The 57671-nt window shown below is 42.2% G+C and carries 53 protein-coding genes and 2 pseudogenes (2 of these 55 only partly in view); 36 read left to right on the forward strand and 19 right to left on the reverse strand.

Annotated features, from left to right (window positions below; all coding sequences use genetic code 11):
- The 3 genes from AU255_RS01065 to AU255_RS01075 all read right to left on the reverse strand — a co-directional run.
- Positions 1-924, reverse strand: the 5' end (the start) of a protein-coding gene (locus AU255_RS01065) for a DNA phosphorothioation-associated putative methyltransferase (protein ID WP_080521151.1). Its footprint begins 1104 nt before the window's first position; the window shows 924 of its 2028 coding nt (coding positions 1-924); it begins with the start codon at positions 922-924; the stop codon falls past the left edge of the window.
- Positions 925-929: 5 nt separating this feature from the next.
- Complete coding sequence (locus AU255_RS01070) at positions 930-1484, reverse strand: hypothetical protein (RefSeq protein WP_080521152.1); 555 nt, start codon at positions 1482-1484, stop codon at positions 930-932.
- A 515-nt stretch (positions 1485-1999) separates the two neighbouring features.
- Positions 2000-2575 carry a hypothetical protein gene (locus tag AU255_RS01075; protein WP_080521153.1) on the reverse strand — a complete coding sequence of 192 codons (576 nt, stop codon included), beginning with the start codon at positions 2573-2575 and terminating at the stop codon, positions 2000-2002.
- A 216-nt stretch (positions 2576-2791) separates the two neighbouring features.
- Between AU255_RS01075 and AU255_RS01080 the strand changes: the two genes are divergently transcribed.
- Positions 2792-3022 (forward strand): hypothetical protein, encoded by a 231-nt coding sequence (locus AU255_RS01080; protein WP_080523243.1) that lies wholly within the window; start codon positions 2792-2794, stop codon positions 3020-3022.
- A 99-nt stretch (positions 3023-3121) separates the two neighbouring features.
- Complete coding sequence (locus AU255_RS19980; RefSeq protein ID WP_233144519.1) at positions 3122-3271, forward strand: hypothetical protein; 150 nt, start codon at positions 3122-3124, stop codon at positions 3269-3271.
- A gap of 199 nt (positions 3272-3470) precedes the next feature.
- Here the strand turns inward: AU255_RS19980 and AU255_RS01090 are convergent, their stop codons facing one another.
- Positions 3471-4187, reverse strand: a complete 717-nt coding sequence (locus AU255_RS01090) for a YebC/PmpR family DNA-binding transcriptional regulator (RefSeq protein ID WP_080521155.1) — start codon at positions 4185-4187, stop codon at positions 3471-3473.
- A gap of 281 nt (positions 4188-4468) precedes the next feature.
- Here AU255_RS01090 and AU255_RS21005 point away from each other — a divergent pair, with 281 nt between their 5' ends.
- From AU255_RS21005 to AU255_RS01140, 11 genes are all read left to right on the forward strand, one after another.
- Positions 4469-4597, forward strand: coding sequence for a hypothetical protein (locus tag AU255_RS21005; protein WP_269844752.1), 129 nt, complete (start codon positions 4469-4471; stop codon positions 4595-4597).
- 136 nt (positions 4598-4733) lie between these two features.
- Positions 4734-5351, forward strand: coding sequence for a YqiA/YcfP family alpha/beta fold hydrolase (locus AU255_RS01095; protein WP_080521156.1), 618 nt, complete (start codon positions 4734-4736; stop codon positions 5349-5351).
- A gap of 24 nt (positions 5352-5375) precedes the next feature.
- Entirely contained in the window at positions 5376-10544 is a 5169-nt protein-coding gene (locus tag AU255_RS01100) for a RecQ family ATP-dependent DNA helicase (protein ID WP_080521157.1), read from the forward strand.
- A gap of 680 nt (positions 10545-11224) precedes the next feature.
- On the forward strand, positions 11225-11818 hold the full coding sequence (locus tag AU255_RS01105; protein ID WP_080521158.1) for a hypothetical protein: 594 nt from the start codon (positions 11225-11227) through the stop codon (positions 11816-11818).
- A 405-nt stretch (positions 11819-12223) separates the two neighbouring features.
- Complete coding sequence (locus AU255_RS01110) at positions 12224-12955, forward strand: nucleotidyltransferase family protein (protein ID WP_080521159.1); 732 nt, start codon at positions 12224-12226, stop codon at positions 12953-12955.
- The gene (locus AU255_RS01115; RefSeq protein WP_080521160.1) at positions 12955-13746 is read left to right on the forward strand and encodes an XdhC family protein; all 792 of its coding nucleotides are present in this window, start codon (positions 12955-12957) and stop codon (positions 13744-13746) included. Before AU255_RS01110 ends, AU255_RS01115 begins: the two co-directional genes overlap by 1 nt.
- Positions 13747-13835: 89 nt before the next feature.
- Complete coding sequence (locus tag AU255_RS01120; RefSeq protein ID WP_080521161.1) at positions 13836-14303, forward strand: (2Fe-2S)-binding protein; 468 nt, start codon at positions 13836-13838, stop codon at positions 14301-14303.
- Entirely contained in the window at positions 14300-16657 is a 2358-nt protein-coding gene (locus AU255_RS01125) for a xanthine dehydrogenase family protein molybdopterin-binding subunit (RefSeq protein WP_080521162.1), read from the forward strand. The genes AU255_RS01120 and AU255_RS01125 overlap by 4 nt, the downstream gene beginning before the upstream one ends.
- 121 nt (positions 16658-16778) lie before the next feature.
- Entirely contained in the window at positions 16779-17471 is a 693-nt protein-coding gene (locus tag AU255_RS01130) for a transposase (RefSeq protein WP_080521163.1), read from the forward strand.
- Between the two features lie 132 nt (positions 17472-17603).
- Complete coding sequence (locus AU255_RS01135) at positions 17604-18290, forward strand: response regulator (RefSeq protein WP_080521164.1); 687 nt, start codon at positions 17604-17606, stop codon at positions 18288-18290.
- On the forward strand, positions 18283-19659 hold the full coding sequence (locus AU255_RS01140; RefSeq protein WP_080521165.1) for a sensor histidine kinase N-terminal domain-containing protein: 1377 nt from the start codon (positions 18283-18285) through the stop codon (positions 19657-19659). The genes AU255_RS01135 and AU255_RS01140 overlap by 8 nt, the downstream gene beginning before the upstream one ends.
- Before the next feature lie 290 nt (positions 19660-19949).
- Here the strand turns inward: AU255_RS01140 and AU255_RS01145 are convergent, their stop codons facing one another.
- From AU255_RS01145 to rluD, 3 genes are all read right to left on the reverse strand, one after another.
- Positions 19950-20771: a ZIP family metal transporter gene (locus tag AU255_RS01145; RefSeq protein ID WP_080521166.1), complete on the reverse strand. Its 822-nt coding sequence runs from the start codon at positions 20769-20771 to the stop codon at positions 19950-19952.
- Positions 20772-20897: 126 nt separating this feature from the next.
- Positions 20898-21626 (reverse strand): peptidoglycan editing factor PgeF, encoded by a 729-nt coding sequence (gene pgeF / locus AU255_RS01150; protein ID WP_080521167.1) that lies wholly within the window; start codon positions 21624-21626, stop codon positions 20898-20900.
- Complete coding sequence (gene rluD, locus AU255_RS01155) at positions 21604-22557, reverse strand: 23S rRNA pseudouridine(1911/1915/1917) synthase RluD (protein ID WP_080521168.1); 954 nt, start codon at positions 22555-22557, stop codon at positions 21604-21606. Before rluD ends, pgeF begins: the two co-directional genes overlap by 23 nt.
- A 144-nt stretch (positions 22558-22701) precedes the next feature.
- On the opposite strand from rluD, the gene AU255_RS01160 reads away from it, so the two are divergent.
- From AU255_RS01160 to AU255_RS01170, 3 genes are all read left to right on the forward strand, one after another.
- Complete coding sequence (locus tag AU255_RS01160; protein ID WP_080521169.1) at positions 22702-23532, forward strand: outer membrane protein assembly factor BamD; 831 nt, start codon at positions 22702-22704, stop codon at positions 23530-23532.
- Positions 23533-23559: 27 nt separating this feature from the next.
- Positions 23560-24270, forward strand: a complete 711-nt coding sequence (locus AU255_RS01165) for a CbtA family protein (RefSeq protein ID WP_080521170.1) — start codon at positions 23560-23562, stop codon at positions 24268-24270.
- A 173-nt stretch (positions 24271-24443) separates the two neighbouring features.
- A complete protein-coding gene (locus tag AU255_RS01170; RefSeq protein ID WP_080521171.1) occupies positions 24444-24629 on the forward strand; it encodes a CbtB domain-containing protein in 186 nt (61 codons plus the stop codon).
- A 59-nt stretch (positions 24630-24688) separates the two neighbouring features.
- Here the strand turns inward: AU255_RS01170 and nadE are convergent, their stop codons facing one another.
- On the reverse strand, positions 24689-25522 hold the full coding sequence (gene nadE, locus AU255_RS01175) for an ammonia-dependent NAD(+) synthetase (protein WP_080521172.1): 834 nt from the start codon (positions 25520-25522) through the stop codon (positions 24689-24691).
- A 156-nt stretch (positions 25523-25678) separates the two neighbouring features.
- Between nadE and apaG the strand changes: the two genes are divergently transcribed.
- The 13 genes from apaG (at position 25679) to trpC (ending at position 36903) form a co-directional block, all read left to right on the forward strand.
- On the forward strand, positions 25679-26056 hold the full coding sequence (gene apaG / locus AU255_RS01180) for a Co2+/Mg2+ efflux protein ApaG (protein WP_080521173.1): 378 nt from the start codon (positions 25679-25681) through the stop codon (positions 26054-26056).
- A gap of 2 nt (positions 26057-26058) precedes the next feature.
- Positions 26059-26883, forward strand: a complete 825-nt coding sequence (locus tag AU255_RS01185) for a symmetrical bis(5'-nucleosyl)-tetraphosphatase (RefSeq protein ID WP_080521174.1) — start codon at positions 26059-26061, stop codon at positions 26881-26883.
- 24 nt (positions 26884-26907) lie between these two features.
- Positions 26908-27165, forward strand: a complete 258-nt coding sequence (locus AU255_RS01190) for a Rho-binding antiterminator (RefSeq protein WP_080521175.1) — start codon at positions 26908-26910, stop codon at positions 27163-27165.
- A 158-nt stretch (positions 27166-27323) separates the two neighbouring features.
- Positions 27324-28991 (forward strand): hydroxylamine reductase, encoded by a 1668-nt coding sequence (hcp, locus tag AU255_RS01195; protein ID WP_080521176.1) that lies wholly within the window; start codon positions 27324-27326, stop codon positions 28989-28991.
- A 72-nt stretch (positions 28992-29063) separates the two neighbouring features.
- Positions 29064-29552 carry a TIGR00645 family protein gene (locus AU255_RS01200; protein WP_080521177.1) on the forward strand — a complete coding sequence of 163 codons (489 nt, stop codon included), beginning with the start codon at positions 29064-29066 and terminating at the stop codon, positions 29550-29552.
- Positions 29549-29770, forward strand: coding sequence for a glutaredoxin family protein (locus tag AU255_RS01205; protein WP_080521178.1), 222 nt, complete (start codon positions 29549-29551; stop codon positions 29768-29770). The genes AU255_RS01200 and AU255_RS01205 overlap by 4 nt, the downstream gene beginning before the upstream one ends.
- Positions 29771-29881: 111 nt before the next feature.
- Entirely contained in the window at positions 29882-31264 is a 1383-nt protein-coding gene (locus tag AU255_RS01210) for a class II fumarate hydratase (RefSeq protein ID WP_080521179.1), read from the forward strand.
- Between the two features lie 63 nt (positions 31265-31327).
- Positions 31328-32008, forward strand: coding sequence for a phosphoglycolate phosphatase (locus tag AU255_RS01215; RefSeq protein ID WP_158083022.1), 681 nt, complete (start codon positions 31328-31330; stop codon positions 32006-32008).
- A 2-nt stretch (positions 32009-32010) separates the two neighbouring features.
- The gene (locus AU255_RS01220; RefSeq protein ID WP_080521181.1) at positions 32011-32577 is read left to right on the forward strand and encodes a histidine phosphatase family protein; all 567 of its coding nucleotides are present in this window, start codon (positions 32011-32013) and stop codon (positions 32575-32577) included.
- Positions 32578-32919: 342 nt separating this feature from the next.
- On the forward strand, positions 32920-34407 hold the full coding sequence (gene trpE / locus AU255_RS01225; RefSeq protein WP_080521182.1) for an anthranilate synthase component I: 1488 nt from the start codon (positions 32920-32922) through the stop codon (positions 34405-34407).
- Entirely contained in the window at positions 34404-34994 is a 591-nt protein-coding gene (locus tag AU255_RS01230; protein ID WP_080521183.1) for an anthranilate synthase component II, read from the forward strand. The genes trpE and AU255_RS01230 overlap by 4 nt, the downstream gene beginning before the upstream one ends.
- Before the next feature lie 71 nt (positions 34995-35065).
- Positions 35066-36079: an anthranilate phosphoribosyltransferase gene (trpD, locus tag AU255_RS01235; RefSeq protein ID WP_080521184.1), complete on the forward strand. Its 1014-nt coding sequence runs from the start codon at positions 35066-35068 to the stop codon at positions 36077-36079.
- 23 nt (positions 36080-36102) lie between these two features.
- A complete protein-coding gene (gene trpC, locus AU255_RS01240) occupies positions 36103-36903 on the forward strand; it encodes an indole-3-glycerol phosphate synthase TrpC (RefSeq protein WP_080521185.1) in 801 nt (266 codons plus the stop codon).
- Between the two features lie 80 nt (positions 36904-36983).
- Here the strand turns inward: trpC and AU255_RS01245 are convergent, their stop codons facing one another.
- Together AU255_RS01245 and AU255_RS01250 are read right to left on the reverse strand one after the other, a co-directional pair.
- Complete coding sequence (locus AU255_RS01245; protein WP_080521186.1) at positions 36984-37448, reverse strand: hypothetical protein; 465 nt, start codon at positions 37446-37448, stop codon at positions 36984-36986.
- A 245-nt stretch (positions 37449-37693) separates the two neighbouring features.
- Complete coding sequence (locus tag AU255_RS01250; RefSeq protein ID WP_080521187.1) at positions 37694-37900, reverse strand: cold-shock protein; 207 nt, start codon at positions 37898-37900, stop codon at positions 37694-37696.
- Between the two features lie 752 nt (positions 37901-38652).
- Here AU255_RS01250 and modA point away from each other — a divergent pair.
- The 4 genes from modA (at position 38653) to AU255_RS21010 (ending at position 41835) form a co-directional block, all read left to right on the forward strand.
- On the forward strand, positions 38653-39483 hold the full coding sequence (gene modA / locus AU255_RS01255; RefSeq protein WP_233144521.1) for a molybdate ABC transporter substrate-binding protein: 831 nt from the start codon (positions 38653-38655) through the stop codon (positions 39481-39483).
- A gap of 3 nt (positions 39484-39486) precedes the next feature.
- Complete coding sequence (gene modB / locus AU255_RS01260; protein ID WP_080521189.1) at positions 39487-40155, forward strand: molybdate ABC transporter permease subunit; 669 nt, start codon at positions 39487-39489, stop codon at positions 40153-40155.
- On the forward strand, positions 40148-41272 hold the full coding sequence (locus AU255_RS01265; protein WP_080521190.1) for an ABC transporter ATP-binding protein: 1125 nt from the start codon (positions 40148-40150) through the stop codon (positions 41270-41272). Before modB ends, AU255_RS01265 begins: the two co-directional genes overlap by 8 nt.
- Before the next feature lie 140 nt (positions 41273-41412).
- The gene (locus AU255_RS21010) at positions 41413-41835 is read left to right on the forward strand and encodes a multicopper oxidase domain-containing protein (RefSeq protein ID WP_080521191.1); all 423 of its coding nucleotides are present in this window, start codon (positions 41413-41415) and stop codon (positions 41833-41835) included.
- Positions 41836-41968: 133 nt separating this feature from the next.
- On the opposite strand, the gene AU255_RS01275 is transcribed toward AU255_RS21010, so the two are convergent.
- From AU255_RS01275 to AU255_RS01285, 3 genes are all read right to left on the reverse strand, one after another.
- Entirely contained in the window at positions 41969-42328 is a 360-nt protein-coding gene (locus AU255_RS01275; protein WP_080521192.1) for a hypothetical protein, read from the reverse strand.
- Between the two features lie 281 nt (positions 42329-42609).
- Positions 42610-43059 carry a DUF934 domain-containing protein gene (locus AU255_RS01280; RefSeq protein ID WP_080521193.1) on the reverse strand — a complete coding sequence of 150 codons (450 nt, stop codon included), beginning with the start codon at positions 43057-43059 and terminating at the stop codon, positions 42610-42612.
- Positions 43046-44701 carry a nitrite/sulfite reductase gene (locus tag AU255_RS01285; RefSeq protein WP_080521194.1) on the reverse strand — a complete coding sequence of 552 codons (1656 nt, stop codon included), beginning with the start codon at positions 44699-44701 and terminating at the stop codon, positions 43046-43048. The genes AU255_RS01280 and AU255_RS01285 overlap by 14 nt, the downstream gene beginning before the upstream one ends.
- Before the next feature lie 199 nt (positions 44702-44900).
- Here AU255_RS01285 and nhaD point away from each other — a divergent pair, with 199 nt between their 5' ends.
- The 3 genes and pseudogenes from nhaD (at position 44901) to AU255_RS01300 (ending at position 49744) form a co-directional block, all read left to right on the forward strand.
- On the forward strand, positions 44901-46235 hold the full coding sequence (gene nhaD, locus AU255_RS01290) for a sodium:proton antiporter NhaD (RefSeq protein WP_143735935.1): 1335 nt from the start codon (positions 44901-44903) through the stop codon (positions 46233-46235).
- A gap of 104 nt (positions 46236-46339) precedes the next feature.
- Positions 46340-47680 (forward strand): AmpG family muropeptide MFS transporter, encoded by a 1341-nt coding sequence (locus tag AU255_RS01295; protein WP_198942510.1) that lies wholly within the window; start codon positions 46340-46342, stop codon positions 47678-47680.
- Positions 47681-48604: 924 nt separating this feature from the next.
- Positions 48605-49744 (forward strand): annotated as a pseudogene (locus AU255_RS01300) (IS3 family transposase).
- Between the two features lie 651 nt (positions 49745-50395).
- On the opposite strand, the gene AU255_RS01305 reads toward AU255_RS01300, so the two are convergent.
- The 6 genes and pseudogenes from AU255_RS01305 to AU255_RS01325 all read right to left on the reverse strand — a co-directional run.
- Positions 50396-51772 carry an IS110 family RNA-guided transposase gene (locus AU255_RS01305; protein ID WP_198942511.1) on the reverse strand — a complete coding sequence of 459 codons (1377 nt, stop codon included), beginning with the start codon at positions 51770-51772 and terminating at the stop codon, positions 50396-50398.
- Between the two features lie 713 nt (positions 51773-52485).
- Positions 52486-53940, reverse strand: coding sequence for a TrkH family potassium uptake protein (locus AU255_RS01310; protein WP_080521196.1), 1455 nt, complete (start codon positions 53938-53940; stop codon positions 52486-52488).
- A gap of 20 nt (positions 53941-53960) precedes the next feature.
- Complete coding sequence (trkA, locus tag AU255_RS01315) at positions 53961-55322, reverse strand: Trk system potassium transporter TrkA (RefSeq protein ID WP_080521197.1); 1362 nt, start codon at positions 55320-55322, stop codon at positions 53961-53963.
- 803 nt (positions 55323-56125) lie between these two features.
- A pseudogene (locus AU255_RS19625) lies at positions 56126-56287 on the reverse strand (transposase); the annotation flags it as partial.
- A gap of 276 nt (positions 56288-56563) precedes the next feature.
- Complete coding sequence (locus AU255_RS01320; RefSeq protein ID WP_080521198.1) at positions 56564-57256, reverse strand: response regulator; 693 nt, start codon at positions 57254-57256, stop codon at positions 56564-56566.
- Positions 57253-57671, reverse strand: partial view of a DUF4118 domain-containing protein gene (locus AU255_RS01325; protein WP_080521199.1) — the 3' end only. Its footprint extends 2287 nt past the window's final position; only the last 419 of its 2706 coding nucleotides appear in the window; the start codon falls outside the window, past its right edge; it ends in the stop codon at positions 57253-57255. The genes AU255_RS01320 and AU255_RS01325 overlap by 4 nt, the downstream gene beginning before the upstream one ends.

Genomic DNA, 57671 nt, shown 5'->3' on the forward strand with positions numbered 1-57671 from the left:
AATCACTCCATCTTTATACGGTGTAAATTTCTGGATATGCGCTTCGCCGGCAATCATCGCTGAAACCACTAATAGTTTTTGCGCGAGCTCAAAAGCAAGATGAATGGCTTCGATACGTTCTTCACGATCTTCAATAACATTAATAACAAAACCTATATTGACTAAATCACAAGGAAAGCGATCTACTTCAGGGCGGTGGGTGGGGTCCCAGCCAGCTGCATCAATACCGTGTGCTTCGAGTTCTTTTAAATCATCACCTAAACCGCAGCCATAATCAAAGACGGTATATTCTCCGTTTAAGTAGCTGTGTTTTGCTAAAACTTTCATCGGGGTGGACAATGATTGGCGCTGTATGGCTGTTTTATGACGGTCAATCTTGTTGTCTGGTGTTGCTGCACTTATCATGGCGCTTAATCGAAATAAGCGCCCATCCACTAATTCATAACCATGTTGATGAATAATGCGTTCCCAGGATTTTTTAAAGCCTATGATACGGTTGTTTTCATAGAGTCCAGCGGCTTCGCCTTCTTCAGTAATACTGACGAATTCTGCATAATGTTCATCATCAGGGCTGATAAACAATTCTTTACGATGTAATATGGGCGCATTTTCAGTTGCCGTGTAATTTGCGATTTTCTGGGTTTTATTGTCTAAATCAACGGTAACGCTATTGTGCAAGGCAGGATAAGAGTCTTCATAAAACTGAGGATAATTCAGATAAGAAAGACGAAATTGTTGAGTGTGAAGTTTGATAATATTCCAATCGCTTGCAGGGATTTTCAGTGCATCAGCAATCAGGATAATAAAGTCTTTTAATTCTGACGGCATTTCATGAAACGCACTGCTATGCAAGTAGCGGGCATTGCCGACTAATTTACCGAGCTTAACCGATTTAATCAGTTGATTGAATTGTACTGCGTCCATAAAGCTTACTCTTTAAGCAAAAATTGCTCTTTCTTAATGTTTTTCGGTATGCGCCGTTCGGTCGTTGCTTGCTCTAAGAGCGTAATGGCAAAGCTGTTTTCAGGGGCAATACTGATATGAATCGGTCTATTTTTACCGTAAAAATACAGTCGGTCAAATGGCAGGTGAGTCACGATCCATTTTGCAATCGTTAATGAGTCAGTATTGAGCGCATAAAAATCACAGGCGAATCCATCACGCTTACAAATGCGATTGTTTTTGGAGTTAACTTCATAACCCGCGTGCTGGTCAAGTTGAGGAGCGATACCTGGAGAAGGACGCTTTTTGATGAGTAGTAATAAATCATTGGAACAGAGGCCATAAGTTAGTTTTATCTCGCCGAACTGCTCGACTACAGGGTCTAAAATGCCTGTCGCCATGTTTCCGATGCTAGCTATCGTGCGTGGGTCTTTAGGAAGGTTATTAAGCTGGGCCAGTGATTGAGTCTCACCGCAGTTAATCAAATCCATATATTTGAAATATTTACTGCAATAATCAATTTTTTCTACTGACTTTTTCATATCCATTTGGTTGTGGTGACAAATGAGAATAACAACTCAACTTACTTTAAACTAAGGAACACGCATGAAATAAATTAAACAAGATTAAAAATCTGTAGGATGGGCAAAGCAATAGCGTGCCCGTCAAGCTACCCAAGATAGACTGATGGCTGTATTATATAAAGATGGGCACGAAAAAGACCTTTGCCCATCCTACAAGTTGCTCATATTATTTCTACATGTTCCTAAGTAACTTCATCTTCTCAAAGGATAATCCGGGCATCAAGGTACTATACCTGCGATTAAAGTTGTAATGATCAAGTAAAGCAGGACACTTTTTAAGATTGTTTTCTTATTGCCTTGGGCGCGTCATATTGGCTTTTAAGCTCTCTGCCAAAATATGCAACACAGAGACTTCATTCCGACTTAATCTTCTGTTTTTCACCGAAGTTTTGGTGTTCAATAGCGCGGTAAATATCAAGCCCCCTCTTCTGCTTTATTATCACCTGCTGGCCGACCTCAAATAGGCCAGTTAATCAATGCGCATGTGGTATAGCGCAACCATCCAGATAAATCTGCAAAGACTCTGCATCAGGTATTACATCAATGCTTAATGTTGTATTAGTCTCGAATTGGGCTATATCATTAGCTACTAATTTGATAAATAATGCGCTTAATTCGGCGGCCAATTGTTCCTGAGCGCGATTTTTGTTTTTTATAGTCGCTGCGGCCGAGTAATTTAAGTCTTTAACGGCCTGCTGCAAGGCAAGCATAGAAAAGTCCTGGATACGTATTTCAAAATCAGCAAAAATCTCAGGTCCCTGAGTTTGCTTGATACGTTCAATATCTTCAGCATTGGCATAAAGCTTAAATAAACCGACAGCCCCTTGCTGATCATTTTTGCAGGCACCGCCTTCCATCGCTCTAACGAGATGTAATAGTTCGCCGTCCTTTATTATAGATAAATCAGGCGCACCCAATAAGTCATTTTGCAGAATAGGGTCAAGCTTTATTGTAGAATTAACGGCAGTAGGTGGAGTATTTACGGGCTGGGTTGAACAGGCGGAAAGCAGTGGCAATAAAAGACTTATTATCAGTTTTTTGCTATTCATGGCGGTTACTTGGATATTGCGTATACTGGATTAAAAGAAGAGTTCAAAAAAATCTAAAAAGTTGGATTTATGATTAATTGTACAGAAATTTAATAAATCTAAAAAGGTAGAGGATGTGCTGACGAAGTATAGCTGAGAGTTGTGGGTAATCAGGTAATCATATACAAAGTACAGCTGGTAATTTGTTGGCAAATGCAAGCACAGCAAGGAGAAATCATGAAAAATAATGAGTTAAAAATAACTGAGAATACCTTAGATATCGCGTGTGATTATGTAACAAAGCAATTCGCTGCTCATTCCTGGTGGCCAAAAGAACAGCCCGATTTAGCAAAGCAGGAATTTGCTTTAATGAGGGGGAATGCTGTCGCGTTTAATGTCTGGTGTGAGCGCTGGTTAGATGCAGGACAGTGTAGACAGCTCAAAGCCGCCATTAAAAAATCCATTTAAATTAAACTCAAATGGCAATTTCTTTTAGTATTGAGTCTGGCAGGCAGCCTTTGGGCGTTGTTAGCTATTCTAATTTTGAGTCGCTTCTGGTTTGCTTTGGTGAGTTTAAAAGATATTGCAAACATTGCGCAAGCGCTCATTGATGATGCTGCTCGAAGCTGGCATGCGGCTAAATCAGGTAAAAAAGATGCATTAAATTTTTTTGCACAGGCCAAAAAATTATTTGAGATCCGTACCATTCTGAATTAGGCTGTTTAGGAACGTGCCTGAAATAACTTAAACAAGTTAAAAATCTGTAGGATGGGCAAAGCAATAGCGTGCCCATCAAGCTAACTATATAAAGATGGGCACGAAAAAGACCTTTGCCCATCCTACATGTTCACTAGTGTTCTACAAGCTGGTGTAGCTAACTGGCGATAAATTTAAAGCTTATTAAGCCTCAGATTTCTTAAAGCTCAACATCATGATAAATATTTTGTACATCATCAAGATCATTCAGCATAGCTAAAAATTTTTCAAACATCTCTAAATCTTCGCCACTAATAGGTTTCGTGTTTTGCGGTAAAAATTGAATTTCATCCACCTCAAAATCAATTTCTCCCAGCGTATCGATTAGCGCTTGTTTGGCTTTGAAATATTCAGCTTGCGGCGCAAAGATAGTCATCGTGCCATCATCGTTTTCAATATCAGCGACATCTACATCAGCCATCAGTAATGCCTCAAGAAGCGCCTCTTCATCATCATGCTTAAAGGCAAAAATAGCCGAGTGGTCAAACATATGGCTAGCGACGCCTTGTGTGCCAATTTTACATTTTGTTTTAGTAAAGCACTGACGCACATCGCCAAAAGTCCGGTTTGGATTGTCAGTCAGGCAGTCGATAATGACCATGCTGTTACCTGGGCCAAAGCCTTCATAACGAGCTTGTGCGAAGTCTTCACCGCCGCCGCCTTTGGCTTTATCGATGGCTTTTTCAATAACATGGCTTGGTACCTGGTTTTTTTTCGCGCGCTCAATCAAGCCGCGTAAGGCTAGATTACCATCGGTATCAACCCCACCCGCTTTAGCACAGACATAAATTTCACGGCCATATTTACTATAGACTTTAGCCTTGTTATCAGACGTTTTTGCCATAGATTCTTTGCGGTTTTGATAGGCTCTACCCATTAGGCTGGTGCTCCATTAATAATGATGAAAGTGTAAATCGGTAAATTTTACAGAGAAATATTTGTCGTGGAAATCTTTAAGTCCTTAGCGCCTGTCATGAAATGATAAGTATTGGTAAATATGCGAGATAGGGCGAAGCAATTTTAAGACGGGGTTTTCATTATCTTTGTAGGGCGTGGTATTCAATTTGTCACGCGTTAAAAGGATAGCCAGGAAATGGATGTTGATACTTTTTGTATTTGAGCACAGCCTGTGTCACAAATTTTAATAAAAATAAGAAGATGCTATTTGCAGTTCCATTTACTAGCTTTCATGATCAATGCCTGTTTGGCGTTTTTGATAATGCGGATGTGGTGCAAGCGATCAAGTTGATTGATCAGCTTATCCGGAACACTTTGGCGGCTGGTTAACTTGATCGATGTGGCTAAACTTTAATTTTCTTTTTCAGAGTGAATAGATTAACCTTATCAGATAGGTTTGAGCCAGGTAACGGTAGTCAAGTAACAGGCAATAACATACATTAAAAAGTAACGAATAATATTGATCATGATGAAAAAAGCAATTATTTACCTGCACGGATTCAATTCCGCCTCATTGGATCTGGATGGCAACTTGCTGACTGGCAAGGAAAAGCTTCTGCTTATGCAGGAATTTTGTGCGCAAAAAGATATTCTGTTTTATACACCTAATGTTGATTACCGGGATTTTGAAGGCATCGTTGAGGATATGCTGCTGCAGTGGAATCAATTTTTGGATCAATCTTATGATGTTGTGTTTATGGGCTCATCAATGGGCGGATTTGCCAGTGAATATCTGGCTATGAAGACAGGCTGTAAAGCCAGTATGATTAATCCCGCTATCACACCAAGTGAATTGTTAGCGCAATTTATGGGTGTGACAGAAAATTTTGAGACCGGGCAGCCATATAGCTGGAATCAGAGTCACTGTGAACAATATAGAGAGTATGAGACTGAACTGGAAAGCAGTAATCAAAATCTGGACAGAACAATTTTACTGGATATGGCCGATGAGTTGATAGATGCTAAAAATACGCTATTGAAATATCAGGAAAAAGCAAAGATTGTCAGCTATGACGGTGGTTCACATAGTTTTGAGCATATGAGAGAGGCATTGCCAGTCATTGAAGGAATTCTATTTAACTGATCATTTACGGATAAAAACTAAACAATGGATTGGGACAGCATTCAAAATAAAATCTGTAGTTTCGACTTAGAATCAGATGAAAACGGAGGTATTTTTGCCATCGGGGCGGTTTTTCAAGACCAGGTCTTTGAGCGTAAAGCCCCGTTTAATATCCACCGGGTTCTCAATGAATTTGATGACTTTGCCAGGAATGCCGGGTTTTTATTAGGGCATAATATTCTCCTGCATGACCTGCCCTTGTGTTCTGCGCTGAATCCGCAACTGGCTTTTCTTAATAAGCCGGTAATCGATAGCTTATTTTTATCCCCGTTAGCTTTTCCGGAAAATCCCTATCATCGATTAGTTAAAAATTATAAATTACTGCGCGATAGCCTGAATGATCCGTTGGCTGATGCCAGGCTTGCCTTGTCTTTGTTTCAAGATCAATGGCTGGCATTGCAGGAACAGCATGCCGAGTCGGGTTTATTGTCTTTTTATCATTACGCTTTTGCTGATAACAAGCGTTTCAAAGGTTTGCAGGAGTCTTTACTGGCAATGGGCGCTGAACCCATTAAGGCGAGTGCTGCTTTTGATCTAATTAAGGCTTTAACGCAAGGCCGTGTTTGTAAGACAGCGTTTAGCAAAGTCATAGTCTCTTATTTACCAAACCCCTTGGTACGCCCTGCATTAGCTTATTCTTTAGCCTGGCTGCGTGTGGCGGGTGGCAATTCAGTTTTACCTCCGTGGGTACGTGAACAATTTCATGATGTGGTACCTGCCCTGCGGCAATTGCGCGATATTCCTTGTCAGGCACCCGATTGCCTTTATTGTCAGGAAATACATGATCCTGTAGCCCAGTTAAAACGTTATTTCGGTTTCTCGGCTTTTCGCCCGCAACCCGAAAATACCGAGGGTGGCAGTTTGCAGCAAAGCATTGTTCAAGCGGGGATGCTGGATACGCCTCTATTTGCTGTTTTGCCGACCGGTGGTGGCAAGTCCTTGTGTTTTCAGTTGCCTGCTTTGGTGCGTTATCAGCGGCGTGGCGCATTGACGATTGTGATTTCGCCATTGCAGGCCTTGATGAAAGATCAGGTGGATAATTTACGCAGTAAAACCGGCGCGCCCAGTGCGGCGGCTTTATATGGCATGTTGACTGCACCTGAGCGGGGTGAGGTGGTCAAAGCCGTGCAAATGGGCGATATTGCTTTGTTGTATGTGTCGCCGGAACAATTGCGTAATATCGGTTTTAAAAAAGCTATTGAACACCGTGAGATTGGCTGCTGGGTGTTTGATGAGGCGCATTGTTTATCTAAATGGGGACATGATTTCCGCCCTGATTATTTATATGTTGCACGCTTTATTAAAGAGTTTGCCGCTCAACAGCATGCCGTTTTACCTCCGATTCAATGTTTTACGGCGACCGCGAAACAAGATGTAAAGCAGGAAATTATTGATTATTTTAAGGCGAATTTAGCGCTGGAACTTAGTGTTTTTGAAGGCGGTGTCGAACGTAATAATCTGCAATTTGAAGTGCAAACGGTGAATAGCATGGATAAATATGCACGTATTAACGCCTTATTGCATGAACGTCTGGATGAACTAGAAACCGGCAGTGCGATTATTTATTGCGCTAAACGCTGTCATACTGAAAAAGTTGCCGAGTATTTGCAGCAGCAAGAATGGCAGGTTGAGGCGTTCCATGCGGGTAAAAATGCCGCAGAGAAAAAACATATTCAGGAAAACTTTATTAGCAGTCATACCCGCATAATTACCGCGACCAATGCTTTTGGTATGGGCATTGATAAGGAGGATGTGCGTCTGGTGATTCATGCCGATATTCCTGGTTCTCTGGAGAATTATTTACAAGAAGCGGGACGCGCCGGGCGCGATCAGCTGCAAGCCGAATGTGTTTTGCTATATGATGAAAATGATATTGATACCCAGTTTAAGCTGTCTGCAGCTTCACAAGTCAATAAACGGGATATTGGCCAGATATTAAAAGGCTTGCGCAGGACGCGTAAGGATAAGTTTGATAATGTCGTCGTGACCACCGGCGAATTATTACAAAATGAAATGGTTGAGACTTCGTTTGCTGCAGATGATTACAATGCCGGAACGAAGATTATTACAGCCGTTTCCTGGTTAGAACGTGCTGGGTTTATTGAGCGTAATGAGAATAAAACACAGGTCTTTCAAGGCCGGCCTTTAGTTAAAAACAGGCAGGAAGCGGAAGAGAAGATCGCAAAGCTTAATTTATCCTTACGCCAACAAAATCGGTGGTTAGCGATATTGGATGCTTTATTTAATGCGGCTAGCGATGAAGGTTTTAGTGCGGATGAATTAGCGCAGTTATCGGCTTTTTCGGAGAAAACTCAGGGCGAGGATAATAAAGCCAATATAACGGCGAGTCAGCAAGTGATTCGGACCTTATTCGATATGTCGCAAGCGGGGATTATTCAGAAGAATTTATTATTAACGGCTTTTGTGCGTTACAAGGTGCAAAACTCCTCCAGTATTTTGCTGGAAAACATCTGCCTGCTGGAAAATGCGCTGATAAGTACCCTGCAGGAACAGGCCCCCGATGCGGATACTGAAGAATGGCAGGTATTATCCTTGCGCCATATTAATCAGCACCTGTTGGATATGGGTTTTGAGGAATGCAGCCCGGGTGTCTTGCAATTGTTGCTGATTTCCATGAGTAAAGACGGACAAGGCCTGGCGGGTAATAAAGGCAGCTTTTTTCTCCGTCATGCAGGCCTGGATCAATATCGGGTCAAGCTCAACAGAGGGTGGCCTGCATTATTAGAAACAGTACGTCGCAGACAAGTCGTAGCGGCACTCGTTTTGCAGGCTATTTTATTGAAGGTCCCTGCTGAGACCAAAGCGGGCGCTGATTTGTTGGTAGAGTTTTCTATCGAAGATTTAATTGCCGCTGTGCAGCAAGATATAGAAATGCATTCGTCATTAAAAGATCCATTGGCAGCGGTTGAGCGTGGGCTGAATTATTTGCATGAACAGAAAATCATTACCTTGCAGAAAGGGCTGGCGGTATTTCGCAGTGCCATGACTATTCAAGTGCTACCCGAAGCGAAAGGTCGACGTTATAACAAAGGCGATTATGAGCCTTTATCCATGCATTATGGTGAACGAATTTTTCAGGTGCATGTGATGAATGAGTATGCTTTGAAAGGGCTGGAGAAAATCAGCCACGCGTTAAATTTTGTTGTTGCCTATTTCTCGCAAGATAAAAGTGATTTCGTCAAACAGTACTTTAAAGGTCGCAGGGATATTCTGGAGCGCGCGACTAGCGAGCAATCATTCCAGAAGATTGTCAGTGATTTACATAATCCTGAACAACAAGCCCTGGTAGCCAGCCACGAAGACGATAATTTATTGATTTTAGCAGGGCCTGGATCAGGTAAAACCCGTGTGGTCATTCATCGTTGTGCTTATTTGCTGCGGGTGAAACAAGTGCCGGCGCGCAGTATTCTGGTTTTATGTTTTAACCGTAATGCTGCAACAGAATTACGCCAGCGTTTGTTTGATCTGGTCGGACCTGATGCCAAAGCCGTGACTATTCAAACCTATCACGGCTTAAGTCTGCGTTTGTCAGGGCATGCACTGAATGGTACGGAGTCAGCGACTACCTGTGATAGCGAGCTAGCCTTTCAAACGATGATTCAGGAGGCGATTGATCTATTAACCGGAAATCAGGCTTGTCTGAATGTGGGTAGCGATGAAATGCGTGATCGCTTGCTTGCAGGTTATCGCTTTATTTTGGTCGATGAATACCAGGACATCGATGAGTTACAGTATCAGCTTATTTCTGCATTAGCCGGCCGGAATCAGGATGAAGATAACCGTTTGAGCATTTTAGCTGTGGGCGATGATGATCAGAATATTTACCAGTTTCGTGGTGCAAATGTCGGTTTTATTCGTCAATTTGAGCAGGATTATCAGGCACAGCAACATTATTTAGTCGAAAACTACCGTTCCAGTGCGCATATTATTCAAGCGGCGAATCAATTGATTCAGCTAAACCTGGATCGCATGAAACAAAAGCATCCGATCCGGATTAATCACGGACGTAAAGGCTTGCCTGCGGGAGGTCGCTGGGAAAAGCTGGATCCCTTAGCAAAAGGCCGCGTGCAAATACTGCACTGTGCTAATGCAATGCAGCAGGCTCAAGTCCTGGTGCAAGAATTACAGCGGTTAAAGCAACTGGATAACAGTCTGGACTGGTCGCAGTGTGCGATCTTGACCACTGAATGGCGTTTACTCAATCCTGTTAGAGCCGTATTGGAAGCGGAAAAAGTGCCTCTGAGTTTAGCTTTGCCGAAACAAAGCCAGCCGCCATCGTTTCGGATTCGAGAAAACCTGGCCTTACTGAATGCGCTCAAGCAAAGTCCGCATAAATTATGTACAGCCAGTGATTGGGCGGAATATTTACAACAAAATAGCAGCCATCCACCCAATATCTGGCAGCAACAATTGCAAGAACTATTACAGAATTGGACATTAGAAACGGGAAATGTAGAAACCGGCAAGCAGCAATTACTGGAATATTTATATGAAGCTCTTGCAGAACAGCGGCGTGATAGTCGTTTAGGACAAGGGGTATATCTCAGCACTATCCACTCTGTTAAAGGTATGGAGTTTAGTCATGTGTTTATCCTCGATGGAGCTTGGTCTACGCCAGCAACAGAAGAGCAAAGGCGTTTGTTTTATGTAGCCATGACCCGTGCAAAAGAAACCTTATGTTTATTGCAGCGACAAGATCAGCATAATCCTTATCTGGAAACGCTAGCCGGCGATTGTGTCTTGCACCGCGTAAGTGAAGTTCCGTCTGAGCCAGAATTAGTATTGCAAAATAAACACTACTTGATACTCGGCTTGAAGGATTTTGATTTAAGTTATGCCGGAAGTTTTGCCAAAGATCAGCTGGTTCATTCAGCATTAGCCAGCTTAACAGTGGGTGATCAAGTCACATTTAATCCAGTGAATGGCAAGATCGTATTACAAAAAGACCAGATCAGCATAGCCGCCTTATCAAAAAGCGCGCAGCAACAGTGGCAAAGCAAACTAGACAAGGTGCAGTCTATAAGTGTTATTGCGATGGTTACACGCTATAAAACGGACAGTGAAGAGGAATATCAATCCCGCTGTAAAGTAGATCAATGGGAAGTGCCGATGCTTGAGGTGGTTTTGGTTTAGTCTGGTGGGCAGAAGATGTTTTTTGTTAGATGTTTAATAAGGTGCTGAATATGGGTATTATAGTTTCTGAGATAAATAATTTCCAGGCTGCCCTGCTTACTGTCAGGCGTCAAACGCAAAAATCTTCGTGTGGTACAGGGGCCTCGGGACCGGCTCTGAATTTAGGATGTTTTTTTATAGACGAAGAAATAAAGTTAACCTGACCTGACCCCAGCCCCAGTTATCCTTTGAGGTGGACATTACAAAATTTATTAATTGTCTTTCAATATAGTATAAATGTGCTATATTTGTCATTTATATGATTTATTTCAGCAATTCTCAATTCTAACAAATTCAATAGTTTACATCTGTAGGTGGCGTCAATGCTCACTTTTAATGTTTTAGGATGTTAAATGATTCTGACGAATATACCTCAAATTAGGAATAATTTTCAAAAATAACATTATTTTGATAAAACAGGTATTGAGTGTTGCAAAATGTTTTATAAAAGAATAAACATTCATAACTTATTGATTTTATATCTCCCTAAATTGAGAATTGCTGGATTTATTTAATAAAAAAAATAATGAGAAGTTACCAGAATCTTAGGGAAAATTAACAGTCAACTTCGTGAAGGGGTTTTGTTAAGGCCACTACAACGATAATAATTTTTTTAATAACAGTATTTGAGAGAGAATATTATGAAGAAACTACAGGTTTTATATCTTGTCAGTGCTTTTATAGCATTAATACTTGCGGGAAATGCAGTAGGAGCTGGGAAAGTGGATTCAGGGACTATTGAAAAATGGCCTCAGAATTTAGATAATTTTCGATTTGACGATAATGTTAGTGTCACAAGCAATATAGAGGTTTCTTGGTCCGTTGGTACATTTGGCCAATCTGCATATTTCTACCCAGAAAGCAATTCTACTGAAGTTGCACATGTTACGGGGATATCAGAAGTTTGTGAAATTGAAGATGCTTCAGTATATCAATACTCAGGTGAAAATTCCGGAGATGTAATTGAAGGAGATTTCGTAGTCTTTCGCAATTTGGACACGGGGTATTACGCTGCCTTTAGAGTTGATGATGTTTCTGGCTCCGACTATGACTCTTCACGTTTATTTGTTACCTGGTATCTACAAGAGGATAAGAGCCCTAATTTTGGCCCTTGTACGCCACCGTCCACACCAGGACCAACAAAACCGCAGCCAATTCCGGTTATGGGTGGTTTAGGTCTGATGTTAATGTCAGCTGGCTTGGGTCTGATTGGATTTTTGCGTCGCCGTAAATAGCCTGGTTAAAGTCCAGAAAAATCCTGGCGGACCAGATTAACTAAGTTGCCCGCCATAGACAATAACTGGGGTGTGTGGCCGAGCAAGGTGGATAATTCCAGCGGGTGAAAGTACCGCTCTGGCAAGGTAGGTCAACTACCAGATAGTAAACATCGATACCTCAGGGTTAGAGCCTGAGGTATCCCCACGAATTTAGACCGCCTCCAGTTTTTCAAAATATCCATTCAACATCGTCTGTGCTAATTCCAGATAGTCCGCTGGAAGATCAAACTGTACATATTTGCACGCTATTCGAGCAAGGAATAATATAAAGAATAATATAAAGTAAATATAAAGGGGTCAGAGCCCTTTAATAATAAATAAAATTATGCTATGTTTAAACCTGTTGTTTTAAAGAGATTAGTAATGCCAAGAAAACCTCGTTTTTATTTACCAGGCGTGCCCGTTCATATCGTGCAACGCGGTAATAATCGTGACCCGATTTTCTTTGATGAAAGTGATTACACGACATACCTTGGTTGGCTAAAAAAGAAACATAAAAAGGGCTCTGACCCTTTAAAAGAGGTTGTTGGTGTTTTGCTTGCGGCCGGTTCCGGTAGGCGCTTTGGTTCGGATAAGTTATTGCATGCTTTGCCGAATGGTGAGTTAATGGCTGTGCAGGCTTGCCGTAATCTATTGGCGGGTGTGGATAAAGTGTTGGCGGTGGTTAGGCCGGGTAACGAGGTGTTGGTCGAGTGCTTAAAGGCCGAAGGTGCGGTTGTTGAAGTTTGTTTAGCTGCCGACCAGGGAATGGGAGCAAGTTTGGCTTTCGGTGTCGGCGCTTCTGCTTCAGCTTTTGGCTGGTTAATCGCTTTGGCTGATATGCCTTCGATTGCCCCCACCAGCATTGTTCAGGTTGCAAATGCGTTACGGACTGGTGAGCTGATTGCTGCGCCGAGCTACCAAGGTCGGCGAGGACATCCGGTAGGTTTTTCCAGTGACTTATATCGAGATTTGATCTCATTGAGTGGCGATATCGGTGCAAAATCATTGTTACAATCAAAAAAAGATCAGGTTTACCTGGTCAAATGTAATGACCCTGGCATACTGATGGATATCGATCAACCAGATGATTTAAAATTGCTAAACCATAAATAATGAAACTAACCCCGAATATCTTGGATCTGCAATTGCAATTGCAGAAGGCACGCCAGCCATACGTTTTGGCCACGGTGGTGGAAATCGTTGGTTCATCTTCGGCCAAACCCGCTGCCAAGGCGTTGATCGATCAGGATGGGAAATTATTGACAGGCTGGGTCGGTGGTGGATGTGCTCAGGCCATGATCACTGAAACTGCATTAGCATGTTTGGACAGCAATGAGCCTAAGGTGGTTGAAGTGGATTTGGACGATGAAATTTTTGGAGCGGGTATGCCTTGTGGCGGTCATATGCGAGTCTATGTTGAACCGGTAATTCCCAAACCTCAACTTTGGTTAATGGGGAACGGTCGTATCATCGAAACCCTTTGTGATTTTGCCGAGACTCTCGGATTCGAGGTGATTATCGATGATCCACAAGCCAAAGACGAGAACTTTCCTTGGGCTAGTCGTATCATTACTGATGATCAACACTATCAAAAATTGCTACCGGACAGGGGTGATTTTGTTGTTATTGCCACTCACCATAAAGGTGACTATGAGTCACTGACTCAAGCACTACAATCTGAGGCCTGTTATATCGCTTTGGTTGCCAGCCGTAAACGATCTGATTTGGTGTTAAAGCGTTTAGCTGAAGCAGGTTTATCCGAGATAAGTTTAACCAGAATCCGTGCTCCAGCCGGTTTAGCTTTGGGAGCTAAGCTGCCGGAAGAAATTGCCTTATCGATTGCCAGCGAAATGATTATGCTCAAACGAGGTGGTGACGGGCGACCATTGAGTAATTCTGAATAATCGATTGATGTCTTTACTGTCTGTGTTTCCTTGTATAGTATCTGTACAAAGACAGTTGGCATTAATCCATATATCCTGAGGAGGAATTGATGATCACTCTTACTATTAACGGCATTATCCGCCAAATCGATATTCCGTTAGATACCCCTTTGTTATGGGCTTTACGCGATACTTTGGGCTTGACCGGTACTAAGTTCGGTTGCGGTATCTCGATGTGCGGCGCTTGTACTGTGCATGCCGACGGCGAGCCGATCCGTGCCTGCGTAACGCCAATCTCTGCCGTTGCAGGTAAACAAATTGTGACGATCGAAGCGATAGATCAGGATAAAACAGGCAAAAAAGTGCAACAAGCCTGGCTTAAAGTCAATGTACCGCAATGTGGTTATTGTCAGCCTGGACAAATCATGTCGGCCACGGCTCTTCTTAAAAAAAACCGATCTCCTAGTGATGCTGATATCGACAAAGCCATGCGTGGTAATTTGTGTCGATGCGGGACTTATCCTCGTATTCGTGCCGCAATTAAAGAGGTTGCAGGTACTCAGGAGGTAAAATCATGAAAAAGCAGACAACGTACAATGATGTATCACTCAATACAGCGGATGATGACCAGACACTGAGTATAGTCAATGTAAGCCGACGTACATTTTTAAAGGATTTGGCGCTATCAGGTTTTGTTCTGGCTGCTGGTTTTCCTTCGCTCGCTAAAGCAGATGAGACTCAGCCTGTTGTTAAGGGTAACAAATATGGTGCTGATGCGATGCCGCATGGCTGGGTCGATGATCCACTGATATTTGTTGCCATTGATGAATACAATACAGTCACCATTATTTGTCATCGTTCGGAAATGGGGCAAGGGGTACGCACGAGTTTGCCCATGGTAGTCGCTGATGAACTCGACGCCAACTGGTCGCATGTTAAAGTCGAGCAAGCGCCGGGTGACGAGGAGAAATATGGCAATCAGGATACTGATGGTTCGCGCAGTATGCGGCATTTTTTTATGCCGATGCGGCGAGTCGGTGCGGCCGCCCGACAAATGCTGGAAACGGCTGCTGCAGCACAGTGGCAGGTGCCGGTACATGACGTGAAAGCTGAAATGCAGCGCATTGTACATACTGCAAGTGGGAGAAGTTTGAGTTACGGTGAGCTTGCAGTTGCAGCTGCAAAGTTGCCGGTACCGGCCCGCGAAACATTAAGACTGAAAAAGCCTGAACAATTTCGTTATATTGGTAAGGGCAAATTGAATATCTATGACGGTCAAGATATTGTCTCAGGAAAAGGTCAATACGGTATCGATACACGCATTGAAAATATGTTTTATGCGGTGATTGCCCGTCCACTGGTTCTGGGTGGTAAGGTGAAAAGCTATGATGCCAGTGAAGCACTGAAAGTGCCTGGCGTGGTGCGTGTCGTCGAGTTACCAAGTAGCCCATTGCCGGCAGATTATCATCCGCTAGGTGGTGTGGCGGTCATTGCAGCTGATACCTGGTCAGCGATTCAGGGGCGTAAGGCTTTGAAAATCAAATGGGACAACGGTCCACATGCGAGCTACGATTCAATGACCTATAAAGCGGAAATGGAGACTGCAGCTCGAAAACCAGGAAAAGTGGTGCGTAATAATGGTGATGTCGATGCTGCATTTCAATCAGCAGACAAGCATGTTGTTGCTGAATATTATGCACCGCATTTAGCACAAGCCCCGATGGAGCCTCCTGCTGCCACTGCGCGTATTGATAAAGGACATTGCCGGGTATGGGCATGTACTCAGGGGCCTCAGTTAGCGAAAGATCGGGTAGCCAAGTGGCTGAAACTGCCTGCAGATAAGGTCACTGTAAACGTAACGTTATTAGGAGGGGGATTCGGTCGCAAGTCCATGTCGGATTATGTTGTTGAAGCGGCGTTGCTATCTAAAGCAATGAAAGGCAAGCCGGTTAAGTTAACCTGGACGCGAGAGGATGATTTGCAGCATTCTTTTTTTCATACCGTCTCGCTGGAACGGTTGGAAGCGGGTCTTGATGCTCAAGGAAAGACAGTAGCCTGGTTGCATAGAACTGTAGCACCCAGCATTTCGGCGACTTTTTCCGCCGACAGTAAACATCAAATGCCAAGCGAACTTGGTATGGGGGTGATCAACGTGCCGTTTGCAGTTGCCAATCTGCGTATCGAAAACCCAGAAGCCGAATCGCATACCCGTATCGGCTGGTTTCGTTCGGTATCCAATATTCCTCATGCCTTTGCGATACAATCGTTTGTTGCCGAGTTGGCTACAGCCTCTGACCGTGATCATAAAGAGTTTTTGCTGGATTTAATAGGTCCACCTCGTCGTATTGACCCGCGTAGCCTGAACGACAGCTGGAATCAGGGCGAATCCCCTGAAATTTATCCGGTAGATACTGGTCGCTTACGCCGGGTGATTGAAACGGTAACAGACAAAGCAGGTTGGGGTAATAATTTACCTAAAGGACACGGGCTGGGCTTGGCTGCTCATTATAGTTTTGTTACTTATGTTGCTGTGGTTGTACATGCGGTGGTGGATGAATCGGGTATCTTAACGATTCCACGCGTCGATATCGCTGTCGATTGTGGTCCAATAGTTAATCCAGAACGTATCCGATCACAGTTGGAAGGTGCCTGTATTATGGGGATGACGCTGGCAATGCAGGGTGAAATCAGCTTTAAGGATGGCGCAGTCATACAGGATAATTTCCATACCTATCCGTTACTCGGAATTGATGATTCACCGCGCGATATCCGCGTACATTTTTTGCCTACAACTGACTATGATGCTCCGTTAGGAGGTATTGGCGAACCGGCTGTATCGCCTATTGCTCCGGCATTATGTAACGCTATTTTTGCCGCCACTGGAGAGCGTATCAGGGCGCTTCGAATCAGGGATAAGCTAAGAAAAGACTGATCTTCAATTAATATCTTTAAATGGTGGGACAGGTTTAAAGAGGTTTAAAGGGGTCAGAGCCCTTTAATAATAAATAAAATTATGTTATGTTTAAGCCTGTTGTTTTAAAAAGAGATTAATAATGCCAAGAAAACCTCGTTTTTATTTACCAGGCGTGCCGGTTCATATCGTGCAACGCGGTAATAACCGTGACCCGATTTTCTTTGATGAAAGTGATTACACGACATACCTTGGCTGGCTAAAAGAGGGGTTGGACAAATATCATTGTCAGCTTCATGCCTATGTATTGATGACTAATCATGTGCATCTACTGGTTACGCCGGTTGCAGAGAATTCAGTGAGTCGATTAGTGCAATATGTTGGCCGAAGGTATGTCCCCTATATTAATCATAAGTATGGTCGTTCCGGGACATTATGGGAAGGACGTTATAAAAGCAGTCTTGTTCAGGAGGATTCTTATTTGCTGACTTGTATGCGCTATATAGAATTAAATCCGGTGCGTGCCGGGATGGTTAAAAATGCCATTGAATACCCTTGGTCGAGTTATGCGTTTAATGCGCTGGGCAAACCAAATGAGTTACTAGAGCCTCATTCGATTTACCATTCGCTGGGGATTAATGTTAACGCTCGAATGGGTGCATATGCTAAATTATTTTTAGCGCACATGGCGGATAATATTACCCAGGAAATAAGAGATGCATGGCAAACAGGCACGCCATTGGCAAATGATCGGTTCAAAGCTGAAATTGAGAGAACGCTGAATAAAAAAGTCGGTTATGCCAGAAGAGGGCGTCCCGTTGTTGAAAAAACATAAAAAGGGCTCTGACCCCTTAAAGAAATATCAAAAAAATAAGCCAATCCATGGCTTGAAAGTAAACAAATTCCGCTTGTTTGAGTGCATCTCTCAAGTTCATCATATGACTTGAAGCTTTCAATAACCTTTCAAATGAATATTTTATTAATTGAAGATGATGAAGTGTTGGCAGATGGACTCCGGCACACACTTAACAATAGCGGTTATACGGTAACGGCTGTTTCTAAAGGCATGTATGCTAAACAACTGTTGCAGGCACAGGGCTTCGATTTGATTATTCTGGACCTGGGTCTGCCCGATATAGATGGGATGCAACTGTTAAAATCATTGCGAAAAATGCAAATATCCTTACCCATTCTGATTTTAACGGCCAGAGACAGTATGAATGAGCGTGTTGAAGGCATAAGCCAGGGTGCGGACGACTATATGACCAAACCCTTTGACCTGAAAGAACTGGAAGCCAGGTTAAATGCCCTGGTCCGGCGCTGTTATGGCGGGTTCAGTAATTTTATAGAAGTTGGCCCTTTGCAGCTGGACACGAGCTGTGGACAAATCAAAGTTAATGATGAACTGCTTTCCATTTCTGCCCGGGAAATGGCTGTGCTGGAATTATTGATGTTGCAACATGGAAAGGTTGTGAGTAAAGATCGCATTGCACAGCAACTTTCCACCTCCGGTGACACGCTTGCAGATAATGCTATTGAAATTTATATCCACCGCGTTAGAAAGCATGTCGCACCATACGATGTTTCGATTAGAACGATCCGGGGACTAGGTTATCTACTTGAGGACCGGCCTGCGGATAAAAAAGATGAATAACTTTTCCAGCCTGAAATCCACCATTGTTTTTCGCATGATCATTCCGATCATGGTTTTTATCATACTTATCGAGTGTGCATTCTCCTATTTAGTGACGTTACATAATGTCAACGAAACCTATGATCGTTGGCTGTTGAATTCTGCCCGTTCTCTGGAGCAGGAGGTGAACGTTATTGATCAAAAAATTTCAGTCAAATTATCGGGTAGTGCGTTAAAGATTTTTAAATGGGATGATGTTGGCTCCACCTACTTTAATATTCAGACAGAATCTGGAAATATTCTGGTTGGGGATTTGCCGTTAATGGATAAGCCCGGTCAGGCTAATGGACAAGCAAGATTATTCTCCAATATCCTGCTGAATGGTGAAAAGCTGAGGATGGTCTCATTGAATGTATCTGCAGGGCTACCCGAAGCGGTTTTCATTAATGTCGCTGAAACATTAGACAGGCGTAGTGAAAGGTTTATTGAAATGCTTATCACTGATTTGGCACCGCAACTGTTTTTAACTTTGATTATCGGTGCATTGCTTTATAAAGGCGTTGATCGAGTTTTGAAACCTTTGCATAAGCTCACTGATTATATTGCTCAACGCTCGCCAAGTGACTTAAGCCCTATACCTGATGATGATGTTTTTGATGAAGTGGTTGCCCTGACTGATACTATTAATTATTTATTTGAAAAACTGTCAAATTCCATTGCTTCGCAACAGAGGTTTATATCCAATGCTGCGCACCAGTTACGCACGCCATTAGCGGGTTTGAAATTGCAGGCTGAAAGAGCGCAAAGGGAGCAAAATATAGAAACCATGAGACCTGCGCTGAAACAAATACAAAATAGTGCCGACAACGTTTCTCATTTGATTAGTCAGCTGCTGGTTCTAGCTCGCTCAGACCAGATTGAAGGGCGACATTCTTTTCATCGTCTGGACTTGTTAGACCTGACTAAAAATATCTGTATGGAATGGGTGCCGAAAGCACTGGAAAAAGAGATTTCCTTAAGCTTTGAAAGTCTGGAAAAAGATGTTTTTGTTCAGGCCGACCCGATATTGTTAACGGAGCTATTAGCTAATTTACTCGACAATGGCATTAGTTATGGTCATCAGCAGGGCAATATACTGGTTAAAATCGTGAAGCAACCCACTCCTTGTTTAATTCTGGAAGACGATGGTCCCGGCATCAATGAATCAGAATGTCAAAAAGTGTTTGAACGCTTTTATCGAATTCCTGGAACTTCTGGTAAAGGCTGTGGCCTCGGACTTGCCATTGTTAAAGAAATTGCCGATTTACATTTGATTGATTTAAAAATAGGTAAATCGGACATGGGAGGCGTCCAGTTTGCTTTAAACTTCAGACAAATCAATTTTGATTGAATTATTCTGATTTACTGTTCATGTAAAGTATAGAGTATTTCAGTGTAACAGGCGGTAAAAGCATAAAAAAGGGCTCTGACCCCTTAAAAGAAAGTAAATGGCAAGGTTCTACCGAGTGCAAAGATCAAGAGGTCAGCCAGTAATGCCGCTATCAGTCACACTAATTCCATCTAAATCAACGACACGCATATTCACGTCTTCGTTTGGTTATCAATGAATAGTCCTTCGGTCTTCGCTTAACAATACTAGATTGATTTGGTCTGGTTGGTTGCCCGATTTCCCTTTTAAATTCAGGATAGTTGAATATCGTGAGCAAAACCATTTAATACAATGATCAACCCTACTCCAGCAAAAATTAAAGCTATTTGTTGCAGTGAAGATTTGATATCCGTTTTTTTATGTAGCGTTGGAATTAAATCAGAGACAGCAATATAAATAAAACTTGATGCTGCCATTGCTAGAAAATAAGGCAGGTTCTCCTGTAATCCATCTAAACTATAATAAGCTAAAATCCCGCCAATAACTGTCGTTAAACTTGCCAGAACATTATAAAACAATGCTTTTGTTTTAGAATATCCACTGTGTAACAAAATGGCAAAATCGCCTACTTCTTGAGGAATTTCATGTGCGGCAACTGCTAAACTGGTAACAATACCTAATTGTACGTTAGTTAAAAATGCAGCTGCTATCAATACTCCATCAACAAAATTATGGATACCATCACCGATAATAATCATTGTTCCTGCAGACTTGTGAGAGCCATGAGAATGGCTATGATCATGGACATGTTCATCAATCTCCCCATGAACTTCACAAGTCCCGGAATGACAATGTCGCCAGATTAACAGCTTTTCCAGCATGAAAAATAATAATAGGCCCAGCATAATTGAACCGGATAAGGTCTGTACCTGTTCTGTTCCAACTTCCTCAAAGGCATGTGGAATCAAACCCCAAAAGGCAACGGCCAATAAAGCGCCAGTAGCAAAACTAACCCCATGCGGCAATACTATTGCACGTGTCTTGTCAGACAATAATAAAAACACAGATGCGACTAAAACGCTTAATACGCCACCTAGGGCAGTAAAAAAAATAATTAAAAATAGTAAATTCATTGAGAATAGAAATAAGGAATTATCTGTGGAGCGGGCTTTAATCCACTAGTAAGTAATTGAAAAAATGAGTATAAACATGGCTTCATGTTTTAGACGCAACATCACCGCGATAAAAAAGCCAACGGGCTAGGTCTTCCAGATCATGCTTGCCATACGTCCTGTCTGGCCATCGCGTCGATAGGAAAAAAATTGATCTTTATCGCTTACAGTACAGTATTGGCCGCCATAAATTTGCTCTACGCCAGCATTGTTTAATAGTATGCGTGCAATTTGATAAATATCCGCTAAATATTTGCCTTGCGAATGATCTTTGAACGCACTGGCAAATTGCGTCGATTTATTTATAAAGGCAGTGCGCACATCATCACCTACTTCAAAGCATTGCGCACCAATGGCAGGGCCCAGCCATGCCAAAACACCAGTATCAGGCATTTTAAGCAGTGTGCTTTCAATAATGCCATTTAACAGTCCGCGCCAGCCACCATGTATCGCAGCAATTACCCTGCCTTGCTGTTCACACAGTAACAACGGCAAGCAATCGGCCGTGAGTACTGTACAAACAATATTGTTTTTAGCGGTATAGCTGGCATCGGCTTCCGGGCTGACCTTGTTCACTTGATCGGCACAAACAACTTGTGCACTATGTGTTTGCTGCAGCCAGACAGGTTCAGCAGGTAAAGTCAGCATATTTTTTATGCGTTGCCGGTTTTCTAATACATGATGCAATAAATCATTAACATGGCTTGCGGGATTTAAACTGCTAAATTCGCCCTGACTAACCCCACCTGTTCTTAGCGTTGTTGCTGAGTGAATATTGTCAGGCACGGGCCAGTCAGGAGTGATCCAATGTGTCATTTGCTCTCAATGCTGTTAACAATTCTTGCATATCAGGAGGTACAGGCAATTGCCATTCGCAATATTCACCAGTACGTGGGTGTATTAAGCCTAGCTTTTCAGCGTGCAAGGCTTGCCGTTTAAAACTACGTAATACTTTTTCTAATTCTTGACCGCAATCCTTTGGCATTTGAAACCGGCCACTGTACATAGGGTCTCCAACCAGAGGTAGGCGCAAATGTGCCATATGTACCCTGATCTGATGGGTTCGTCCGGTTTCCAGTTTGACCTGTAGTAAAGTGTTACGTAAAAACCGCTCAAGAACCCGGTAATGTGTAACTGCAGGCTTGCCATTATCTCTGACTGCAAATTTCATGCGCTCGGTAGGATGCCTTCCAATAGGCTCATTGAGAGTTCCTCCACCGGTCATACGGCCTATGGTAATTGCCAGGTATTCACGATGAATTTCTCTTGCCTGTAGCTGCTCTACCAGGCTGTGATGCGCTGCCAGGGTTTTTGCGACCATCAATAAGCCACTGGTATCTTTATCAATACGGTGTACTATTCCAGAACGCGGAATAGTGACCGCATCGGGTAAATGAAAGAGTAAGGCATTTTGTAACGTACCGCTCCAGTTACCTGCTCCGGGGTGAACAACAAAACCGGCTGGTTTATTAACAATTAAAATATCCTCATCTTCATAAATAATATCCAGAGGTATATTTTCCGCCAGGTATTCGGTGACTTCTTCTGCTTCTGCATCTAATATCAGTTCTTCACCACCGACCAGGCGATCCTTTGCTTTTAGCTGTTCGGAATCAACCGTTACGCGACCCGCTTTAACCCAGGTTTGTAATTTATTGCGCGAATAATCAGGGAAAATTTCCACCAAAACCTGGTCTAATCGCTTTCCCGCTAATTCTAAAGGTACATCGGCTGTTAAAATTGCCATATAATATTTTTTCCTGACTAAATTTGTATACAAAATCTGTATTTACCTGCAACAGATGTATTTATGTATAAATTCTTTTACAATAATGCATAATTACTTAAATAAAAGAATAATTTATCAATCTTACAACGTGTCGTTGCAACTATGCCATCATTTTTCCATAAATTAGCATTTATCCTCTGCTTGTCTCTGTTTATACAGGCTTGTAGTATGTTCAATAAAGAAACAAAAGAAGACGAATATGTGGGCTGGACAGTAGAGCAATTTATTACTGCAAGCAAGCAAGATCTGGAGGATGAAAAGTATAAAAAAGCGATTGTGCTATTAGAGCAACTCGACTCGCGTTATCCATTTGGCGAACATTCTGCGCAAACACAGCTGGATCTGACTTACGCCTATTACAAAAATGGTGATGCCGAGGCGGCTTTAGCTTCAGCTGATCGCTTTATTAAAACTCATCCACGTAATCCAGATATTGATTATGCCTATTATTTAAAGGCGCTGGTAAATTTTAATCGTGAACTCGGTTTTTTCGAGCGTTTTGTACCCTCAGATACAACCCAGCGCGATACATTATTTACCCAGACGTCTTATTTAAATTTTGAAGAGCTGTTGCGTCGCTTCCCGAATAGCCAATATGTACCTGATGTAAAACAACGCATGATTTATCTAAAAAATGCTTTGGCAAGACACGAGTTACATATTGCACGATTCTACATGGACAGGGAAGCCTATGTAGCAGCAGCAAATCGATCCAACTATATTCTACAGCATTATCAAGGCACGCCGGCAGTTCCTTATGCATTAGAAATTCAAATAAAGGCTTATAAAATTTTAGCTTTGCAAGGCCTGGTCGATGATAGTACTGAAGTTTATAACTACAACTATCCTGACGGCCCTGTCCTTCCTGAAGCTGATTCAAGTGATGTTGTTGTTGTGCCTTTTATCTGGAGTCTGTTTGCCTTTGATAAATAAGCGTATCGCTTATTATTCATCATTACTATGTATTTTCGTCAGATTTTCTTAATTTCCTGCCTGAGTGCACTCGCTGCGAGCTTTTGCTTTAGTCTTTACCAGTGGTATCTGGTCAATCCCCTTATATTTGCCGCCGAGTTATATGAGCAGGCGACACCTCCGGGTTCAAATGTAATTGAGCCGGCGCAACCCTGGAGCCCCGGCGATGGTATTGAGCGTAGCGTGTATACTTTATTAGCAAATTTCCTGATGAGCCTTGCGTATAGTTTACTACTTACGAGTGCTATGGTTTTTCGCGGCTCCAGTTCAAGCCTAAAAGGACTGGCATGGGGAATGGCCGCTTATATCTCCGCATTTATCGCACCTGGTTTGGGTTTGCCGCCAGAAATCCCCGGCATGGACGTTGCCGACCTGGCACAACGCCAAAACTGGTGGTTGCTAACGGTCTCCTTGACCGGAGCAGGCCTGGCAATATTAGCATTTAGTCCGCGTTACTATAAGGGAGCAGGATTTATACTTTTACTGTTGCCACATTTAATCGGTGCACCGGTATCTGCAGTACATGGTTTTAGTCACCCAGATCCTGAAGCAATTGCCATGCTAACAAAGCTATGGCATCAGTTCATCCTGCAAACCAGTATCGCAAACGCATTATTATGGTTTATAATCGGCATCAGCACAGGTTTTTTATGCCACAAATTTATTGATACTGTGACACCCTTAGGAGTGAGGGGTTGATAATACCCGAGTATGGCGCAGGATTCTGGCTTCACAAGCGTGTTAGGAAAACAGGCGCAAGCAGGGGCTACGCAACTAGTTTTCTAGCGCGGCTGTGAAGTCAAAAGACGAGTCAGACTCGGGTATTATGAATTCTCGTTCCTTACAACCCACCAAATTTACCAGGGCTTAATATGAATGCCAATAACCCCGCTTCACTGGAACAAAGCGTTCCTGTTGCTACGACTAAAAATTTGCAACTCATTGCTGCAGCGGCATTAGGACTTATTATTTTATTTGGCGTAGGTTTTGCTCCGATGGATATTATGCACAATGCTGCACATGATACCCGCCATAGCGTTGCCTTTCCTTGCCATTAACTGATGATAAGATGGGTAAACTTTATAAAGTGGGCCCATCTTAATTAAGAGTGTCCAGTTTAATCATATATTGTGGGAATAGGCTGGCGTTTGTGTTGTGTTTTTTGAAATGTTTCAATAATTAATTGACTCACTTTTTCAGCAACCGGTTTACCTTCTAAAAAATCATCAATCTGATCATAACTCAATCCCAGAGCGCATTCATCAGTTTTACCCGGTTCCAGATCTTCCAGATCAGCTGTAGGCGCTTTTGCTATCAACACAGCGGGCACACCCAGGGTTTTTGCGATCTGTCTGACCTGCCGTTTATTTAAACCAAAAAGCGGCGCAAGATCACAGGCTCCATCGCCCCATTTGGTAAAAAAGCCGGTTATATTTTCTGCTGAATGGTCGGTACCAATAACCAGTGCCTCCAACAATCCTGCAATTTCATATTGTGCAATCATCCTTGTCCGGGCTTTTACATTACCTTTACTAAAATCGAGTTTTAGCGTAGATGCAACCAGCTCCCCATGATCTTTAAGTACACGACATGTTTCTGCATGAATAGCATCTACTCCGGTTTGCACATTGACTGAAATATTTTGTCCGGGCTGAATAAAGCTAATCGCAAGCTGTGCATCACTTTCGTCAGCCTGAATATTATAAGGCAGGCGCACGGCAATAAATTGATATTCGTTGCTATTTTCTTCATTATTAAGCTGCTCAGTAGCTAATTGCGCTAGACGGCCACAAGTAGCTGAATCAATACCGCCGCTAATGCCTAACAACAGATTCTTTAAATTTGATTGTTTAAGCTGCTGTTTTATAAAATCAATGCGGCGCTGAATTTCAAACTCTGGCTCAATAACCGGGAGTACTTTCATTTCTTCAATAATGTCTTTTTGATTCATAGAATTTAATAGCGAGGATAGATAGTGTTACTGTTAAAACCGGGGTGTAATGACTAAATTAATTTTTGCAATTAATTGTATCTGAGTTAGCTACCATAAGTGCTAAAATATTACGCAAACTATTTAGTTCGGTTATTTAAGAAGCAATATCTTCATATGAGCGCAGAAAATAAAATATTAATAGAAGTTTTCCCTAGGTATATAGCAGATCAATCTATGCCTAGTGCACACAAATATGCCTTTGCGTATACTATTAAGATCACAAACGCCGGCGCAACGGCAGCGAAATTAATAAGCCGGCATTGGTTAATCACTGATGCTAATGGCAAGGTTGAAGATGTCCGTGGTGAGGGGGTTATCGGCAAGACTCCGTACTTAAAGCCAGGTGAGGAATTTACTTATACTAGTGGCGCGCTTATCGAAACAGCTGTTGGTGTGATGCAAGGGGAATATACAATGCTCTCTGATTCAGGCGAGAATTTTGATGTGCCTATTCCCCGATTTACTTTATCGATACCCAGAACATTACATTAGCTATGACGATCTATGCGATTGGTGATATTCAAGGTTGTTACGATGATTTGCAGCGATTATTGGACAAGATTGATTTTAATCAACAAACCGATCAGCTCTGGTTTGTTGGGGACCTGGTTAATCGCGGGCCTAAATCATTAGAAACCCTGCGTTTTATTAAATCGCTTGGTGATGCAGCTGTTTGCGTCTTGGGAAACCATGATCTGCATTTACTTGCAGTAGCTTATAAACATTCACCAATTCGCACAAAAGATACGATAACTTCGATACTGCGTGCAAAGGATAAAGACGAATTATTACATTGGTTAAGGCACAGGCCCCTATTTCATTATAACGATGATTTTTGTATGCTACATGCGGGCTTGCCACCGCAGTGGGACTTTTCGATGGCAAAAAAAATGGCGGCGAAAGTTGAACAGGAATTGCGCGGTGATAGCCACGTAAAATTTTTTAAACAAATGTATGGTAATGAACCTGACAAATGGAGCGATAAATTAAAAGGTTATGAACAATTGCGCTTCGCTGTAAATTGTTTTAGTCGTATGCGTTTTTGTGATGAAAAAGGACGCCTGGATTTTAAATATAATGGTAAACCAGGCAGTCAACCAAAAAATTTAATTCCCTGGTTCGATTTACCGAATCGAAAAAATGCACATTTAAAAATTATTTTTGGTCACTGGTCTGCCTTAGGTTATCACCACTCGAATAATTGTCACGCAATTGATACTGGCTGCTTGTGGGGCGGGCAACTGACAGCCCTGAAACTAGATGCACAAATGCAACGAATCAGCGTTGATTGCGAAGGCTATAGAGTGCCCAATCACTAGTTGACCTGTAAAAGATAAATACCAATGCATCAACCCGCTATTATTTCCTGTGCCTTGCACGATTATATTGAAATTGCCTGTTTATATGGATATCAGATCAAACTGTTATTAAAAGATGGGCAAACAGTTGCAGGTAAAGCGATTAATATCCTGAGTACTCCTGAAAAACGAGAATATTTGCTGCTCGCGTGTGAACAACAAATAAAAATTGAACTCATTGAAATTAAAGAATTACAGGTATTAACACCACAGGCGAAATTTCAATCTGTTTCTTTTACATAGCAGTTAAGCATTATTTAAAAAGTAAGTGAGATAAAAAACTTAAAACCATCCAAAGGTCTTTAGCCTGAGAACTTATCATGCATTCCTGATAGAATACAAATTTTTTTATACAAGCCATATCAAGGCCTTAATACTTAGAACTAACACTAGAGAAAAACATGTTTTGTTACCATTGCCAGGAAGCTAAAAAAAATATTGCCTGTGATACGGCTGGAATTTGTGGAAAAAAAGCGGATGTTTCTAGCTTGCATGACTTATTGACCTATACATTAAAAGGCTTGGCTTTTTACGCCGTAAAGGCAGCCGAGTCTGGAATAACTGACTCAAACATTGATAAATTCGTTGCTCGCGCTTTATATTCAATGGTAACCAATGTTAATTTTGATCCAGCCGTCTTTGTGCAATTAATTGCAGAAACTGTGCAAAGGCGCGAGCATTTGAAAAGATTATTGTCCAAAAGTGAAACGGTATTTATTACTGAGGAGCCCGAGGAAGCCCAATGGCTTTATGAAAAAATTGATCAAGAGGCCTTCGTAAAGAAAGGAGAAACGGTTGGCGTGCAGGCCGGTGGCGAATTATCCGGTGATGATGCCGATTTACATGCCGCACGGGAAATGCTGATCTATGCCGCAAAAGGTTTAGGGGCTTTATTAGAACATATTCAGGTGTTAGATGTGTTTGCGCCTGAACACTATGTTTTTATGTATCAAGCAGTTGCATATACTTTGCAAAAACAGCGCAGTTTAAATGAGTTACTCGCCATGAATTATAAATGTGGTGAGCAGGCGATACTGGTTATGGCATTGCTAGAGCAGATCAATATTGAAAAATTTGGCCAGCCCTCTGCAACAACAGTGCATTTAGACTCCTGGGATAAACCTGGTATTTTAGTTTCCGGGCAAGATTTTCATGATTTACAGGATTTATTAGAGCAAAGCGCTGGCTCTGGTGTTGATATCTATACCCACGGCGAAATGATTGCTGCCCATAGTTATCCGGCTTTTAAGAAATATTTTAATCTGGTCGCCAACTATGGTGGTGCATGGCAGGATCAAAAAACCGAGTTTGGCAAGTTTCAAGGCCCTGTTCTGGTAACCACAAACAGCCTGCAACAACCTAAAAAAGGCTACACTGCAAAGGCCTATACTTCAGGCATGGTTGGCTGGCCTGATATTGCGCATATTGAAAAACGTAGAACCGAAGATGCAAAAGATTTTTCTGAAATTATCCAGCAAGCACTGCAATGTGAGCCGCCTTTACCTTTAACAGCGGGCAGTGTCACAGTAGGTTATGGACGGCATGCACTCATTGCTTTAACGGACACCATTACGCAGTCTATTAAGTCGGGTGATATTAAACGTATTATCGTTTTAATTGGCTGTGACGGGCGGCACAAAGAACGCCGCTATTACACCGATTTAGTTAAAGCCTTGCCTGCCGATACGCTTATTCTAACGGCTGGTGATACTAAATATCGATTTCATCAGTTAGAATTAGGTGAAATAAACGGTGTGCCACGCCTTTTGGATGCAGGACAAACTCATGATTTTTATGCAGTGATCGCATTTTTAACCCATTTGCAAAATACCATGCAGCTAGAGCATATTAACCAACTACCTGTCTCTTTTAATATCGCCTGGTATGAGCAACAAACCATTTTAATGATGCTGGCAATATTCGCTCTTGGTATTAAAAATTTGCGTATAGGCCCCACGTTACCGCCTTTTTTTAGCCCGGGCATTTTGCAAAAATTAACAGACGAACTGGCGGTTAAAGGAATTGATACGCCAGAAAATGATGTAGCGGCAATGCTTGAAGGTGAATGAAACAGTACAAACTACAATAATTGTGTATCTCCGACTAGACTTCCAAACTGCTTAAGGCGCAATATTTAGATAATGCTAGAAAAAATAATTGAACGTTTAATTTATGCAAGCCGCTGGCTGTTAGCGCCTATTTATTTGGGGATGAGTTTTGCTTTAATGGCTTTGACGGTTAAGTTTTTTCAAGAACTATATCACTTTATCCCTGCAATTTTAACGATAGAAGACAATCAGTTAATTCTGAAACTGCTGACTTTTATCGATTTATCCTTAGTTGGCAGCCTGACCATTATAGTGATGTTTAGTGGCTATGATAATTTTGTTTCCCGTCTGGATATTACCGAAGGAACAGAAAAACTATCCTGGCTGGGCACGCATGATTATGGCTCGCTAAAAATGAAAGTCGCCTCATCAATAGTGGCTATTTCATCGATACATTTATTAAAGGTTTTTATGAATGTGGAACACATAGCAAATGATAAACTGACCTGGTATGTGCTCATTCATATTACTTTTGTGCTTTCCGCGTTTTTGATGGGCTATTTAGAAAAACTAAAAGAATGAACAAACTTTTACTGTTAAGCACTTCGGCCTGTCATTTATGTGAACAGGCGGAAAGTTTATTATTGCAACTCAATATTGCCTATCAAAAAATTGATATCGCTGAACAGGATCAGTGGCAGGAGCGCTATGCGATTAAAATCCCGGTGCTATTGAATACCCAGGAACAGCGAGAACTTTGCTGGCCTTTTTCCACTGAAGATATACAGACTTTCGTATAAACTAACCAATGGACGTTGTAGAGTGGATTTTATCCGCTGCTAACTCTATACACTATCCCTCAAAATAGCGGGCTACAGTCCGTTCAACATATGTTGAAGAGCAAGCTTAAAATGAATACTAACTACAGAATAGAAAAAGATAGCATGGGAGAATTACAGGTTCCCAGCGATGCTTTGTATGGCGCACAAACTCAACGCGCTATTAATAACTTTCCTATTAGCGGCTTAACGATGCCGCCCGCTTTTATTCAAACCGTGGCTCTGATTAAACAGACAGCCGCAAAAGTAAATATGCAACTTGGCGTATTAGATGCTGCGCGAGGTGAAGCTATTATTAAAGCGGCAGAACAGATTATTCAAGGTGAATACGCAGATCAATTCCCTCTCGATATTTTTCAGACGGGTTCTGGCACCAGTACCAATATGAATGTTAATGAAGTATTGGCGCATCTTGCATCAGCAATTACTACTGAAGCTGTGGGGGCAAATGACCATGTCAATATGGGGCAAAGCAGTAATGATGTTATTCCTACCGCGATCCACATCAGTACGGCGATTGAGTGTCACCGTCAATTATTGCCGGCCCTGGAGCATTTAGCTGCAACTCTGGAAAATAAAGCGCTTGCCTGTCGTGAGTTCACTAAAACCGGGCGCACCCATTTGATGGATGCGATGCCTATGACACTTGAGCAAGAATTAGGTGCATGGACTTTACAAATTCGTAATGGTATAGCCCGGATAAACAGTGCTTTGCCTAGAATACAAAAGCTGGCACAAGGAGGTACCGCGGTGGGCACAGGAATTAATGCACACCCAGAATTTGCGGCATTATTTGCAGCCACAATGAGTAAGGTTACCGGTATTACGTTCAGTCCGAATGACTCTTTTTTTGAAAGTTTAAGCTGTCAGGATGCCGTTGTTGAATTATCGGGACAATTAAAGACTATTGCTGTCAGTTTAATGAAAATTGCCAATGATTTGCGCTGGATGAATAGTGGACCTTTAGCCGGTTTAGGTGAAATTGAGTTAACAGCTTTGCAACCGGGTAGCAGTATTATGCCAGGCAAAGTCAATCCGGTGATACCTGAAGCAACTGCAATGGTAGCCGCACAAGTGATTGGTAATGATGCGACGATTACTATCGCAGGCCAGTCCGGGACATTTCAGTTAAATGTTATGCTGCCGGTGATTGCCTATAATATTTTACAAAGTATAGATATTATCAGTAATGCAAGTATCGCACTTGCAGATAAGGCCATTGCAGATTTCACCGTGCGTGAAGCTAACTTACAAGATGCACTGGCCAGAAATCCAATACTGGTCACAGCCTTAAATCCGATTATTGGCTATGCAAAAGCGGCTGAAATTGCAAAATCCGCCTACAAGCAAGGGCGAGCCATTATTGATGTTGCCGAAGAAATGACGGATATTTCACGTGTCGAATTAGAGAAAATCCTGGAACCGAAACATCTAGCTGCGGGCGGTGTGAATTAATACACTGAAAATTTCTAGTAGAACGGACTTCAGTCCGTTCTATATTTCTGACAGGTTATTACATTGACTCCCTTTAAACCCAAACTTATTGTTTTCGATCTGGATGGTACGCTAGTAGATTCATCGCCAGATATTTCAAATGCTATCAATCTGATGCTATCCGCCTTAAACCAGCAAACCTATTCAAAGCAACAAATAAGACATTGGATGGGCAATGGCGTGACGATGTTAATAAAGCGCGCACTGACTGGTGAATTGAACCCTTTAACAGATCCTGACAATCTGCAACTGGCTAAGCGCGTGTTTAGTGATTTCTACAGACAAAATGTTTGCGTGGAGAGTCAGTTATACGCAGGAGTAAAAGAGGGTTTAGATCAACTGCAGGCAGCTAAAATTAATTTAGCCTGTGTGACCAATAAACCAGCACTATTTACCTCTTCCTTGTTAACTGAAATTGGCATTATAGATTATTTTCCATTTATTGCCTCGGGAGATACCTATAGTAGAATGAAGCCTGATCCTTTACCTTTGCTAGAAGCAGCAAATTTTTTTGCTAATGAAACAGAGCATGCCTTAATGGTAGGTGATTCAATTAATGATATACGGGCAGGAAAAAGCGCCGGCTTTAAAACAGCATTAGTGCCTTACGGTTATATCGGAAAATATAGTTGTGATCAGTTAGGAGCCGATTATCAAATTGATAGTATTGCGCATTTAAGTGAGCTATTATCGCTAGCATACTGATCATGAAAATTATTTTTATACGCCATGGCAAGCCTGATACTCCAAAATCAGGTAAATTGAATACCCATGAATTCCATAGATGGATTGCAGCCTATAATCTGGCGAACTTGGATACCAGCCAGCCACCACCAGAACAGGTGGTGGCAATAGCATGTCAATGTAATGTCGTGATCTGCAGTGATTTGCGGCGTTCTGTTCACTCTGCAGAGTTACTGGGAGTCAGAGATATTGCCCGTATAGACTCAATATTCCGTGAAGTGGAATTGCCTTATTGCACAACGTCAATACCCAAACTATCGCCTGCAAGCTGGTTGATATTGTTAAGAATTCTCTGGTTTTTGGGCTTAGCTGCCAATTGTGAATCTAAGGCTACAGCGATGCGGAGAGCCGCTACTGCAGGAGATTTATTGCATGATAAAGCATTAGCTAATAACACTGTTCTATTAGTTGGCCATAGCATATTCAACAATTTTATTGGTAAACAGCTCAAAGCAAAAGGGTGGCAAGGTTCTGCAAGTATTCTTAGTAAATACTGGGAGATAAGTGAGTATGAGTTTATTGCACCATAGCTATTTATCCAATGGTTATGGCGCTTGAGTCACCCCGGAAAATTTACAAGGCAGAGAACCTTTGCGCTCCCACAGGGAAAGAGAGGGGGATACGGTGTCAGTTCGCAATTGCCACAGTAAGAAACAGGGCAGAGATAAATACTGATTGAACAACCTGCCTCTGGACGCAATTTATATGTACTAACATCACGGCGAAAGACTGCTGCTACAATATATTTAATAACATTATTAAATACAGCAACATTCGTTTAAAATACTATGTTTTATTAAAGTAACTCGAATTTTATCCAGGCTAGGCTTTATGCGTAAAGTCACCGTGTCACCATCATAAAATACACCCCCATGACACCAGAACAATTCAAGCAATATTCCGATCAAGGCTACAATCGTATTCCTATCGCACGTGAAGTGCTGGCAGATTTAGACACCCCGCTGAGCGCGTATCTTAAATTAGCTGATGGTGCTTATTCATATCTATTTGAATCGGTGCATGGCGGAGAACAGTGGGGGCGTTATTCCATTATCGGCTTGCCTTGCAAGTCGCTGATCAAAGTTTTCGGCAATGAGATTCGAATTGAAGAATCAGGAACCGTTGTTGAAAGCTTTGAACATGCCAGCCCTCTGCTCTGGATTGAAGAATTCAAACAGCGATTTAAAGTCCCGGATATTGAAGAGTTACCTCGCTTTAATGGAGGACTGGTCGGTTATTTCGGTTATGAAACGATAGGATATATAGAGCCACGGCTGAAATCAGCTGCTAAAGATGACCCAATAGGCAGTCCTGATATTTTATTGATGATCTCTGAAGAAATTTTAGTCTTCGATAATCTATCTGGCAAAATGATGCTATTAACGCATGCGAATCCGGAACTAGCTAACGCTTATGAAAGCGCACAAGCACGTCTTGACGAGCTGATCTTAAAATTACGTGAATTAAAAGCAAAAACCAACACCGAACATACCCCTAAGCAGGTAAATGAAGCCGATTTTGTTTCGGGCTTTACTGAACAAGGTTTTAAAGAGGCGGTATTAAAAGTGAAAGACTACATTACTGCAGGGGATATTATGCAAGTAGTGTTATCGCAGCGTCTATCTATTCCTTTTTCTGCTGCGCCGATAGATTTGTATCGTGCCCTACGCTGTTTAAACCCATCGCCATATATGTATTATCTTAATTTAGAGGATTTTCATATAGTTGGTTCATCCCCTGAGATCCTGGTACGTTTAGAAGACGGAATGGTTACGGTTCGACCTATAGCCGGTACGCGCCCACGCGGTAAAACGCCGGCTGAAGATATTGCCCTGGAAAAAGACTTATTGGCCGATCCAAAAGAATTAGCCGAACATCTTATGTTAATTGATTTGGGGCGTAATGATGCGGGACGCGTAGCTAAAATTGGCACGGTGGAGTTGACGGACACCATGCTGATTGAACGTTATTCGCATGTTATGCACATCGTCTCTAATGTGACGGGAGAATTAAAGGCCGACAAGGATGCTTTTGACGTTTTGGCGGCAACTTTTCCAGCGGGGACTGTGAGCGGAGCACCTAAAATTCGAGCAATGGAAATCATAGGTGAACTGGAGCCTGTAAAACGTGGGGTTTATTCAGGTGCAGTAGGTTACATTTCCTGGTCCGGAAATATGGATACCGCAATAGCTATCAGAACAGCGGTTATAAAAGATAAAACTTTACATATACAAGCTGGAGCAGGAATCGTTTATGATTCAATACCCCAGAATGAATGGGATGAAACCATGAACAAAGGGCGGGCAATTTTTCGCGCAGTATCGATGGCTGAAGCTGGATTAAATGGAGGCGGAGCATGAGCGCATGTAAAGTTGTAATGGTCGATAATTACGACTCTTTTACTTATAATCTGGTGCAATATTTTGGCGAATTAGGTGCTGATGTAACAGTGGTGCGTAATGATGAAGTAAGTATTGATGATATTCGTGCTTTAACTCCTGATAAAATCGTGATTTCCCCGGGGCCTTGTACGCCCAAAGAAGCAGGAATTTCAGTAGAAACTATTCTTAGCTTTGCTGGAAAGCTGCCTATTCTGGGTGTCTGCTTAGGACACCAAAGTATTGGTTATGCTTTTGGGGGTAAAATTGTTCATGCAAAAAGCATAATGCACGGTAAAGTGTCACCTGTTTACCATAATAATTGCGGAGTGTTTAAAGGTTTGAATAACCCGTTTACAGCAACTCGCTATCATTCGTTGGTGATTGATCAACAATCGTTACCTGACTGTCTGGAAATAACGGCATGGACGCAAGACGAACAAAACAATATCGATGAAATTATGGGGGTACGTCATAAAGAACTGGATATAGAAGGTGTTCAATTTCATCCCGAATCTATTTTGACTGAGCACGGTCACGATATGTTGCGTAATTTTTTAGAAAAATAAATAGTGGATGCATTTCATATACTTTCTCATTCGCGGAATAATAACGTGTAAAACGCTCCTTGCCAGATAAAATGAATATACAAACAGCCTTACAAACAGTCCTGAATCGGCAAGACCTCACTCGTTTGGAAATGCGTGATGTTATGCGCAGCATTATGGGTGGAGAAGCAACTTCGGCACAAATAGCCGGATTTTTAATTGCTTTACGCTGCAAAGGTGAGGCTGTTGAAGAAATTATTGCTGCCGCTGAAGTGATGCGTGAACTTGCTGGCAAGGTAAACATATGTGGTAATCATATTATCGATACCTGTGGTACCGGTGGTGATGGAGCAAATACCTTTAATATCTCCACAACATGTGCCTTCGTCGTTGCCGCAGCAGGTGGAACTGTTGCTAAGCACGGTAATCGTTCCGTTTCCAGTCGCTCGGGCAGTGCTGATGTCCTGGAAGCTGCCGGGGTTAACCTGGAGTTGTCTGCTGATCAGGTTGCACAGTGTGTGAACAGTATTGGCGTGGGTTTCTTGTTTGCGCAAAAACATCATGGAGCAATGCGTCATGTAGCAAAGCCACGCAAAGAAATGGGCGTACGAACGCTGTTTAACTTACTTGGCCCATTAGCAAATCCGGCAGGCGCTCCAAATCAGTTGATTGGTGTTTTTGATAAACAATGGATAGAACCGATAGCTCATGCTCTAAAGGCTTTGGGTAGCGAGCATGTCTTAGTGGTCAATGCCGATGATGGTTTGGATGAAATCAGTATTGCAAGCAGTACTTCGATTGCTGAATTAAAAGATGGCACAATTACCTGTTATTCCATTTGCCCCGAACAATTTGGTTTACAGCGAGCTGATTTGGCAGCTCTGGCCGTCAATGACGTACAAGATAGTTTAACTATGCTGCAAGCTGTCCTGGATAATCAACCGGGACCAGCTCGAGATATAGTTGCCTTGAATGCCGGCGCGGCTATTTATGCTGCAAACCTGGAAAACTCATTATCTACAGGAATAACTAAGGCACTGGAAGTGATTGCCTCAGGCGCAGCTAAAGAAAAGCTCTATGCACTAATAAATTTTAAACCGGTTTAATTTTCAATTTAAAACATACATTTATGACCGATACACCTGATATTTTAAAAAAGATACTTGCAACAAAAGCAGAAGAAGTTGCTAAACGTAAATTACGCATGTCAATTGCTGATTTAGCTGACATTATCAGCGATACAGAAGCGCCACGTGGTTTTGCCCGTGCGCTACAAGGTAAGGCCAGCAGTAAAAAACCAGCTATAATTGCTGAAGTAAAGAAAGCATCACCAAGCAAAGGCATCATTAGAGAAAACTTTAAGCCTGTTGAAATTGCTCAGGATTACGCAATGAATGGAGCGACCTGCCTTTCAGTTTTGACTGACAAAGAATATTTTCACGGCGGTGAGGTTAATTTGCAAATGGCTAGACAAGCCTGTCCTTTACCCGTATTACGTAAGGATTTCATGATTGATCCATACCAGATACATGAATCACGGGCATTAGGCGCAGATTGTATTTTATTAATTGTTGCTGCTTTAGCAGATGCACAAATGCACGAATTAGCCGATACTGCTACACAATTAGGAATGGATATATTGGTTGAAGTTCATGATAAGGCAGAAATGGAACGTGCCTTAAAACTGAATACCCCGTTAATGGGTATTAATAATCGTAATTTACGAACCTTTGAAACGTCATTACAAACCACACTGGATTTGCAAGCGATGGTACCGGATGATCGTTTGGTAATTACCGAAAGCGGTATTCATACTCCAGAAGATGTGCGCTTAATGATGGATAATGATATCTACACTTTCCTGGTCGGTGAGGCATTTATGCGTGCTGAACACCCTGGTGCAAAGATGCGCGAGTTATTTTCAATTTAATAAGGAAAATGTACAGCAGGTCGGGTCGTATATTAATCGTAACTTGATAATATAGCCCGACATAGACTTACACATAAACGCTAGGCTTTATATTTATCCATTGCCTTAATAATCGCAAGTGCATCAGCTACGATCACTTTGGCAGTGTCGTCCAGCTCATTGTTTTTATATATTTTTTCCAGTAAACCCTCTTCGACCAGGGCTTCTTTTACCCAGCGTTTGACCATTCTATAATTACTGGAAACCTTTACTTCTTCTCCCGTTGCCGGATTTTTCATCACAACGGTACGTAATTCGATTTTAGGTGCTGCTAATTTATTAACTTTAGGCTTCGATTGAACAGGCTGCACAGGCCTGGTTTTTTTTTGTGATCCGGAGTTAGTCGCGGTAGCCGTTATTTCAGCTGCAACGGTTTTTGTTACAGGAGGATTAAGTGTGTTCACATCATGTATTTTTTTGTTGATACCCTGCTTGCCGTTATTTTCGTCTTCGAAAACAATATAAGCTATAAAGATCACCGTTAAAATAAAAACAAACTCTGACATGCGCCGCCTCCCCTAAATATTTAATTATTATAATTATGTAATATCTAACTGAATTCCTGAGTATATTGCAAACAAACAAAATACACCAGAATCAATTCACTGATGTGGTCATCATAAAATAGTTCAAAACACATAAAAAAGGGCGAAACCTCTAAACAAGGTTTCGCCCTTTTAAAGCCTGCCCGTTTAGGGCAGGCTAAGCCTACATTGCATTAATGTAAGCCAATAAACTGCGAACTCGTAACTTATAGCGCTACGATATCCTCTGCTTGAGGGCCTTTGTCACCCTGAGTCACAGTAAATTGAACTTTTTGGCCTTCAGCTAAAGTTTTGAAGCCAGAACCTGAGATTGCGCTGAAATGAGCGAAAACATCAGGACCAGATTCTTGCTCAATAAAGCCAAAACCTTTAGATTCGTTGAACCATTTTACTGTACCAGTTGTAGTAGACATAATAATATCCTATTTATTTCAAGAGTAATTGAAGCCTTGTAATAAGGCCGTTTTGCTGGAAGTGATGCTATTACTTATAAAAACAGGACGAGCTACTAAAGATATAACACTAAAGATAAAACATCGAAATGGTGTGCATAAATATAAGACGTACTTTCAAGCTTAGTAAATTATATACGGCTTTTCGCAGTAGTCAATTATTATTCCTCATAAACAGGATAGTTTTTATAAATAATGACTCAGAAAATTAAATTAGCTTAATGCGTATAAAAAGTACATTAGTGCTGAAAATGACAGATAAAGAGACACGATGTTCAATTAAATCAAACACAAGTGTAAAGTAAAGCAGCTACCAAACGATTTACAAAAGCTACAAATGGGTTAAAAACACTTATTTCTTGAAGAGAAACATTATACAAAAAAGCGATTAAAAAATGAGTATCCCAGAATAAAATTGCTGAAGCCCTGGATCGAAACCAAAGCAATTTTTCACGTGAGCTTTCTGAAAATAAAAGGCAATAAGGCGGCTAGCGACATAAACAGGCGGGTGAATTTGCTCAAGAATGAGATAAAAAATAAGCCTAAAAGCGTTAAAATTAAACGATGAATAAATGCCTCGTGCAATGGTTATATTGAATAAAACTGGAATCCTGAGCAAATTACAGGCAGGTTAAAAATGAGGATGTTATCCGAATTTACCATGATAGCTTCCCGAATTCATATAGTAATGTAATAGTAACGAGGCTATAATCTTGGCTCTTCTTTACCGTAGCAAATCTTACCAGGAACATACAATAAACAACTCCCTGAATAAAAATCGATCACGGCTAGCCCTGGTTTTATTGATGCTACTATCCAGCCCAATGATAATGGCAACTGATGTTCCCGTGATTGCAGCAGCAGCAAGTGTTAAATTTGCACTGCAGGAGATCTCTGAGGCTTTTCAACTGGATACTGGAAAAAGAGTACGTATTAGCTATGGCTCATCTGGTAATTTAACACGACAAATTCAGCAGGGCGCTCCTTTCGAATTGTTTTTATCAGCTAATACCAGATATGTAGCAGAACTTGAGCGGCGGCAAAAAACTCTGGGACCAGGCACTGTTTATGCTTTGGGACGTGTAGCTTTGTTAACTAGCAAAAACTCTTCATTATTGCTTGATGAGCAATTAAATGGAATTAAGCTAGCCTTGCAAAATGGGCAACTGCAACGTTTTGCCATCGCCAATCCTGAACACGCACCTTATGGTATTGCCGCTCGAGACATATTGCAGAAATTAAACTTATGGGTATTGGCACAGCCACATCTAGTATTAGGTGAAAATGCAGCGCAAGCGGCACAATTTGCCAGTTCTGGTGCTGCTCAAGCTGGCTTGATAGCGTATTCTCTGGCACTGGCGCCCACCTTGCAACAGCGTACTCGTTACTTATTAGTTCCGGAGAATCTGCATCAACCACTGCAACAAACAATGGTGCTGTTAAACAATGCCGGTGATACCGTTAAATCATTTTTTCTGTATTTACAGCAGGATAAAGCACGGACTATTTTAACCCGTTATGGTTATACAATTCCCTATAGATAAGCGATGGATTGGCAAGCTTTAAGCTTATCGGTAAAGCTGAGTCTGGTGACGCTAGCATTTTTGCTGCCGATCGGTATTTTTTTCGGTCGCTGGCTGGCGTATCGGCAATTTTTTGGTAAATCATTATTACAAACTGTTTTAGCTTTGCCGCTAGTATTGCCACCTACTGTTCTTGGCTATTATTTATTGGTTGCTTTTAGTCCCAATCAGGGCGTCGGACTATGGCTGGTAAACACTTTCGGTGCTACGCTAGTATTTAATTTTCAAGGATTGGTGCTGGCTTCGATTATTTTTAATTTACCTTTTGCCATTCAACCCATGCAACGCGCTTTTGCAGCTATTCCTAGAGAAATTCGCGAGGCGGCCGCCTGTTGTGGCATGCCCCCAAGGCAAGTGTTATGGAAAATTGAATTACCGCTCGCCTGGCCTGGCATCGTCTCGGCAATGGTGATATGTTTTGCACATACTCTGGGGGAATTCGGTATTGTTCTTATGGTGGGCGGAAATATTCCCGCAGAAACTCAAACTATTGCAATCTCGATTTATGACCGGGTACAGGCTTTTGATGATCATTCTGCCTCGATTATGTCATTCAGCTTATTATTATTTTCCATGCTGACGATTTCAATTACCTACTGGTTAGCTGAGCGAAACCAACACACTCATGTCTGATTCAGCGATTCATATCAGCGTGCAACAATCTCAGCCTATACCTCTGGCTGTAGAGCTGGAATGTCGTGCAGGAGAATTACTGGCACTGGTTGGGCCTTCCGGTAGTGGCAAAACAACGCTGTTGCGAGCTATTGCAGGATTGTATCATCCTGAAAATGGCTCCATACGCTGCCAGGGGGAAATCTGGCAAGACAGTACCCGTAAAATTTTTTTAGCGACTTACCAGCGTCATGTCGGGTTGGTGTTTCAGCATTATGCGCTGTTCCCGCATATGACTGTACTGGAAAATATTCAACAGGCGATCACTCATTTACCAAAATATCAGCGTTATGCAGAGGCGATGAAACTATTAGAAAAGGTTCATCTTGACGGCCTGCAACAGCGTTATCCGAAAAATTTGTCCGGCGGACAACAGCAACGGGTTGCTGTCGCCAGGGCTTTAGCCAGACAACCTAAAGTGTTATTACTGGATGAACCTTTTTCAGCAGTTGATCAGGTCACACGACGCAAACTATACCGTGAACTACGCTCGTTAAGACAGTCGTTAGCCATACCGGTGATACTCGTAACTCATGATCTGGAAGAATCAAGCTTACTTGCGGATCGAATCGCTGTATTGCATAAAGGCGTAGTCTTACAAACAGGTGCTCCCGAGTTTGTCGCTGCTCAACCAAAAACTGCTATCGTCGCACGCTTAATGGATCAACAAAATTTGTTTACCGCTGAGGTACTCACCCATGACCAAGAAAGACAAAAAACCTGCATATATTGGCGAGGCATGATACTGGAAGCAAGCTACCAAGCACAATTTGCAGTGAATGAGCGTATTTGCTGGATGATTCAACCCGCTAATATTCTGTTACATAGACGCGGTCGTCCTGCTAAAGGTGATCGTGAAAACCCCTTACAGGCTCAAATTATTGAATATATCGAAAGTAACGGCCTGGCCAATATGCTGGTGCGTGTTGATAAGGAATTAAGTATCAATATTGTCATCAATGTGCCCTTGCATGTCGCTAAACGTAATTCCTTGGGGCTGCATGAAAAAATCGGTATTTCTTTATTAGCCGAAGGCATACACCTCATGCCCTATCAGACATTACGTCACGAAGTATAAATGAATATTCGACATAGTTTGCGATACGTTTTCCACGAAGATAGACAGCATGCGCAAGAGTTCAACTGATATAGCGAATGCGTGTTATTAAAAAGTATGCAAAACGGATAGTGTGCCCGCGCTAATCTCATCCGTTTCATATACACGTAAATCCATTCTGGTTAAGTCGTGTAGATGTACCTATTGCGGATGGGACTCTGGTTCATATACTGACTGAACCCCGTTGGCCGGATGTTACCTGGCTTCCTCGTGGTCGAGCGATATTTCGTTCACGCTTTCCTGATTATGTCGGTGAGTATGTCAATCATTGCCACATTCTTTTACATCAAGATAACGGCATGATGCAATTAGTGGAAGTTGTCGCGAGTGCAGGAGGCAGTAACGATGTTGCACGCTTTAAAGTTTCCCAATCCAGTATGAGTGCTGAGCAGGTTACAGCTATCTACCCACGTGTCAGCTTATCGGAAGCGTTTGTACAGAGCGGTTCTTTTGTCGATGCTAATTCGGGTATCGGGCAAATATTTCCTGGATTTGATATTCAGTACCAGGATGAAGAGAAGTAATATTCTGCAAGGCACAATAGCCTTTTAGGAGATAAAAGGGAAATATGCTTTATAAATAACTGCCCTTTCATTATAAGAAATTAAACAGGACACCCCCAAAAGGTGTCCTGATATAAATAACGGCAATAGCTAATTATAAAAAACCTTTCAATTTAGCATAATCACTTGCAGCTTTCTCTAAATGAGCTTCAGCAGCGGCTCTATTATCTTTTTGAAGTGCCTGACGCGCTTTTTTCAAGTGTGCATTTGCTCTTTGGCGTTTTGAAACCAGTGAATCAGGCAACATTACTACTTTAGTTAAATCATTTGCCTCTTTGATTAAGTTGATAACGTCATCATTAGTCGCACCGCTTTTAAGCGCATGTTCAGCTGCAGCAATTTTTGTAGACACATTGTCAATGTCTGAAAAGACAGAAGCAAAAGCGACAGAAGAAACGCCCGCTGTAGAAATGGCTAGAAAAAGACTTAAAGCAATATATTTAAAAAATTTCATTCGTTATATCCTTTGTGTTATTTAATATTATTGTAATAAATATATAGTAAGCAACTATATACCGGCTTCGATTCTACCATAATAAAACAAACGTTTAATAGTACAGTAGGATCTAGTCAGGCACGCAAGCTAAAATGACGGTAAGAATATTTGTAAATCAGCACTTGTGTTATAAGTGAGTGCCAATGTTGCACACGTTGTTATTTAATGAAATGCTTCCTGACTTAATGGTAGAACTACGAAGCATACAAACTATACAGTTAGTGTTGCAAAAGTTAGATTCAGGCAACTGATTCTTGATAATCCACAGAAAAATCATGCATAGACTGAATAACTTGTTGCGCATTTTCCTGGTCGTTTAGCTCAAAACTAGTGACACCGACACGGTTTAGATAAAAAACCTGGTCGCGCATAAAATCTCCACTGGCACGAATATCGCCAGTAAATCCATAGCGACTGCGCAATAAGCGTGCATGAGTAAAAGCACGTCCATCGGTAAACACTGGAAAATATAGCTCAATCAATTGAAAGTGAGATAAATCATTGGCGATTTCTTCTAACTCAACATCAGGCTCAAGCCTTAAACCCAGGTGTTTAATCTTGGATAGTTGATTGCGTTCTTGCCTCCATCGGACTAAAGAAACAATTATATAGTCAGCCTTTAAGGGTGTTTCATCGACGATATATACCCAGTTATCCTGAGTTATTTGCTTATCTTTAATTAGTTGCATAGGTTTTCTCCTTGAATGGGCCAATGCCAACACGTCTGACAGTAGCGAGAAAAGGTTCATCTTCATCAATGCGTTGCTCAAGATAGACCTCGAGCAAAATTTTAATGACCGGAGCAATATCTTGTTTACTCACTGCAGGGCCTAAGCGCTCGCCAATCGCGGCATCGTTTTCAGAACTGCCGCCTAGGGTCACTTGATACCACTCTACTCCTTTTTTATCGACGCCCAGAATTCCAATATGTCCTACGCTTTGGTGCGCACAACCATTCATACAGCCAGAGATATTAATTTTCAGATCTCCCAGGTCATGCACGTAATCCATAGAATCCAGCGTTTCATTAATCTCTTTAGCCACGCCAATCGAACCGGCATTAGCCAATGAGCAATAATCCAGGCCCGGGCAACAGATCATATCGGTTGCTTTACCAATATTAGGCGTTGCACAGTTGATAGCATCGAGTTTTTGCCATAAATCAAATAAATCAGCTTGTTTTATATCTGCAAGAACCAGATTTTGACGATGGGTCACACGCACCATTCCAAAACTGTATTGATCGGCCAAATCTGCAATTGTATCAAGTTGGCTTTCGGTGCAGTCTCCAGGAGGGCTATCAGGTGCTTTTAATGAAATATAGGCAGCACGGTAACCATCAATTTTATGTTCCGCAGTGTTGTGCTTGACCCATGTCGCAAAGTCAGCATTATTTGCTAATTTATCGGCATAGCTTGTATCTTGCACTGCATCCAGTTGATAGTTCGGTGGTCTAAATTGCTCCTGTATTTCTTTAATCCGCTCTGGACTCAGTTCAAGCTTATGTTTAATTAAAGCCCATTCTGCGTCTATTTTTTTGCGAATTTTAGCGAGCCCTGCTTCTCTAACCAGGATTTTTATGCGTGCCTTGTACTTGTTATCACGGCGCCCATAGAGGTTATAAATTCGTAATATGGCTTCCAGATAAGAAAGTAAATGTTTCTTCTCTAAAAATGGCTTGATTACCTGGCCAATAACTGGCGTACGTCCTAAACCACCTCCGACAAAGACTTTAAATCCCACTTCTCCATGCTCATTTTGCACCAGATGTAGGCCTATATCATGGAACTGTGTTGCAGCGCGGTCCAATTTGGCTCCGCTCACAGCAATCTTGAATTTGCGTGGTAAATAGGCAAATTCCGGATGAAAAATTGTCCATTGGCGAATAATTTCACAATAGGGGCGCGGGTCCTCCAGTTCATCTATCGCAACACCAGCCAACTGGTCCGATGTTGTATTTCTAAGGCAGTTGCCGCTGGTCTGGATAGCGTGCATTTGCACACTGGCTAGTTCCTCTAGAATATCAGGAACTCTTTCCAGTGCTGGCCAGTTAAACTGAATATTTTGTCGGGTAGTAAAATGACAAAAACCTTTATCATAATCACGGGCAATAGAGGCTAGTTTCCTGACTTGTTTGCTGGACAAGAGACCGTAAGGTCCGGCTACACGCAATAAAGGCGCATGTGTTTGCACATACACACCATTCATTAAGCGTAAAGCCCGATATTTATCGTCAGGTATTTCGCCTTTTAAAAAGCGTTCAGTTTGATCACGAAACTGAACGACTCGTTCGTTGATGAGGGTTTGATCTTTATCGTTATATTGATACATATAAATGTGCTTATACAACCGTGTTTAACAGAATTATTTATCATATACTGCTATCGATTAAATGACAAAGTTAATTATAAAATGCTATTATTAGCGGTTGATTTTTATGTTACTTATCAATAAAAATAATTTATAAATTTAAGGGTCTAGGGGGGTTGTTTTGTTTCGCTTATTATTAGTTTTCGCTGCGCTATTTTGTATGCCGCAGATGGCAATGGCTGAAGAGCAAATTGTCAATTTAGGTCTTACCGGGACCGAGCGCGGTATTTATACCGTGCTGATTTTTATCATCGCCTATGGCTTTGTTATGGCGGAAGAGTTTACCGGCTTACGCAAATCTAAACCGGTTATTGTTGCAGCAGCGATAATCTGGGCACATGCAGCTGTTCTAGCTGCTGAAGCAGGGGTTTCTACCGAAGCCTTGCATCAGGCTTTTGAGTTTAACCTTAAAGAATATGCGGCATTAATGCTGTTCTTGCTGGTTGCCATGACTTATATCAATGCCATGGCAGAACGTAATGTGTTCGAAGCGTTACGCTCGTGGATGATTAGAAAAGAATTTGGCTATAAAAAGCTATTCTGGATTACCGGAATTATTACCTTCTTTTTATCAGCGGTTGCAGACAACCTGACATCTGCTTTATTAGTAGGCGCTGTTGTTTTAGCTGTGGGTAAAGATAACGAAAAATTTATCGCCATTGGTTTTGTTAACCTGGTTGTTGCTGCAAATGCGGGTGGCGCATTCAGCCCCTTCGGTGATATTACTACGTTAATGGTATGGCAGGCGGGTTATGCAGAATTCTTTGATTTCTTCAAATTATTTATACCTTCAGTCGTTAACTATCTTGTACCTGCTTTCTTTATGTACTTAGCAGTACCTGATGAGCAACCGCATGCAACTAATGAAGCAGCGATTAAGCTAAAACCAGGTGCAATTCAAGTTTGTGTTTTATTTGCACTAACCATCGTGACTGCCGTTAGCTTTAAGCAAGTGCTTCATTTACCGCCATTTATGGGTATGATGGCAGGACTTGGTGTATTAATGATTTATGGCTTCAGAATCAAAACCTTATATAGTTCAGGTGAAGGTGAGGAACATGATTCTTTTGATATCTTTGATAAAGTGCGTGACGCAGAGTGGGATACGCTGTTCTTCTTTTTTGGGGTTGTGTTTGCTGTCGGTGGTTTAGGTTATATCGGCTATCTGGAGCTCATCTCTGCAGGTATGTACGACGGACTGGGTCAAACACCAGCTAATATTTTAGTCGGACTTATTTCAGCGATTGTGGATAATATTCCGGTGATGTTTGCGGTCTTAAGTATGAATCTGAATATGGATTTATATCAATGGTTATTAGTCACACTAACAGCAGGTACCGGGGGGTCACTGTTATCGGTTGGTTCAGCAGCCGGGGTTGCTTTAATGGGTTCATCTAACCATAAATATACTTTCTTCAGTCATATCAAATGGACACCTGTGATTGCTTTGGGCTATATCGCCAGTATTTTTGTCCATTATTTAATTAATGGATAAAGACCGGCACAATCAATAAAAATCTGATTGTACATCTCAAGGGAGTAGAGTTTTATATTCTGCTCCCTTTTTTTATTTCCAGAACATTTGTAAATACCCTTGATATGATTAAGCACAGTTGGAAACAATCGTTTTCTGCCTATACGCGCCCTCAGGTAATGGGCATGGCTTTTCTTGGCTTTTCTGCGGGACTTCCTTTTTTACTGGTTTTCTCTACCCTATCGGCCTGGTTACGCGATACTGGTGTCACATTATCAGTTATCGGTTTTTTTAGCTGGGTAGGCTTAACCTATTCCATCAAGGTTATTTGGGCACCGGTTGTGGATAGATTGCCTTTACCTTTTTTAACCAGACTACTGGGTAAACGGCGTAGCTGGATGTTACTCGCTCAAGTAGGTATATCAGCCGGCTTAATGACTTTAGCCGAATTAAACCCGCAGGTACAAATTGAATTTATTGCCGCAACGGCAGTATGGATCGCTTTTTGTTCAGCAACACAAGATATAGTGATTGATGCTTATCGTATTGAAGCCATAGCACCTGAATACCAGGCAGCAATGGCTGCCATGTATGTCTTTGGTTATCGAGTTGCCTTACTGGTTTCCGGTGCAGGTGCTTTTTATATCGCCGAATATATAGGCTGGAATGCGGCCTATTCTGCGATGGCTTTGTGTATGTTTGTTGGCATAGTCGCAACTTTACTAAGCTCTGAACCCAGACATAAGCAAGACAAACAAACCATAAAACTGGAAAGCAAGGTTGAGACAGCATTGGGAGTGCAAGCCCATAAAGGTGCACTGCAACGCTTAAGCGCCTGGTTTTCTGATGCGGTAATTAGCCCATTTGCTGATTTTTTTATTCGCAATGGCAAAATGGCTATATGGATTTTAGCCTTGATAGCGCTGTATAAGATGAGTGATATCACCATGGGAGTGATGGCTAATCCCTTCTATCTGGATATTGGCTTTAGCAAAAAGGAAATTGCTGATATTAGCAAAGTTTTTGGCTTTTTTATGACCATCTTTGGCGCCGCGTTAGGAGGTGTTCTGGTATTACGTTATGGCCTGATGAAGCCTTTATTATTAGGTGCTGTACTGGTTGCGAGCACGAATTTATTATTTGTTCTGCTCGCTCGCTCTGAGCCCAATATCAGTTTACTGGCTATTGTAATCAGCGCGGATAATTTAAGCGGCGGAATTGCGACATCTGTGTTTATCGCTTATTTGTCCAGCCTAACCAATAGTGCCTATACTGCAACACAATACGCATTATTTAGTTCATTAATGACTTTACCCGCTAAATTAATGGGGGGGTTCTCTGGTCTAATTGTTGATAGTTATGGTTATGCGATGTTCTTTTTATATGCTTCCTCAGTAGGATTGCCTGCAATCATTCTGGTGCTGGTATTGATGCGCTTACAACAACCAGTTGATAAAGCCTTATAAACTCAAAACTTTCGTCCTTCAGTTGACAAATAAACTTTGTGTAGGTGAGTAAAAGGTTCACCCAGAAGAGTCAACTGGAGTAAGCGCCACAGGACAATCAAGCTTAAATAAGGCATTCGCCTAGAGCAGATGGCGGTATTTTATTCTACAATATACCAATATTAGGTATATTGTGGAGAGAACAAAAAATGAGTAAGGAACGTGCACGAAATAAAATCTACAACAAGTAATGGAAGCGGGATCTTTAGTCCCGCCATTTCGATGCGGGACTAAAGATCCCGCTTCCAAGTTGACTAAGTTATTTCATGTACATTCCTAAAAGCACCAGCATGGCCCTTGGAACGGGTGCATACATTAGGCCAGCGAAGTGGATAGCCCTTTTATCATATTTGGCTTTCTTCACTCTGTTTTGATTTAAAATTCATTTTTTCAAGTTGGCTTGATCTCGATAAAATATTGCCAAGAAGTAGGGCGCTGCTTTAGCCCGCCGGTATCGCACAATAGTTACGACCTGAATTCGCAATTCGGGACTTGAACATCCCTCTGGAATTTGCAAGCTATTTTTCTAAATCAACTCATAAATTTGACGCAATTATCCGCCTCTCAACAAAAATTTGAGTAAAAGATAGAACAGGATACTGGTGTATCTCTAATTATTATTTAGGCAATTATGCCTTACCCTCATTATCATACACGTCAGCATAAGTGCGCACCTCACACTAACTGTTAAGCCGCTTTTTCATTGAAGGCGGACAGGAAACGAAGTAGCTTTAGCGGTGTGACTGGCATGATAGTCAGCTAGCTGGTGGAAGTCCAGCCTTTGCCCTGTGAGAAGGGAAGAAGTAGGCGAAAGTGTAGTGGTCTAATAATCCTGTACTAAACGATAGGAGTTTATAATAACCCCTTAATCAAAGATGCAGACCAATGAGTAAACGAAAAAGTTATACAACAGAATTTAAACATGAAGCGGCCAGTTTGGTATTAGATCAGGCATATTCCATAAATGATGCTTGCGAAGCTATGGGCGTTGGAACTACAGCAATGCGCCGTTGGGTCACTCAATTAAAAGAAGAGCGTCATGGTGTTACGCCAAAAGGAAGCCGAGCGATTACTTCTGATCAGCAAAAGATTCAAGATTTGGAAAGTCAGATAAAGAAACTAAAGAGGGAGAAAGAGATTTTAAAAAAGGCTTCAGCTCTCTTAATATCAGACGCGTATCAATTCTAATGCTAATTGATGAGTTAAGAGAGCAATACAAACAATGCGAATTATTGCAAACATTTGAGATGAGTCGTAGTAGTTACAACTACCACCGTAAGCATGCAAACAGGGCAGATCCTGAGCGAGACAGGTTAAAATCCAAGGTTATTGCGCTACAAAGCCAGCCGCAGTTCAGCGGGGAGTCGTACCCTTTCTGCTCAATTAAAACAGCAAGGTGAATCTGTTGGACGTTTCAAAGCACGGAGTTTAATGCAAGAAGCGGAGCTGACAAGTAAACAGCCAGGCTCACATCGTTATAAGGTGGCTGAAAAGTCATCAAACATAGCGGATAACCACTTAAACCGTGAATTTTCTACCGAACTGGTTAATCAAGTTTGGTGTGGTGATGTCACCTATATTTGGGCGGGTACAGGCTGGATATATTTAGCATTGGTGATTGATTTAAATGCGCGCCGTATCGTGGGGTGGGCTTGCTCAACTAGTCCTGACTCAGTATTGACTACACGAGCGTTAAAATTAGCTTATGCGGCTAGAGGAGAGCCCAAGAACTTGATGTTTCATTCTGATCAGGGGTGCCATTACACCAGTAAGGTATTCCAGCAGCAATTGTCGGAATATGAGATAACGCAAAGCATGAGTCGACGTGGTAACTGTTGGGATAATGCACCTATGGAACGCTGTTTTAGAAGCTTTAAATCTGAATGGATGCCTAAGACTTTTTATTCATCTTATGAACAGGCAGAGAAAGATATTATGCAATACATCAAGTATTACAATAGCTTCCGTGTACACAGTTATAACAACTATTTAACCCCAACCCAAGCGGAAAAAGAAGCCGCTTAAAAAACCGATCGTTATGTACGAATTTACTTGACCACTACAAAGGTAGGTAGATCGAGAAAAGGGTGACTATCTTACCCAGTGAAGAGCCGTCGGATTTGAGTCGGAGTAACTGCGACTCCTTAAGCTCTAAGCGCTGTAGTAATACAGACGTTATGAACCGAGGGTTTTCGGATGAAGCCATAGTAATCGTAAAATTTGGTGCCAGTGATTTCATGGTGACATGGATGAGGATAAAACATCAAATCAGTGACAGGAAGTTGGAGTTGAAGGGCGGAACACGTAAGTGAACATAAAGACAGGTAATATATTGGTATCTGAGATCAGCCTTTAAAGGAGCAGTTAACTATTTGCGTCGTAAACAGTGAACGAATTGATTGTGCGAGATTATTGAAAGAATACTACTAGAGTATGGCTTGTGGCTATGAACTGCTGAAAGTTAAAACTAGTTTCTATAGGAAGAGCGTAAACAAGGGGAAGGGAGAGCTCTTCTGGTTTGTTTAGGAAAAGGACTGTATAAGTTTTAAAATTGAGTATGTCTTATGTGAGGAGCCGTGTACGGACCCGTACGCACGGTTCTGTGGGCAGACGGGAGCTGCGGCTCCCTCTGACCCGACAAGGTGGAGACAAAATACAAGGCATTCCGACACGGCGTCAAGTCATTTGTGGTAGTACTGCGAAGCCAGTACCGAGCTTGCGATGGTATGGCGAAGCGGTACGGACGCAGGACGAACGCGGGCCGCCGAAGGCATAGACGCCACGCAATTTTTCGCTGCGGAGACCGGACGGACCCCGTCGCAGCTTTCGCGAAAAATAGTGGAGCGCTGAGATGCTCGCAAGTTCAATGTAATCTCGGTCATGACGCAACATAGACCAGATGACTCGTGATATATGTCGCCCCAATGCCCGAACGGCGTTGTTGTGCGTCTTTCCTTCGGAACGTTTTTTATCATAGTAAGCGCGAGATTCAGGCACATAAGCCATGTGACGACAAACTGCGGTCATCATCGCTTTACGAGCTCGGGTATTGACGTGTTTAGGTGATTTAGTTCCTTGGTAGCCTCCAGATTGGTTGTCCAGAGGTGCCATGCCGATATAGATTGAAAAGCTACTCTGTTTCGGAAAGCGGTCTGTAGTACCGATTTCACCCGCCAATTCGGCACTACAGACCAAACCAAAGCCAGGAATCGAATCAATGTGCTGAGCATATGCAGACTTTTGAATCTGTGAGTCGATTTTTGCATCCATGGTTTTAATTGATGCCATCAAGGCTAACAAGCGGCGTGCATCCTCTTGGATCATCGGGCCGACTTCTTCGATTTCATTAGAAAATTCTGCCTGTTTCTGCCAGTCAAGAATGAGGTTGAGATATTTCCGGCCAACCCCTTGAATGGCAAGCAGGCTTTTGGTTTGTAGTCGCATTAATTTTGTCAAATCATCGCGACAAGTTAGAAAGTGCAGAAACCATAGATTATCAATACTTCCTGTCATATCCAAAAGCGTCGGGCAGGTGGCTTGCAGGTCAGGCTGTATACGGTTTTGCAGAGCAACCTTTTCATTGATCAACTGACGTCGCCGCCGTGTCAGACGCTTTAACCGACGATTGGCATCGGGTACCGGTAGCACTGCCTGCAGAACACCTTTAGCGAGCGGCAAATGATCCTGAAGTTGAAACAACTCAAGCATTTTGTGAGTATCAACCAAATCAGATTTTGCGGGTGCGGGAAAGATCTCTTTAAACCGGGCGAGCTTGAGGTTGTTGACGTTGTAAAGCTGATAGCCGTGGCTCTGAATCTGGCTATCCAATGGTCGAGCCCAGCCATTGTAACCTTCCATAGCAACGTCTACAGGTCGGTTGTATAAATACTCTTGCAGCTCAATACGGCTAAAAAAATACTGAAACCCTGCTGGTGTATGCGTAATCGAAAATTCATCCAGAATCCCTCCCTCAGAAAGGCCAATAGCCACATAATGTTCGTGACTACCGATATCAACTGCAACTTGTAAATGGGCTAAATTATGAATGTTCATGACGGCCTCCATAGGTCAACGTTAACAGTGGATACAACACCATCCTGCGTCTCGTCTACTTAGTAGAGCCACAAATGACCCCAAAAAAAGCCACATGAAATCACTCGGCACCATCCCAATAAAGACGTCTCGGACGGCGCAAGTGGCGGGGGCGGCATTTCAAGTTCGAGCCGTTACCCTAAAGTACGACGGACCCCGTGAGCCACACCCCCACCAGGTTCAATTTTACACCCCTGGCAAGATGCTCGCCACTTGCTTTGGAGAGAATTTCAGATTGTTGAATAATCGAAAAAAATTCGGCTTGCACTTGCAGATATAAATATATAGATAACTTTTCCTATAAACATCATATCTATTACTCACTTGTCATTTCTCTCCATAATTCTATAGTAGACCCTCTATTTTTTCGGTACTGGTCATTTTTAATGCATAATATTTTTCTTGGTCACTCAGTTGGATCTTTTTTGCGAGTGCGACTGCCAGTAAAATAAAGTCCAGAAATAACAGGGGTTACCCTCGTAAGGAATAAATAATATAGTTTCTTAACGGGGGGCACCTATAAAATATAATGGTAGATTTCCGTCTTTCCCATGAAAGAAGAACTCTTCTAAAATGATGAGTAGCAGCTTACAAGCTTCATCATATTTGTTCTATATTTTGAGCAATTTCTCATCATTCATATTGGTATTACTATTAGATTGATTGAAGTGCAGTTAATAGCGCCAATAGCGAGGTGATAACAATACCAGAATGGTGAAAATCTCCAGACGGCCAAGTAACATAGCGAAACACCCCAACCATTTGACCGGATCAGAAACGGTTATGAAACTCACTGCAACTTCACCAAGCCCTGGGCCTACGTTGTTGATGCAGGCTGCGACTGCGGCAAAGGCGGATACCTGATCGAGGCCAAACTCCATCATCAGTAACATGATGATGACAAAGGCGACAACATACAGTGAGAAAAATCCCCAAACCGCTTCGATAATGTTTTCTGGCTGCACTTCATTATTCACCTTTACTGGGATATATGCGTCCGGGTGTATCAACCGTTTGATTTCTCTTTCTCCCTGTTTGTAGAGGAATATGACTCGAATGACTTTCAATCCGCCGGCTGTCGAGCCCGCACAGCCGCCGATGAAACCGGCAAACACCAACAAAACCGGAACGACGCCCGGCCACAGATAAAAATCGGTGGTAATGAATCCAGATGTGGTCATGAAGGAAACGGTTTGAAATAGGCCGTGCCGCATGGCGTCCATCAAAGACAACCCCGTAGTTCCTTTGAAGTAGATATGCGTTCCGACCAGTCCGCCGCAAATCAATAGCACAGAGATGTAGGTCAATGCTTCGCTGTCCCTGAAATAGCAAGAAATTGATCGTTTTTGCAATGCCACGAAATGCAAGGCGAAATTGAGGCCGGATACCATCATGAAGAAAATCGCGATGGACTCTAGAACAGGACTGTTGAAGTAACCGAAGCTGGCGTCATGAGTCGAATAACCGCCGTTGGCGACGGTCGAAAAGGAATGGGCGATGGCGTCGAACCAATCCATACCGGCGAGTCGATAACAAATTGCACAGACCACAGTGATAAAAAGATAAATGGTCCATAATGCCTTGGCGGTCTCGGTAATGCGTGGCTTCAATTTCGCATCCTTGACCGGTCCCGGCACCTCCGCCCGATATAACTGCATGCCGCCGATACCGAGGATGGGTAGAACGGCCAACGCCAACACAATGACGCCCATACCGCCCAGCCATTGCAATTGTTGCCGGTAAAACAGGATCGATGGTGGCAATTGGTCTAACCCTTCCAGTACTGTGGCGCCTGTGGTGGTAAAACCGGAAACCGATTCGAATACAGCATCTGTAAAACTCATATTCGGGGTATCGGCTAGCTGAAAGGGAACCGACCCAATGGTGCCCAGAATCATCCAATAAAAGGCCACAATTAAAAAACCGTCCCGGTGGCAGAATGGATGCTTTTCTTTGCGTAATGGAAACCATAGCAACAAACCGATTGTCAGAATGATTAAAAAACTTTGCCAAAATAAATGTTCATTATCATCATGAAAAATGAACGAAACTAGCAACGGCGTGAACATCGTGAAACTAAACAAGATCAGTAATAGGCCGATGCTTCTGAGGACGACTTTAGCTTGCATAAGAATAGTGTAATTTCGTATTAGAGACGTTGAAAATAGCCTTCAATATATTTAATCAACATTTTATCGAGCGCGAACATGACGATGTGGTCGCTTTCTTCGAAAACGGTATCATGATGAATAGGGATTATCTTTCCGAGCCGGATTAACGAACCAAGCACTACGCCTTCGGGTAGCTTCACCTGTTCTACTGTCAGGCCGACCACGGAGCGCATCGCGCCGTCTTTGTGGGCGACCGCCTCCAATGCTTCGGCGGTTCCGCCGCACAGCGAACTGACTCGTGCGACATCGCCTTTGCGTACATGTTTCAGAATACTGCCCAAGGTTTCTTGATTCGGCAGAACGACGACATCGATATTGGTTTCTTCGACCAGCTTAACGTAAGCGCTATGATTGAGCAGACAAATGGCTTTTTTGGCGCCCAGTTTTTTTGCTAAGGCGGCTGAAATGATGTTTGCGCCGTCATTATTGGTCACCGCGCAAAACAAATCGGTTTTTTCGATCATTTCATCCAACAGAAGATTCTCATCGGTGCTGTCACCGTGCAGCAAGGTGGTCTTTTTCAGATCGACCGAGATGTTCTTGATGCGATTAAGATCCTGTTCGATGACTTTGACTTGATGCTCGTTCTCCAAAGCCATAGCCAAGCGCTTGCCGACATGTCCTCCACCGGCGATCATGACGGTTTTGATAGGCTCTTCCAAAGTATGGAGTTCGGTTAGCACTTTACGAATTTTCTCTCTGGGAGAAACGAAGAAGACCTCATCACCTTCTTTAATGATGGCTTCACCATTGACCAATATCGGTTCACCTTCCCTGAATATTGCGACAACGCGAATTTTTCCGCTGGTCAATCGCTCCTTCAGATCCTTGATTCGTCTTTCTGTCAGAAAGCCTTGTGTAGCCGCTTTGATCGAGAACAGTCTGACCATGCCATTGGCGAAGGAAGAGATATGTTTAACACCCGGAAACTTGATCAGGTTATGAATGGCTTGCATCACGATCTGTTCGGGACTGATCACAATGTCAATGGGAATGCCGCCGGGACGAAACAACTCAGGATGCTTTAGATAGTCAATTGCTCTGACTCTGGCAATGGTTTTCGGTTTGCTATAGAGTGTATTGATGATCTGGCAGGCGAGCATATTGGTTTCGTCCTGATCCGTGACGGCTATGACGATATCAGCATTTTGCACACCGGCTTGTTCCAATATACTGGGATGGCCGGCATTGCCCGTTACCGTGGCGATATCCAAACGCTCTTTCAGGTTAGCTAGCAAATGAGTTTTGGTATCTATTACGACAATATCATTTTCTTCACTGGCTAATGCGGTGGCAACAGATGAACCAGTCACTCCGGCCCCTAATATAACAATTTTCATTTCTCGTAATTATGATGTAAGTGTTTTGATAAAAAAATAGTTGACACCCTCATTAGCGGCCTCTGGCATAATTAAAGCGACTAGAGCAACATAAAAAGGGATAGCAACATAAACCTTAAAAGTCCGCACCGCATAGAAATTAATTCGCAATTCATTCGTTTTTTTTCTTTGATTTTCTAAACACTAGTTCGCTGACGGTTCCCCTCGACAGAAAATATACGTTGTGCAAAATTGATGGAATTCGTATTTGTTGACTTTCATGAAATAGTTATAAATCCCGCAAGCAAGTAATAAGGATTGTTGAAGATCTTCTTGGGTGCTAATGATTTAGCATCGATAGTCTGATCTATGAAATAAAACAAAAATCACTCGTAAAGAAAAATAAACCAAAATAAACGCACGAAATTTTCTATAGTCGGATATAAACAGCCTAGAAATGAGATCTGTGCATGAAAGTATTTCAATACCTTCTTCATTTTTTGAAAGGGATGTCGCAAAAGGGCATACGAACTTTCTACCAAGTGCGTGCTGAATGAGTAGCAACTATAGCAAGTGTAGAGAATATGGTCGTAAAATTCCTACAATGTCTGGTTGGATATGTATAAAAAAAACGTAAAATTATGCTAGCTATTAAACTGATGCGTATTTTTTATGCCCGGAACACACAGATTAATTATCCCTGACTTGGACAGGAGGTAACTTCAAGTACGGTCAGCTAAACAACTGCATCGAGTGTTCGTGCGGTAAGCACACGATACCAATTATTCCAAATAGTGCTCATCAGTTCTTTAAGCTGACTTCTTCGGTTTTGAATATTTACCTACCCAAGTTTGTAATGTATAAACATTCTGACTTAAATCTCTGGCTGTTGCTGCAATAGGTTGGTCAGATTCATTCGCCAGTTTAACGGCTGGTTCTTTAAACCCTGATGTATAGGTATTTTGTTTTTTAGCTTGTTCGCTCATTTTAGACACACTTATTTTCTTTATCAGTATTTTAAGTTGTGTGTTCTGTTTAGTGTAGCCACTTCAGGGTCCAGTGGCTACTGTTTCACGGATTTTCAGAAAGTAGGGCTGACAATGAATGCCTTGATTGGCATAGGCACATTGGTCGTATTGGTTGTCGGTTGGCCGATTTATCGATAGTTTTACCAAAATTGACGGACGATAATGGAGCCACTATGCACCGGTAAAAGCCTTATCATGCTATCTTTCCTGATTCTGTGATTATCTCTTTCTGTGCTATTGACTATGCTCGTTAAAAACCAGGCGATAACCGACACCCGCTTCAGTCTTAATATATTTAGGTTCGGATGGGTCGTCTCCAATTTTCTGACGTAAATGACTAACAATAATGCGTAAATAATGGGTGTTTTCCAGATGGGATGGCCCCCAGATTTCCTTGAGCAGGTGAGTTTGAGTGATGACACAGTTTGGGGCTTTGGCCAAGAGAGACAAGACCGCATACTCTTTGGGTGTTAAATCTATTTTATGACCGCGCACTGCGACTAAACGTTTCGTCAAGTCGATCTGTAAATAACCGTCATCCAAGATCGAAAAGGCTATGGGCCGGTGATGATCTCGAATATTAGCCCGTACTCGGGCGAGAAACTCTTCTATGCTGAAGGGTTTGGTTACATAATCTTGAGCGCCGAAATCGAGAGCCATCACTTTTTCTTTTTCGCTGCTGCGGACTGACAATACAATCACGGGAGTGGTGGACCATCCGCGCAGTTGCGCAAGTACTTGATGACCATCCATGTCTGGTAGACCTAAATCGAGAACGACCAGATCGGGTTGTTGACGGGCGAGCAATGCTAGTCCTTTCTCGCCTGATTCGGTATCGATCACGTCATAGCCGTCACTTTTCAGTGCAATACGCAGCATACGACGGATCTGTGGTTCGTCATCGATAACAAGAATCTTCGGGCTCATGAGTTAATTGTTTTTATGGGGTTGTTGGTCTCGGACACAATAGGATAATCAATTGGCAGTTCCACCACAATTCGCGTGCCTTTATGATCCATACCAGCCATCGCCTTGACCGAACCGCCATGAGCGCCAACCATGCCTCGACAGATAGCCAAACCCAGACCTGTGCTTGGTTTTTTCCGGTCGCCATCGGACACCACATAAAACATATCGAAGATTTTCTCTCTGAAAGGCTCTGGTACACCAGGGCCTTGGTCTTCCACATTGATTAAACAGGTTTTGTTTTTGACGCTAACCGTGATTTTTATCGTTTCTTCGGGCGGAGAAAATTTAGCTGCATTTTCGAGTATATTGAACAAGGCTTGTTCTATCAATGCAGCATGGACGAAAAGCAAAGGTAATGGAGGATTTTCACGGT

This window comes from Methyloprofundus sedimenti (genome assembly GCF_002072955.1).
Lineage (GTDB): Bacteria > Pseudomonadota > Gammaproteobacteria > Methylococcales > Methylomonadaceae > Methyloprofundus > Methyloprofundus sedimenti.

Coding starts and splice junctions, on each gene's coding strand:
- AU255_RS01130 (WP_080521163.1), top strand. CDS start 16,779: ATGCCAAGAAAACCTCGTTTTTATTTACCAGGCGTGCCGGTTCATATC.
- AU255_RS01090 (WP_080521155.1), bottom strand. CDS start 4,187: ATGGGTAGAGCCTATCAAAACCGCAAAGAATCTATGGCAAAAACGTCT.
- AU255_RS01080 (WP_080523243.1), top strand. CDS start 2,792: ATGAAAAATAATGAGTTAAAAATAACTGAGAATACCTTAGATATCGCG.
- AU255_RS01265 (WP_080521190.1), top strand. CDS start 40,148: ATGTCTGATTCAGCGATTCATATCAGCGTGCAACAATCTCAGCCTATA.
- AU255_RS01320 (WP_080521198.1), bottom strand. CDS start 57,256: ATGAGCCCGAAGATTCTTGTTATCGATGACGAACCACAGATCCGTCGT.
- trpC (WP_080521185.1), top strand. CDS start 36,103: ATGACCGATACACCTGATATTTTAAAAAAGATACTTGCAACAAAAGCA.
- AU255_RS01140 (WP_080521165.1), top strand. CDS start 18,283: ATGAATAACTTTTCCAGCCTGAAATCCACCATTGTTTTTCGCATGATC.
- AU255_RS01275 (WP_080521192.1), bottom strand. CDS start 42,328: ATGAAATTTTTTAAATATATTGCTTTAAGTCTTTTTCTAGCCATTTCT.
- AU255_RS01160 (WP_080521169.1), top strand. CDS start 22,702: ATGCCATCATTTTTCCATAAATTAGCATTTATCCTCTGCTTGTCTCTG.
- nhaD (WP_143735935.1), top strand. CDS start 44,901: ATGCCGCAGATGGCAATGGCTGAAGAGCAAATTGTCAATTTAGGTCTT.
- AU255_RS01220 (WP_080521181.1), top strand. CDS start 32,011: ATGAAAATTATTTTTATACGCCATGGCAAGCCTGATACTCCAAAATCA.
- AU255_RS01200 (WP_080521177.1), top strand. CDS start 29,064: ATGCTAGAAAAAATAATTGAACGTTTAATTTATGCAAGCCGCTGGCTG.
- AU255_RS01295 (WP_198942510.1), top strand. CDS start 46,340: ATGATTAAGCACAGTTGGAAACAATCGTTTTCTGCCTATACGCGCCCT.
- AU255_RS01190 (WP_080521175.1), top strand. CDS start 26,908: ATGCATCAACCCGCTATTATTTCCTGTGCCTTGCACGATTATATTGAA.
- pgeF (WP_080521167.1), bottom strand. CDS start 21,626: ATGACACATTGGATCACTCCTGACTGGCCCGTGCCTGACAATATTCAC.
- rluD (WP_080521168.1), bottom strand. CDS start 22,557: ATGGCAATTTTAACAGCCGATGTACCTTTAGAATTAGCGGGAAAGCGA.
- apaG (WP_080521173.1), top strand. CDS start 25,679: ATGAGCGCAGAAAATAAAATATTAATAGAAGTTTTCCCTAGGTATATA.
- modB (WP_080521189.1), top strand. CDS start 39,487: ATGGATTGGCAAGCTTTAAGCTTATCGGTAAAGCTGAGTCTGGTGACG.
- AU255_RS21005 (WP_269844752.1), top strand. CDS start 4,469: ATGCTATTTGCAGTTCCATTTACTAGCTTTCATGATCAATGCCTGTTT.
- trpD (WP_080521184.1), top strand. CDS start 35,066: ATGAATATACAAACAGCCTTACAAACAGTCCTGAATCGGCAAGACCTC.
- trpE (WP_080521182.1), top strand. CDS start 32,920: ATGACACCAGAACAATTCAAGCAATATTCCGATCAAGGCTACAATCGT.
- AU255_RS01230 (WP_080521183.1), top strand. CDS start 34,404: ATGAGCGCATGTAAAGTTGTAATGGTCGATAATTACGACTCTTTTACT.
- AU255_RS01310 (WP_080521196.1), bottom strand. CDS start 53,940: ATGCAAGCTAAAGTCGTCCTCAGAAGCATCGGCCTATTACTGATCTTG.
- AU255_RS01105 (WP_080521158.1), top strand. CDS start 11,225: ATGAAGAAACTACAGGTTTTATATCTTGTCAGTGCTTTTATAGCATTA.
- AU255_RS01070 (WP_080521152.1), bottom strand. CDS start 1,484: ATGAAAAAGTCAGTAGAAAAAATTGATTATTGCAGTAAATATTTCAAA.
- hcp (WP_080521176.1), top strand. CDS start 27,324: ATGTTTTGTTACCATTGCCAGGAAGCTAAAAAAAATATTGCCTGTGAT.
- AU255_RS01100 (WP_080521157.1), top strand. CDS start 5,376: ATGGATTGGGACAGCATTCAAAATAAAATCTGTAGTTTCGACTTAGAA.
- AU255_RS01110 (WP_080521159.1), top strand. CDS start 12,224: ATGCCAAGAAAACCTCGTTTTTATTTACCAGGCGTGCCCGTTCATATC.
- AU255_RS01185 (WP_080521174.1), top strand. CDS start 26,059: ATGACGATCTATGCGATTGGTGATATTCAAGGTTGTTACGATGATTTG.
- nadE (WP_080521172.1), bottom strand. CDS start 25,522: ATGAATCAAAAAGACATTATTGAAGAAATGAAAGTACTCCCGGTTATT.
- AU255_RS01280 (WP_080521193.1), bottom strand. CDS start 43,059: ATGCAACTAATTAAAGATAAGCAAATAACTCAGGATAACTGGGTATAT.
- AU255_RS01115 (WP_080521160.1), top strand. CDS start 12,955: ATGAAACTAACCCCGAATATCTTGGATCTGCAATTGCAATTGCAGAAG.
- AU255_RS01205 (WP_080521178.1), top strand. CDS start 29,549: ATGAACAAACTTTTACTGTTAAGCACTTCGGCCTGTCATTTATGTGAA.
- AU255_RS01170 (WP_080521171.1), top strand. CDS start 24,444: ATGAATGCCAATAACCCCGCTTCACTGGAACAAAGCGTTCCTGTTGCT.
- AU255_RS01245 (WP_080521186.1), bottom strand. CDS start 37,448: ATGTCAGAGTTTGTTTTTATTTTAACGGTGATCTTTATAGCTTATATT.
- AU255_RS01210 (WP_080521179.1), top strand. CDS start 29,882: ATGAATACTAACTACAGAATAGAAAAAGATAGCATGGGAGAATTACAG.
- AU255_RS01120 (WP_080521161.1), top strand. CDS start 13,836: ATGATCACTCTTACTATTAACGGCATTATCCGCCAAATCGATATTCCG.
- trkA (WP_080521197.1), bottom strand. CDS start 55,322: ATGAAAATTGTTATATTAGGGGCCGGAGTGACTGGTTCATCTGTTGCC.
- AU255_RS01285 (WP_080521194.1), bottom strand. CDS start 44,701: ATGTATCAATATAACGATAAAGATCAAACCCTCATCAACGAACGAGTC.
- AU255_RS01145 (WP_080521166.1), bottom strand. CDS start 20,771: ATGAATTTACTATTTTTAATTATTTTTTTTACTGCCCTAGGTGGCGTA.
- AU255_RS01135 (WP_080521164.1), top strand. CDS start 17,604: ATGAATATTTTATTAATTGAAGATGATGAAGTGTTGGCAGATGGACTC.
- AU255_RS01125 (WP_080521162.1), top strand. CDS start 14,300: ATGAAAAAGCAGACAACGTACAATGATGTATCACTCAATACAGCGGAT.
- AU255_RS01305 (WP_198942511.1), bottom strand. CDS start 51,772: ATGAACATTCATAATTTAGCCCATTTACAAGTTGCAGTTGATATCGGT.
- AU255_RS01250 (WP_080521187.1), bottom strand. CDS start 37,900: ATGTCTACTACAACTGGTACAGTAAAATGGTTCAACGAATCTAAAGGT.
- AU255_RS01165 (WP_080521170.1), top strand. CDS start 23,560: ATGTATTTTCGTCAGATTTTCTTAATTTCCTGCCTGAGTGCACTCGCT.
- AU255_RS01095 (WP_080521156.1), top strand. CDS start 4,734: ATGATGAAAAAAGCAATTATTTACCTGCACGGATTCAATTCCGCCTCA.
- AU255_RS01075 (WP_080521153.1), bottom strand. CDS start 2,575: ATGAATAGCAAAAAACTGATAATAAGTCTTTTATTGCCACTGCTTTCC.